General features: G+C 67.2%; 49 protein-coding genes, 2 tRNA genes, 1 pseudogene and 1 riboswitch. Of the genes and pseudogenes, 12 read left to right on the top strand and 40 right to left on the bottom strand.

What is annotated here, in order from left to right; all coding sequences use genetic code 11:
• Positions 1-83: 83 nt before the first annotated feature.
• On the bottom strand, positions 84-809 hold the full coding sequence (locus N800_RS11540; RefSeq protein WP_198032535.1) for a phosphoribosyltransferase: 726 nt from the start codon (positions 807-809) through the stop codon (positions 84-86).
• Between the two features lie 90 nt (positions 810-899).
• On the opposite strand from N800_RS11540, the gene N800_RS11535 reads away from it, so the two are divergent.
• Entirely contained in the window at positions 900-3,377 is a 2,478-nt protein-coding gene (locus N800_RS11535) for a cation-translocating P-type ATPase (protein ID WP_052108189.1), read from the top strand.
• Here the strand turns inward: N800_RS11535 and N800_RS15410 are convergent.
• From N800_RS15410 to N800_RS11480, 11 genes are all read right to left on the bottom strand, one after another.
• The gene (locus N800_RS15410) at positions 3,354-4,529 is read right to left on the bottom strand and encodes a GGDEF domain-containing protein (protein WP_156962977.1); all 1,176 of its coding nucleotides are present in this window, start codon (positions 4,527-4,529) and stop codon (positions 3,354-3,356) included. The two genes, N800_RS11535 and N800_RS15410, sit on opposite strands and share 24 nt — an antisense overlap.
• 85 nt (positions 4,530-4,614) lie before the next feature.
• Positions 4,615-5,265 (bottom strand): trimeric intracellular cation channel family protein, encoded by a 651-nt coding sequence (locus tag N800_RS11525; protein ID WP_036138640.1) that lies wholly within the window; start codon positions 5,263-5,265, stop codon positions 4,615-4,617.
• Between the two features lie 142 nt (positions 5,266-5,407).
• Positions 5,408-5,484, bottom strand: a tRNA-Arg gene (locus N800_RS11520).
• 117 nt (positions 5,485-5,601) lie between these two features.
• Positions 5,602-5,694, bottom strand: a tRNA-Ser gene (locus tag N800_RS11515).
• 67 nt (positions 5,695-5,761) lie between these two features.
• Positions 5,762-5,965, bottom strand: coding sequence for a carbon storage regulator CsrA (csrA, locus tag N800_RS11510; RefSeq protein ID WP_036138610.1), 204 nt, complete (start codon positions 5,963-5,965; stop codon positions 5,762-5,764).
• A gap of 137 nt (positions 5,966-6,102) precedes the next feature.
• Positions 6,103-8,736 carry an alanine--tRNA ligase gene (alaS, locus tag N800_RS11505; RefSeq protein ID WP_036138608.1) on the bottom strand — a complete coding sequence of 878 codons (2,634 nt, stop codon included), beginning with the start codon at positions 8,734-8,736 and terminating at the stop codon, positions 6,103-6,105.
• 258 nt (positions 8,737-8,994) lie between these two features.
• Positions 8,995-9,510 carry a recombination regulator RecX gene (gene recX / locus N800_RS11500; protein ID WP_036138605.1) on the bottom strand — a complete coding sequence of 172 codons (516 nt, stop codon included), beginning with the start codon at positions 9,508-9,510 and terminating at the stop codon, positions 8,995-8,997.
• A 42-nt stretch (positions 9,511-9,552) separates the two neighbouring features.
• A complete protein-coding gene (gene recA / locus N800_RS11495) occupies positions 9,553-10,590 on the bottom strand; it encodes a recombinase RecA (RefSeq protein ID WP_036138602.1) in 1,038 nt (345 codons plus the stop codon).
• Positions 10,591-10,786: 196 nt separating this feature from the next.
• Positions 10,787-11,479 (bottom strand): transcriptional repressor LexA, encoded by a 693-nt coding sequence (gene lexA, locus N800_RS11490; RefSeq protein ID WP_036138601.1) that lies wholly within the window; start codon positions 11,477-11,479, stop codon positions 10,787-10,789.
• Positions 11,480-11,555: 76 nt separating this feature from the next.
• Positions 11,556-12,056, bottom strand: a complete 501-nt coding sequence (locus N800_RS11485; RefSeq protein WP_036138599.1) for a CinA family protein — start codon at positions 12,054-12,056, stop codon at positions 11,556-11,558.
• A 69-nt stretch (positions 12,057-12,125) separates the two neighbouring features.
• Positions 12,126-14,690, bottom strand: coding sequence for a TonB-dependent receptor (locus N800_RS11480; protein WP_052108187.1), 2,565 nt, complete (start codon positions 14,688-14,690; stop codon positions 12,126-12,128).
• A 283-nt stretch (positions 14,691-14,973) separates the two neighbouring features.
• On the opposite strand from N800_RS11480, the gene mutS reads away from it, so the two are divergent.
• Positions 14,974-17,568 (top strand): DNA mismatch repair protein MutS, encoded by a 2,595-nt coding sequence (gene mutS / locus N800_RS11475; RefSeq protein WP_036138596.1) that lies wholly within the window; start codon positions 14,974-14,976, stop codon positions 17,566-17,568.
• A 92-nt stretch (positions 17,569-17,660) separates the two neighbouring features.
• Here the strand turns inward: mutS and N800_RS11470 are convergent, their stop codons facing one another.
• The gene (locus N800_RS11470; RefSeq protein ID WP_052108186.1) at positions 17,661-18,623 is read right to left on the bottom strand and encodes a methyltransferase; all 963 of its coding nucleotides are present in this window, start codon (positions 18,621-18,623) and stop codon (positions 17,661-17,663) included.
• Between the two features lie 197 nt (positions 18,624-18,820).
• Here N800_RS11470 and N800_RS11465 point away from each other — a divergent pair, with 197 nt between their 5' ends.
• Positions 18,821-19,429, top strand: coding sequence for a DUF937 domain-containing protein (locus tag N800_RS11465; protein ID WP_036138591.1), 609 nt, complete (start codon positions 18,821-18,823; stop codon positions 19,427-19,429).
• Positions 19,430-19,462: 33 nt separating this feature from the next.
• Here the strand turns inward: N800_RS11465 and N800_RS11460 are convergent, their stop codons facing one another.
• The 8 genes and pseudogenes from N800_RS11460 to ffh all read right to left on the bottom strand — a co-directional run bounded on the left by N800_RS11460 (position 19,463) and on the right by ffh (position 26,036).
• On the bottom strand, positions 19,463-19,873 hold the full coding sequence (locus tag N800_RS11460; protein ID WP_036138636.1) for an RNA-binding S4 domain-containing protein: 411 nt from the start codon (positions 19,871-19,873) through the stop codon (positions 19,463-19,465).
• A 154-nt stretch (positions 19,874-20,027) separates the two neighbouring features.
• Positions 20,028-20,441, bottom strand: a complete 414-nt coding sequence (rplS, locus tag N800_RS11455; protein WP_036138589.1) for a 50S ribosomal protein L19 — start codon at positions 20,439-20,441, stop codon at positions 20,028-20,030.
• A gap of 294 nt (positions 20,442-20,735) precedes the next feature.
• Positions 20,736-21,458: pseudogene (gene trmD / locus N800_RS11450) on the bottom strand (tRNA (guanosine(37)-N1)-methyltransferase TrmD); the annotation flags it as partial.
• Positions 21,459-21,526: 68 nt separating this feature from the next.
• On the bottom strand, positions 21,527-22,042 hold the full coding sequence (gene rimM, locus N800_RS11445; RefSeq protein ID WP_036138631.1) for a ribosome maturation factor RimM: 516 nt from the start codon (positions 22,040-22,042) through the stop codon (positions 21,527-21,529).
• 34 nt (positions 22,043-22,076) lie between these two features.
• Positions 22,077-22,334 (bottom strand): 30S ribosomal protein S16, encoded by a 258-nt coding sequence (gene rpsP / locus N800_RS11440; RefSeq protein WP_036138587.1) that lies wholly within the window; start codon positions 22,332-22,334, stop codon positions 22,077-22,079.
• Between the two features lie 105 nt (positions 22,335-22,439).
• Positions 22,440-23,465 (bottom strand): M48 family metallopeptidase, encoded by a 1,026-nt coding sequence (locus N800_RS11435; RefSeq protein ID WP_036138584.1) that lies wholly within the window; start codon positions 23,463-23,465, stop codon positions 22,440-22,442.
• Complete coding sequence (locus N800_RS11430) at positions 23,462-24,547, bottom strand: YjgN family protein (RefSeq protein WP_052108185.1); 1,086 nt, start codon at positions 24,545-24,547, stop codon at positions 23,462-23,464. The genes N800_RS11435 and N800_RS11430 overlap by 4 nt, the downstream gene beginning before the upstream one ends.
• A 121-nt stretch (positions 24,548-24,668) precedes the next feature.
• Positions 24,669-26,036, bottom strand: a complete 1,368-nt coding sequence (gene ffh / locus N800_RS11425) for a signal recognition particle protein (protein ID WP_036138581.1) — start codon at positions 26,034-26,036, stop codon at positions 24,669-24,671.
• Between the two features lie 121 nt (positions 26,037-26,157).
• Between ffh and modA the strand changes: the two genes are divergently transcribed.
• The 3 genes from modA to modC are packed head-to-tail and all read left to right on the top strand — an operon-like array spanning position 26,158 to position 28,693.
• The gene (gene modA, locus N800_RS11420) at positions 26,158-26,910 is read left to right on the top strand and encodes a molybdate ABC transporter substrate-binding protein (RefSeq protein WP_036138579.1); all 753 of its coding nucleotides are present in this window, start codon (positions 26,158-26,160) and stop codon (positions 26,908-26,910) included.
• A gap of 9 nt (positions 26,911-26,919) precedes the next feature.
• Positions 26,920-27,627 (top strand): molybdate ABC transporter permease subunit, encoded by a 708-nt coding sequence (gene modB, locus N800_RS11415; protein WP_052108184.1) that lies wholly within the window; start codon positions 26,920-26,922, stop codon positions 27,625-27,627.
• Positions 27,620-28,693, top strand: a complete 1,074-nt coding sequence (modC, locus tag N800_RS11410) for a molybdenum ABC transporter ATP-binding protein (RefSeq protein WP_036138577.1) — start codon at positions 27,620-27,622, stop codon at positions 28,691-28,693. The genes modB and modC overlap by 8 nt, the downstream gene beginning before the upstream one ends.
• Positions 28,694-28,743: 50 nt before the next feature.
• Here the strand turns inward: modC and N800_RS11405 are convergent, their stop codons facing one another.
• The 14 genes from N800_RS11405 to moaA all read right to left on the bottom strand — a co-directional run bounded on the left by N800_RS11405 (position 28,744) and on the right by moaA (position 44,434).
• Positions 28,744-30,069, bottom strand: a complete 1,326-nt coding sequence (locus N800_RS11405) for an MFS transporter (protein ID WP_036138575.1) — start codon at positions 30,067-30,069, stop codon at positions 28,744-28,746.
• 150 nt (positions 30,070-30,219) lie between these two features.
• Positions 30,220-31,128: a peptidylprolyl isomerase gene (locus tag N800_RS11400; protein ID WP_036138572.1), complete on the bottom strand. Its 909-nt coding sequence runs from the start codon at positions 31,126-31,128 to the stop codon at positions 30,220-30,222.
• A gap of 3 nt (positions 31,129-31,131) precedes the next feature.
• The gene (gene narI / locus N800_RS11395) at positions 31,132-31,836 is read right to left on the bottom strand and encodes a respiratory nitrate reductase subunit gamma (RefSeq protein ID WP_036138570.1); all 705 of its coding nucleotides are present in this window, start codon (positions 31,834-31,836) and stop codon (positions 31,132-31,134) included.
• Positions 31,833-32,516: a nitrate reductase molybdenum cofactor assembly chaperone gene (gene narJ, locus N800_RS11390; RefSeq protein WP_036138568.1), complete on the bottom strand. Its 684-nt coding sequence runs from the start codon at positions 32,514-32,516 to the stop codon at positions 31,833-31,835. The genes narI and narJ overlap by 4 nt, the downstream gene beginning before the upstream one ends.
• Complete coding sequence (narH, locus tag N800_RS11385; protein WP_036138566.1) at positions 32,513-34,057, bottom strand: nitrate reductase subunit beta; 1,545 nt, start codon at positions 34,055-34,057, stop codon at positions 32,513-32,515. The genes narJ and narH overlap by 4 nt, the downstream gene beginning before the upstream one ends.
• A complete protein-coding gene (locus tag N800_RS11380; protein ID WP_036138565.1) occupies positions 34,057-37,815 on the bottom strand; it encodes a nitrate reductase subunit alpha in 3,759 nt (1,252 codons plus the stop codon). Before N800_RS11380 ends, narH begins: the two co-directional genes overlap by 1 nt.
• Before the next feature lie 91 nt (positions 37,816-37,906).
• Positions 37,907-39,313 carry a NarK family nitrate/nitrite MFS transporter gene (locus tag N800_RS11375; RefSeq protein WP_036138563.1) on the bottom strand — a complete coding sequence of 469 codons (1,407 nt, stop codon included), beginning with the start codon at positions 39,311-39,313 and terminating at the stop codon, positions 37,907-37,909.
• Between the two features lie 155 nt (positions 39,314-39,468).
• Positions 39,469-39,852 (bottom strand): hypothetical protein, encoded by a 384-nt coding sequence (locus tag N800_RS11370; RefSeq protein ID WP_052108183.1) that lies wholly within the window; start codon positions 39,850-39,852, stop codon positions 39,469-39,471.
• A complete protein-coding gene (gene mobA / locus N800_RS11365; protein WP_036138560.1) occupies positions 39,849-40,415 on the bottom strand; it encodes a molybdenum cofactor guanylyltransferase in 567 nt (188 codons plus the stop codon). Before mobA ends, N800_RS11370 begins: the two co-directional genes overlap by 4 nt.
• Positions 40,396-40,935, bottom strand: a complete 540-nt coding sequence (locus tag N800_RS11360) for a molybdenum cofactor biosynthesis protein MoaE (RefSeq protein ID WP_084087561.1) — start codon at positions 40,933-40,935, stop codon at positions 40,396-40,398. Before N800_RS11360 ends, mobA begins: the two co-directional genes overlap by 20 nt.
• A gap of 2 nt (positions 40,936-40,937) precedes the next feature.
• Positions 40,938-41,198, bottom strand: coding sequence for a MoaD/ThiS family protein (locus N800_RS11355; RefSeq protein ID WP_036138557.1), 261 nt, complete (start codon positions 41,196-41,198; stop codon positions 40,938-40,940).
• On the bottom strand, positions 41,195-42,451 hold the full coding sequence (locus N800_RS11350; protein ID WP_036138554.1) for a molybdopterin molybdotransferase MoeA: 1,257 nt from the start codon (positions 42,449-42,451) through the stop codon (positions 41,195-41,197). The genes N800_RS11355 and N800_RS11350 overlap by 4 nt, the downstream gene beginning before the upstream one ends.
• Entirely contained in the window at positions 42,448-43,446 is a 999-nt protein-coding gene (gene moaCB / locus N800_RS11345) for a bifunctional molybdenum cofactor biosynthesis protein MoaC/MoaB (protein ID WP_036138552.1), read from the bottom strand. Before moaCB ends, N800_RS11350 begins: the two co-directional genes overlap by 4 nt.
• A gap of 7 nt (positions 43,447-43,453) precedes the next feature.
• Entirely contained in the window at positions 43,454-44,434 is a 981-nt protein-coding gene (gene moaA, locus N800_RS11340) for a GTP 3',8-cyclase MoaA (RefSeq protein WP_036138551.1), read from the bottom strand.
• Positions 44,426-44,572, bottom strand: a riboswitch (molybdenum cofactor riboswitch). Its footprint overlaps the gene before it by 9 nt.
• 163 nt (positions 44,573-44,735) lie before the next feature.
• On the opposite strand from moaA, the gene N800_RS11335 reads away from it, so the two are divergent.
• Positions 44,736-45,140 carry a hypothetical protein gene (locus N800_RS11335; protein WP_036138548.1) on the top strand — a complete coding sequence of 135 codons (405 nt, stop codon included), beginning with the start codon at positions 44,736-44,738 and terminating at the stop codon, positions 45,138-45,140.
• A gap of 3 nt (positions 45,141-45,143) precedes the next feature.
• Here the strand turns inward: N800_RS11335 and N800_RS11330 are convergent, their stop codons facing one another.
• Positions 45,144-45,461, bottom strand: coding sequence for a hypothetical protein (locus N800_RS11330; protein WP_036138545.1), 318 nt, complete (start codon positions 45,459-45,461; stop codon positions 45,144-45,146).
• 108 nt (positions 45,462-45,569) lie between these two features.
• Here N800_RS11330 and N800_RS11325 point away from each other — a divergent pair, with 108 nt between their 5' ends.
• From N800_RS11325 to N800_RS11305, 5 genes are all read left to right on the top strand, one after another.
• Positions 45,570-46,364 carry a cytochrome C assembly family protein gene (locus N800_RS11325; RefSeq protein ID WP_036138543.1) on the top strand — a complete coding sequence of 265 codons (795 nt, stop codon included), beginning with the start codon at positions 45,570-45,572 and terminating at the stop codon, positions 46,362-46,364.
• A 117-nt stretch (positions 46,365-46,481) separates the two neighbouring features.
• Entirely contained in the window at positions 46,482-46,931 is a 450-nt protein-coding gene (locus N800_RS11320) for a MarR family winged helix-turn-helix transcriptional regulator (RefSeq protein ID WP_052108182.1), read from the top strand.
• 2 nt (positions 46,932-46,933) lie between these two features.
• Positions 46,934-48,409: an efflux transporter outer membrane subunit gene (locus N800_RS11315; RefSeq protein WP_036138540.1), complete on the top strand. Its 1,476-nt coding sequence runs from the start codon at positions 46,934-46,936 to the stop codon at positions 48,407-48,409.
• Between the two features lie 40 nt (positions 48,410-48,449).
• Positions 48,450-49,637, top strand: a complete 1,188-nt coding sequence (locus N800_RS11310) for an HlyD/EmrA/EmrK family protein (protein ID WP_036138537.1) — start codon at positions 48,450-48,452, stop codon at positions 49,635-49,637.
• Positions 49,638-49,644: 7 nt separating this feature from the next.
• The gene (locus N800_RS11305; protein ID WP_036138535.1) at positions 49,645-51,234 is read left to right on the top strand and encodes a DHA2 family efflux MFS transporter permease subunit; all 1,590 of its coding nucleotides are present in this window, start codon (positions 49,645-49,647) and stop codon (positions 51,232-51,234) included.
• Between the two features lie 97 nt (positions 51,235-51,331).
• On the opposite strand, the gene N800_RS11300 is transcribed toward N800_RS11305, so the two are convergent.
• The 4 genes from N800_RS11300 to N800_RS16110 all read right to left on the bottom strand — a co-directional run.
• Positions 51,332-51,862, bottom strand: coding sequence for a hypothetical protein (locus tag N800_RS11300; protein WP_198032534.1), 531 nt, complete (start codon positions 51,860-51,862; stop codon positions 51,332-51,334).
• A gap of 163 nt (positions 51,863-52,025) precedes the next feature.
• A complete protein-coding gene (locus N800_RS11295; protein ID WP_036138530.1) occupies positions 52,026-52,799 on the bottom strand; it encodes a DUF899 domain-containing protein in 774 nt (257 codons plus the stop codon).
• 218 nt (positions 52,800-53,017) lie between these two features.
• On the bottom strand, positions 53,018-53,686 hold the full coding sequence (locus N800_RS11290; RefSeq protein WP_052108181.1) for a Vgb family protein: 669 nt from the start codon (positions 53,684-53,686) through the stop codon (positions 53,018-53,020).
• 63 nt (positions 53,687-53,749) lie between these two features.
• Positions 53,750-54,706: hypothetical protein (locus tag N800_RS16110; protein WP_036138527.1), on the bottom strand; the 957-nt coding region annotated here is incomplete at its 5' end.

Raw genomic sequence — 54,706 nt, 5'->3', positions numbered from 1 at the left:
GCCGGGCAAATGTCCGCCGAAGTCTCATTGGCGAGGCAAGTGGTTGATTTTCAATACTCAGCCAACTGAATCGGCACAGTCAATTAGGCGATAGTGCGACCCCCATCGCGAATCTGGCGCAACCGAGGCCACGGATGGGTACAACGGACCTCTTGCCGGGACCTTGCGTTGCCTAGCCCCCGCAGTGCCGCCACGACCTCCTCGTCGGTGACGGAGGCGAACGCTTCGTAGAAGGCGCCGACCGCATGGAAGGGGCTGGGCTGGGCCAGGCAGACCACCTCATCGGCCAGTGGGGCAATGGCCATCAAGCTCTCCCGTGCGGCTACAGGGACGGCACAGACCAGGTGCGCCGGCCCCGCCTGCCGGGCGGCGCGCAGGGCGGCCGCCATCGTGGCCCCGGTGGCCAGCCCGTCGTCCACGACGATGACCGTGCGCCCCGCCATCGACATGGCCGGGCGTCCGCCGCAATAGCTCCGGCGACGCTCGCGGATCACGGCAAGCTGACGTAGGGTCTCGCGATCCAGGTAGTCCCGGCCCACCCCTTCCATTAGTTCGCCGTCGTGGGCCCAGGTCACGTGTCCGACCTCATCCACCGCACCGACCGCCAGTTCGGGGTTGTACGGCGCGCCCAGCTTGCGGACCAGGACCACGTCCAGGTCACCGCCCAACGCGTCTGCAATGATCCGCCCCATCGGCACTGCGCCCCGCGGAATGGCCAGCACCAGGGGATGCGCGGGCGCGTGTGCCGACAACACCTTCGCCAGGCGGTGCGCGGCATCCTCGCGGTCACGGAATGGCAGCATGGCCATGGTGTCATCTTGCACCCGTGGCGGCACCGTGTCTTGATGCCCATCAAGCGCCGCGGCAAGGGTGTGCGGATACTGCAGGACAGCAGGGCCATGACCGATCGCATGCCGGGACTGACAACCAACGAAGCCACCGCCCGCCTGCAACGCGACGGCCCCAATGCCCTTCCCGAATCCGGGCGCAAGCGGCGCTGGGCGATCCTCTTTGACGTGCTGCGCGAGCCGATGCTGTTGCTGCTGGCTGCGGCCGCCGGCATCTACATGCTGTTGGGCGACCCGCAGGAAGCCAGCCTGCTGCTCGCCTCGGTCGGGCTGGTGATTGGCCTGACCGTCTACCAGGAATACAAGTCCGAACGCGCCCTGCAGGCCCTGCGCGACCTGAGCAGCCCGCGCGCGCACGTGCTGCGCGACGGCGTCGCGTGCGTGGTGCCGGCCCGGGAGTTGGTTGTCGGTGACGTCATCCTGGTGGCCGAGGGCGACCGGGTACCCGCCGATGCCCGCGTGCTGGAAGGCGCAGACCTGCACGTGGACGAATCCTTGTTGACCGGCGAATCCGTGGCGGTGGCGCGTCCCGCCGGCGGCGATGGCCTGCTGCATGCCAGCACGCTGGTGGTGCGCGGCCGTGGCAGCGCCGAGGTGGTTGCCACGGGCGCACAGACCGCCGTCGGCCGGATCGGCACGACCCTGTCCACCCTGCAGGTCGAGCGCACTCCCTTGCAGCGCGAGATGCGTCGCACGGTGGCCGTCTTCGCGCTGTTGAGCCTGGCCACCTGCGTGCTGATGGTGGTGCTGTATGGCCTGTTGCGCGGCGACTGGCTGGGGGCGGTGCTGTCCGGCATCACCTTGGCCATGGCCAACATCCCGGAAGAGTTTCCGGTGGTGTTGACGGTGTTTCTCGCGCTGGGTGCGTGGCGCATGGCCAAACACAATGCCCTGGTGAGGCGCGCCCCGGCGATCGAAGCGCTCGGCGCGATCACGGTGCTGTGCACGGACAAGACCGGCACGCTGACCGAGAACCGCATGGCGGTCGCCGAGTTGGACGACACGGGTACCGGCCAACTCATCGCCACCGCCGCCCTCGCCTGCCCACCGATGTCGCATGATCCGGTCGATCGCGCCGTGCTCGACGCGGCCCAACGTGCGGGCGAAGCGCCGGAGCCGGCGGGATGGCAGCGGCTTCGCGAATATCCGCTGTCGAGCCGCCTGCCGGCCTATGTGCAGGTGTGGCACCGCGACAACGACCGGCTGGTCGTGGCCGCCAAGGGCGCCCCGGAAACGATTGCCCAACTATGCGGGCTCGACGACGCTCAGCTCACCGACCTGCACGAACGGATGGAGGCGATGACCCAGCGCGGCCTGCGTGTCCTCGCCACGGCCGTGGGCGAACTGCCAGGATCGGCCACGGCCGAATTGCCCGAGGAGCCGACAGGGTTCCGCTTGCAGTGGCGTGGGTTGATTGCGTTTGCCGATCCACTGCGCGATGCCGTCCCCGAGGCAGTGGCCGAAGCACAAACCGCTGGCGTACGCGTGGTGATGATGACCGGCGACCATGCGGGCACGGCGCGTGCCATTGCCGCCCAGGCAGGCATATCCCACCAGGCCGACGTCGTGCACGGCGCCGACGTCGACGGCTGGGATGACAGCGCGCTGGCGCAGCACCTCGGCACCACCGCGGTGTTCGCGCGCGTGCGCCCGGAGCACAAGTTGCGCCTGGTGCAGGCACTCAAGCAGCGCGGCGAGGTGGTGGCGATGACGGGGGACGGCGTAAATGACGCGCCGGCCCTGATGGCAGCGCACGTGGGCATCGCGATGGGCGGACGCGGCACGGACGTTGCTCGCGAGGCCGCGTCGATCGTGCTGCTGGACGACAACTTCGTCAGCGTCGTGCGCGCCATTCGCCTCGGTCGCAGCATCTACGACAACATCGCCCGCGCGGTGCGCTACATCCTGGCCGTGCACGTGCCGATCACCGGGCTGGCCTTGCTCCCGTTGCTGGCGGGAAGCCCCCCGGTGCTGCTGCCTCTGCACGTGGTGTTCCTTGAGCTGATCATCGATCCAGCCTGCTCCATCGTGCTGGAACGCGAGCCGCCTACCAATGACCTGATGCGCCGCGCGCCACGCCCCCCTGGGCAACGGCTGCTGGATCGCATCACCCTGCTGCATGCGTTGGGCCGCGGCGTGGTGATGTTGGCCACGGTGGTGGCCACGTACACGATCGCCGTGCGCGCGGGAGCGCCGCACCCCCAGGTGTCGGCGTTGGCGTTCACGTCGCTTGTCGTGGGCAACCTGGGCCTGATCCTGCTCCACCGCTCCGGTGGCTCGCTATGGCGTGCCCTGCGCATCCCCAACGCGGCATTCTGGATCGTGGTGGGCGCCACCAGTACGTTGCTCGCGGCCGCCATCCTCCACCCCGTGGTCGCGGGCTGGTTCCGGTTCGCGCCACCGGGCGGCGACCTGCTCGCCGTGGCCGTGGCATTGCCGATGATGGCGGTGGTGGCGATGGATGTGCTGCAGCAATGGACCACCCGCCGAAAGACGACCGCGATGTCAGTCGACGCTGGCGCGACCTGACGCATCCACCTCGACGCGGTCGCGACCCAGGTGCTTGGCCTGGTAAAGCGCTGCATCCGCGCGATGCAGGTGCTGGGCCAGCGTCTCGCCGGCCACACCATGGGCAATGCCCGCACTCAGCGTGCCAATGCCACCGATCGCCTCGGCAAAGCTCTCGCACACGCGATGGCAGAACCGCTCCACCGCCTCGGGAGGGGTATCCACCAGCAGCACGACGAACTCTTCCCCGCCCATGCGGGCAGCCCACACGCGGTCATCCTGGCGCGCGTGCAATACACGCCCCAAGGCCTGCAGCACTTCGTCGCCGCGCTCGTGGCCCCACGTGTCATTGATGCGTTTGAAATGATCCACGTCGAAGAACGCCAGCGACACCGGCCGCCCGGCCTCCACTGCGGTGTGGTAGTGCAACACGACCATGCGGTTCCATCCCGCACGGTTGAACACGCCGGTCAGCGCGTCGGTGTTGGCTTGTTCCCACAATTGGTGGCGCACGCGATACGCCTCCACCGCGAACCCGGTGCGGTAACCGCGCAGCAGCAGCCCGAACGCGATGATCGCCACGGTGTACAACCAGTACAGCCACGGGCCACCCGGCGGTGCGCCATGCATCATGACCCGCAACAACGCCACCAGCAGGAAGACCGCCACCAGCAGCCACGTGGCCAAGGGACGCACGAGCAGCGCCAGCAGGCCGATGGGGATCAGGTTGAACAGCCCCACGCGGGCGTGCACGTCGACCGGAACCCCGGGCAAAGGCACCGAAAGGAACACGCCCGTGACGGCCGTGGCGACCAGCGCCAACGTCAGCCGCGTCGGCCACTTCTGCAATCGCCACAACGCGACGGCCATCGCTATCACGCCGCATGCCGCGGCGAGCGTCAGCGCTGCCCCATAGCCGATACCGGTCGTCGCACCCGCGGCCTCCAGAACGCCCGCGAGCAGCAGTACCAGTCCACCGGTGCCCACGATCGCGGAGAACGCCGGTCGTGTTGCCTCCACCTGCGCCGCGATCAGTCCATCGCGCTTGTCGGGTGGCAGCGTGTCCAGATCACCGCCAAACCAGAAGCGACGGGGATGCTGCAGCGTGGCCCAGAACGTCTGGCGTCCGGTGTCCACCCACCAACGGTCTCGCCGGCTGTCACGACTGGGCATCGTTGCGGGCCATCCCAGCATGCCGGCAACGGCCGGCAAGGCCAAGAGTACACCTCAACCCACCACCAGCCCTTCGGACGGTGCCTCAGCGGTGCCCGGGCGGGTCGTTGCGCTGCTCGTCGTCCACAGGCGCGCCGGCTGCGACCGGCAGGCTCCAGCCTCGCCAGATCGCCATGAAGCGCAGGCCGAAGGTCAACATCGCGCCTGCAAGCAGCACCGGCACGTTGGGCCATGCCAACCCATGCCCGATCACCACCACCGATGCCCCGACAATGGCGGCCACCGCGTACAACTCCGAGTGCAACACCACGGGCGTGCGCGCCACCAGCACATCGCGCGCGATACCGCCGCCGATACCGGACAACGTGCCGAGCAGTACAGCCGACACCGCACCCAGGCCGTAGGCCAGCGCCTTCTCCGCACCCAGCACCGCAAACAACGCCAGACCCGCGGCATCGAACATGCGCACCGGGTTGCGCAATCGTTCGATCAAACCGTGACGGTAGAACGTCACCAGGCCCGCCAGTGCACACACCGCCACATAGCGCCAGTCCGCCAGTGCCGCGGGCGGATGTGCACCGATCAGCGCATCGCGTATCAACCCGCCGGATGTCGCTGCCGCGAAGGACAGCACCATCACCCCGAACAGGTCCAGCCGATGCCGGACACCCACGGTCGCGCCGCTGAGCGCGAACACGAACGTGCCGAAGAGGTCGAGGATGAGGATCAGGTCCATGTCACCGGGTTCGTGCCCGATGGCGGTTGCCATCGCGCTGGATCATGCCTGCATGCGGCGAAAGCTGCACTCAGGACGACGCCCGCATGGTGCGAAAAAGAAAAAAGGCCGGCAAGTTTCCTTGCCAGCCTTTTTCTTTGTTTGGCGCGCCCGGAAGGATTCGAACCTCCGACCCCCAAGTTCGTAGCCTGGTGCTCTATCCAGCTGAGCTACGGGCGCGTAGTTGAAAAAGTATGACGCCGATTTTCCGAATCGTCAACAATTTCGTTACCGCTTTTTTCCGTCGCGTGATGCAAAGCGCCTCGGAAAAAGCCATCGATGGACGATGGATGGAACTGGCGGAGACTGAGGGATTCGAACCCTCGATAGAGCTTTTGACCCTATACTCCCTTAGCAGGGGAGCCCCTTCGGCCTCTCGGGCAAGTCTCCGCGACAAACACTCCCTCGCGGGGCGCAGAGCATAAACGCTCGGCCCGCCCGGGGCAAACTTTTTTTATCAGCCTTGCTCGTTACCGGCGCCACCGTTACCGGCGTCATTGCCCTGCTGGATGCGCTGATAGATCTCTTCGCGATGGACCGCCACATCCTTCGGCGCGGTGATACCGATACGAACCTGGTTGCCCTTCACCCCAAGCACAGTGACGGTGACGGAGTCACCGATCATCAGGGTTTCGCCGACGCGGCGCGTCAGGATAAGCATCTGTCTTTCTCCTAGGCCAGTTCCATTCCAGGGACCGGCGCGTTACGCCCCGCTCGCCGGGGCTTTCCGAATTTCGGGCAAGTCGTCAATTATCAATGCCCGGGCGGCCTTGGACAAGCGACCCGGTCACCAACCAGTCAGGACAACCGATCATCCACCCAAGTCGGCACGGCTGCCAAGGCCGACATAAGTGCCGGGCCGTCGTCGCCGCCGCCCTGGGCCATGTCCGGCCGGCCACCGCCCTTGCCATTGATCTGACCGGCGATGTGACCCAGCAGTTCCCCTGCCTTGATCCGGCCCAAGGCATTGCCCGCCACGCCGGCCACCAAGGCCGCCTTGCCGTCGGTTGCACCCGCCAGCACGATCACCGCGTCCCCCAATTGCTGCTTGAGCCGATCCATCGCGTCGCGCAAAGCCTTCGCATCGAATCCCTCCAGTCGCGTGGCTATTACCCGCACACCACGCACGTCGGTGGCCGAACCGGCCAAATCCGCGGTCGCACCCGAGGCAGCCTTGGCCTTGAGGGCCTCGATCTCGCGCTCGAGCTTCTTCTGGCGGTCCAACAAGGCCTTGAGCTTGTCGGCGACGTCGGCCGCATTGCCCCCCAGCAACCGCGCCGCTTCGTCCAGGCGCTGTTCCTCGGTGGCGATGTAGTCCAGCGCTCCCTGCCCGGTAAGCGCCTCGATGCGACGCACGCCGGCGGAAACACCGCCTTCGGACACGATCTTGAACACGCCGATGTCGCCAGTGCGTGAAACGTGGGTACCGCCGCACAGCTCGGTGGAAGTCTCGCCCATGCGCAGCACGCGCACTTCGTCGCCGTACTTCTCGCCGAACAGCGCCATTGCGCCAAAGTCCAGCGCATCCTGCATGCCCATGTGCCGCACTTCGGCCTCATGGTTGTGGCGGATCTCGGCGTTGACGCGACGTTCGATCTCGGCGAGTTCGGCGGCGGTCAGCGGCTGGAAGTGCGAGAAGTCAAAGCGCAGGCGTTCCGGCGCCACCAGCGAGCCCTTCTGGGTCACGTGGGTGCCCAGCACGCTGCGCAGCGCGGCGTGCAGCAGGTGGGTGGCCGAGTGGTTGAGTACGGTGGCGCCGCGGCGGGCGGCATCAACGGCACCCATGACGCGGTCTCCGCGCTTGAGCCCGCCGTTGAGCTGCTTGCCCACGTGTCCATGGAACTGGCCGGCGAACTTCAGCGTGTCACGCACCTGGAAGCGGCTGCCCTTCTCGTCCAGTTCGCCGGCGTCGCCGACCTGGCCACCACTTTCGGCATAGAACGGGGTGCGGTCGAGGATGACCACGGCCTCGTCGCCGGCCTCGATGGCATCAACCACGCGGCCGTCCTTGAGCAGCGCGACGACTTCGAGGCCGCCGTCGGTGAGCTTGTCATAGCCCAGGAACTGGGTGGGCGACAGTTGCGCAGCCAGTTCGGCCGGCATGGTGGTGGTGTTACCGAACTTGCCGGCGGCACGAGCGGTCTCACGCTGGTGTTCCATGGCGGCCTCGAATCCGTCCATGTCCACCGAGAGGCCTCGCTCGCGGGCGATGTCGGCGGTGAGGTCAACCGGGAAGCCGTAGGTGTCGTACAGGCGGAAGGCGTCGGCGCCGGGAATGACTCCACTGGAGCGCGCGGCGACATCGTCGAAGATGCGCATGCCCGAGTCGAGCGTCTCGGCGAAGCGCTCTTCCTCGGCCTGCAGTGCTTTCTCCACGAACTCCTGGTTGGCGGTGAGCTCGGGGTAGGCGTCCCCCATCACCGCGACCAGCGGTGCGACCATGCGACTGAAGAACGGGCCCTTCTGCCCCAGCATCCAGCCGTGGCGCAGGGCGCGGCGGATGATGCGGCGCAGGACGTAGCCGCGGCCTTCGTTGCTCGGCAGCACGCCGTCAACGATCAGGAACGCGCAGGCGCGGATGTGGTCGGCGATGACGCGCAGCGACTTGTTCTGCAGGTCGCCAGTGCCGGTGAACTCGGCGGCCTTGCGGATCAGGTGCTGGAACAGGTCGATGTCGTAATTGCCGTGCACGCCCTGCAGCACGGCGGCCAGGCGCTCCAGTCCCATGCCGGTGTCGACGCACGGCGCCGGCAGCGGCACCAGGGTGCCGTCGGGCTGGCGGTCGAACTGCATGAAGACGTTGTTCCAGATCTCGATGAAGCGGTCGCCGTCCTCGTCCGGGCTGCCCGGCGGACCGCCGGCGATGTGCTCGCCGTGGTCATAGAAGATCTCGGTGCAGGGGCCGCAGGGGCCGGTGTCGGCCATCTGCCAGAAGTTGTCGGAGGCATACGGCGCGCCCTTGTTGTCGCCGATGCGGATGATGCGGTCGACGGGCAAGCCGATCTTCTTGTGCCAGATGTCGAAAGCTTCGTCATCGGTGTGGTAGATCGTGACCAGCAGTCGCTCCGGGGCCAGGCCCCAGACCTTGGTCAGCAGCTCCCATGCCCACGCGATGGCCTCTTCCTTGAAGTAGTCACCGAACGACCAGTTGCCCAGCATCTCGAAAAAGGTGTGGTGGCGGGCGGTGTAGCCCACCTGGTCGAGATCGTTGTGCTTGCCGCCGGCACGCAGGCAGCGCTGGACGTCGGCCGCGCGCACGTAACCGGGCTTCTCGCTGCCCAGGAACACGTTCTTGAACTGGACCATGCCCGAATTGGTGAACAGCAGGGTCGGGTCGTTGGCCGGGATCAGCGGCGCGGACGGCACGATGGTGTGGCCCTTGCTGCGGAAGAACTCGAGGAAGTCGCGGCGGATGTCGCTGGTGGTTTTCATGCCTGGCACGCAGAGTCGAATGCTGGGGCGGCACCGGGTCGGCCCGGGCCGAGTGCCACGATGGGGCAATCGATTCGAGCAGGCAACGGGGGCCGGAATAGCCGATTAGCGTAGCAGGTTGGGGGTTGGCTGAGGGGCGCCCTCCGGGCAGGGGCCGCAAGTCGCGGCCCGTTATCCGCTTGGTTGCCGCCCCTGCCCGATGCGCGCCAAGCGGGAAACCGGGGGACCGCCGGGCGCGGGGCCTAAGGAGCGAAGCGGCTACTCGACGTCGTCGGGGTCGTAGCGGGTGGCGCGGCGGACAGTGTCGGCGTCGAAGCCGCGGCGGGCCAGGAAATCGGCGGCCTTGCGACGGGCGGCCAGGTCGGACAGCGCCTCCGTTCCGTAGCGACGACGCACCAGGTCGCGGGCATTGGCGTCCCAACTGCCATCGAAGGTACCGAGGGCGGCGGCAACCGCGTCCCGGTCCAGGCCATGGGTGCCCAGCTCCGCGCGGATGTGAAGCGGTCCGTAGCCGCTGCCAGAGCGGCTACGGACCAGGCTTTCAGCGAAACGGGCGTCGTCCTGCCAGCCCTCATGGGCGAGGCGTTCGACAGCGGCGTCGGCGGCATCCGGCTCAATTCCCCGGACCTTGAGCTTGCGGGTGAGCTCCCGACGCGAGTGCTCGCGCCGGTTCAGCAGGCCTATGGCCCGCTGAAGCGGCGTCGGTTCGGGCCTCTTGCGGCGGGCGCGGGCCGCGCGCTGGCCGTCACCCGGGCCCTGATCATCCGTGCTCATGGCGCCTCATCGCCTTCCATGGCGAGTTTCCGCCACCGAGGCTCAGTCGTCCTGGCCTGCGGCATCGTCTTCATCGCGGCGCGCGTCGGCCGGCACGAATTTCTCGCGCAATGCCGCCTCCAAACGCTGGGACAGCGCCGGGTTGTCCTTGAGGTACTGGCGAGCGTTCTCCTTGCCCTGGCCGATGCGCTCATCGCCCATGCTGTACCAGGCACCGGACTTGTCGACCAGCTTGGCTTCCACGCCCATGTCGATCAGCTCGCCCTCGCGGGAGATGCCTTCGCCGTACAGAATCTCGGTGACGATCTGCTTGAACGGCGGCGCCATCTTGTTCTTCACCACCTTGATGCGGGTCTGGTTGCCGATGATCTCGTCGCCCTTCTTGATCGCGCCGATGCGGCGGATGTCCAAGCGCACCGAGGCGTAGAACTTCAGCGCATTGCCGCCGGTGGTGGTTTCCGGGCTCTGGCCAGGCATCATCACGCCGATCTTCATGCGCAGCTGGTTGATGAAAATCACCAGGCAGTTGGAACGCTTGATGTTGCCGGTCAGCTTGCGCAGTGCCTGGCTCATCAGGCGGGCCTGCAGACCGGGCAGCTGGTCGCCCATTTCGCCTTCGATTTCGGCCTTGGGGGTCAGCGCGGCGACCGAGTCGACCACCACCATATCCACCGCATTGGAGCGGACCAGCATGTCGGCGATTTCCAGTGCCTGCTCGCCGGTGTCCGGCTGCGAGACCAGCAGGTCGTCGATGTTGACGCCCAGCTTGCCTGCATAGATCGGGTCCAGCGCGTGCTCGGCGTCGATGAAGGCCGCGGTACCGCCCTGCTTCTGGCACTCGGCGATGGCCTGCAGGGTCAGCGTGGTCTTGCCCGACGACTCCGGTCCGTAGATCTCGACCACGCGACCCTTGGGCAGGCCACCGATGCCCAGCGCGATGTCGAGCATCAGCGAACCGGTGCCGATGACCTCGGCAGCTTCAACCGCGCGGTCACCCATGCGGATCACCGAACCCTTGCCGAACTGCTTCTCGATCTGGCCCAGGGCAGCGGAAAGGGCGCGCTTCTTGTTCTCGTCCATCGTCAGGTTCCTTGGTGGCATTTCGTATGTTGGGGGCACTTTAAGGGCGGCGGGTCGCACAGGCTGAGACCTCACCGCCTGCAGGAAAGGTTAGGCAAGCATCCTCGCCGGCGGCAGCAGCAGGCGACGGACCGCAATGTCGGAAAATGCCGCGTCGTAACGTGGGAAGTTCCGCGGGCGATCATCGGCCGCGCGCTCAACGGTTCGGCCTCACCAGGCCGCAGTACAGGCCTTCGATGGCGAACTCCTGATCGGGGGAAACCTCGATCGGTTCGTAATCCGGGTTGCGCGGCAGCAACCGGATGCGGTCACGGCCGATCTTCAGCAGCTTCACGGTGATCTCGTTATCCACCCGCGCCACCACGATCTGGCCCGAACGGGCGTCCGGAGTGCGGTGCACGCCGATCAGGTCGCCGTCGAAGATGCCCTCGTCCACCATCGAGTCGCCCTTGACCTTGAGCAGGTAGTCGGGCGCCGGCGAGAAGAACACCCGGTCCAGCAGCACGTAATCGTCCGAACCGATGTCGGCACCGATGGGGCGCCCCGCGGCCACCTGTCCCAACACGGGGAGGCGGAGCGCGTCACCGGGGATGCCTTCGGCCGTGACCGGGGCGGCAATCGACACGTCCGCCGCGCCCTCCTCACCACCATCCAAGCCTTGGCCGAGCGCCGCGAGGCCCACCTCGGTGAGGCGCAGGCCGCGGGCCTTGCCGGGCACCTTGCGAATGGCGCCAGCCTGCTCCAGGGCTTCCAGGTGGTACTGCGCCGCCCGGACGCTGCTGAACCCCATCGCCGCCGCGATCTCGGTCTGCGACGGGGGCATGCCGTCACGCGCGATGCGTGTGGCAACCAGTTCGAGAATCGCGTGCTGGGTGTCGGTGATGTGCATGTTAGTAGTAATACTACTAACGACGACGCGGTGCAAGCACCCCTGGGACGGTGGAGCCGCCTGCCCTGCCCGCCCCTCAGTTCATCAGGTCGAGCAACCCGTGCAGCGCCGCGGCCACCGTCTGCCGGCGCACGGCCTCGCGGTCACCGTCGAAATGGAACACCACCGCAGTGGGGTAGCCACCGCGCTTCTTCCACGCAATCCAGACGGTACCGACCGGCTTGTCGTCGGTCCCACCGCCCGGTCCGGCGATGCCCGTGACAGCGACGCCGACGGTCGCCCCCGAGTGGACCAGCGCACCGGACACCATCTCAATGACGGTGTCGCGGCTCACCGCGCCATGCTCCTCAAGCGTCTGCGGGCGGACGCCGAGCAAGGCCTGCTTGGCCTCGTAGCTGTAGGCCGCCATGCCACACTCGAACCACGAGGACGAACCGGCAATATCGGTCAGGGTTTTGGCAATCCAGCCGCCCGTGCAGCTTTCGGCGGTGACCAGGGTCTGGTGGTTGGCCTGCGCGTTATGGCCTACCTGTTCGGCCAGCGTGCGCAGCGCGGCATCGGAGACATCGACGTTCATGCGGCGACTATACCGGCTCGACCGCCAAGGCCGACACCCGCGCCTGACTCGACGCGGGTGTCCCTTGCCTCAGTAGGCCACCCGAAAGGTGACGCCATAGGTGCGCGGTGCGCCGAGGAAGGCGTTGTAGGAATTGAATGGATTGCCCGGTACCGGCGACACGTTCTGCAGCGGTGCATCGAAGCCCACCTGCACATATTCCTCGTCAAACAGGTTCTGCGCCCAGAGCTCGACCATCCAGCGGTTGTCGTCGCGGCCAAAGCCCAGGCGCGCGTTGACCACGGTGAACGCATCCTGCGCCTTCTCCACGTCGAGGTCGGAGCCGGTGTTGTAGTCCGACATGTACTTGGCGCCAATGTTGAAGCGCCCCACCAGGCCACTACCGAAACCGCGCTCGTAGGTCGCGCCCAAGGAGGCTGACCAATCCGGCGCGAAGCTGACCTGCGACCCCGGCAGCTTGTACAGGGCCCCATTGGGGGCAACGAAGTCTGCGCCCGGGATGGTGTCGGCATAGCGCGTGCGCGCGTAGGTGAACCCGCCCTGCAGCAGCAGCCCCTTCGTCGCCTGCCACATCATCTCGGCATCCAGGCCCTTGGACGTGACCTCCGGGATCGACCGCACCACGAAGCTGGTGCCCAGGAAGCTGTTGAGCTGGAAATCGTCATAGGTCTGGTGGAACAGCGTGCCATTGAGCAGGAGGTTGCCGTCCAGCCACGTGGTCTTGGCGCCGAGTTCGTAACTGTCGACGAACTCGCCTTCGAAGGACGTGTCGTTCACGGGCACGATGCCCGCGGTGCCGCTGGACAGGCCCGTGTTGGATTGCACGCGGTCAAGGTTGAATCCGCCGGCCTTGTAACCGCGTGCCGCCGAGGCGTACGTCATCAACTGCTCGTTCCAGCGGTAGGCCACCTTGAGGGTGCCAGACCACTCCTTCTCCTCACGCTCCTGGTCGGTGACGCGACCGTTGTGGAGTGGGTTCGCCCACGGCAGGCAGCTGAAGCCGACCACGCTGGGGGCTGCCGCGGTGGCCTGGGCTACGGTCAAACCGCGCGCAACCAGCGCTCCGACCACCTGAGCCGGATTGGCCAGCATCGCCCCGCAGCCCGCACCACCGTTGGGGTTGCTGTAGGCCGAATGCAGTTGCTTCTTCTCACGCGTGTAGCGCAGGCCCAGCGTCAGGTCGAGCGCGTCCGTGGCGTGCCAGGTGTTGTTGGTGAACAAGGCCGCGCTGGTGGCGTTCTGCTTGTAGTGGTCGTCGGCGCCGAAGCCGGCAAACACGGTGCCAAAGGGGCGCCCGCTGGCCTGCGACAGGAACAGCGGCGCAGTGGGCGACGCACCCAGTGCGGGGTTGATCATCGACAGCAGGGCGATCGACAGGTACGGCTCGTACGCTGCCCCAATACGATAGGTCTCGTTGCGGGAGAGGTCCTCGTCGGCATAGAACGCGCCCACCATCCAATCGATGCTCTCCGTGGACCCGGTCAGGCGCAGTTCCTGGCTGAAGGTATCGAAACCGGTGAAGGACTCGTCCTTCTCAGGGTTGCGATACAGGATATCGGCACTGGTGAAATCGAAATCCAGGCCGTTGATGGAACCCCATTCGCGCTGCGCCGTGATGGAGGTCAACGTCGCGCCGCCAAACCACGGCGTATCCCAGTTGACCTCGGCGGAGACCCCCTTGTCCTTGATGTCCTGCTCGGTGCTGCGGTTGCTGTAGGCCACGCGGTCGAACGGGTCGGCGACCAGCACCACGCCTTCGTCAGGCGACAAGGCGTTGATGATGTTGGCCGTGGCGCCACGCACGGTGGTCATGCCTACGCAGCAGTTTTCCTCGCGACTGGTGAAATCGGCGGCGATGCGGATGTCGAGTGTGTCCGTGGGTTCCAGCAACAGCTGGCCTCGAAGGGTGTGGAAGTTCTGGTCGCCGTCCTCCTTATCCTGGCGCGGCCCCGCCCCCGTACGCACCTCGCTGAAGCCATCGCGCTCGCGCTTGGCGGCGTACACGCGAAACGCGGCGCGGTCGCTCAAGGGCTGGTTCAAGGCCCCGGACACACCCAGTGCGCCATAGTTGCCAACGGTCAGCTCAGCCTCCACCTCCTGCTGGTAGTGGGGCCGCCGGGTCAGCACGTTGATCACGCCGGCGGAGGTGTTCTTGCCGAACACCGTGCCTTGGGGGCCCTTCAGCACCTCGATCCGCTCCAGCTCGCCGAGGTCGCCGAAGCCAACGCCGTTGCGGGGCCGGTAGACGCCGTCGATCAGGATGCCGACGGACGACTCCAGGCCAGCGTTGTCGCCGACGGTGCCGATGCCGCGGATACGGGCGGTGGTCTGTGCCTCGCTCTGGGTGCTTGTCACGGTCAGGCCCGGCACGAGCACCTGCACGTCCTTCACGTCACGCACCCCGGTGTCGCGGAGCAGTTGCTCCGGCAGGGCCGTGACCATGATCGGCACGTCCTGCATGGCTTCCTCGCGCTTCTGGGCGGTTACCGTGACCGCGGCGAGCGTGGTCGCCTCCTCCTCGTCGCGCTGTTGGGCCGGTGCGTCCTGCGCCAGCAGTGGCGAAACGAATGCCATCATCAGGACGGCGGCGACGGCCTTTGCCAGACCATGGTGTTGCGGCGTGCGAATTGCCATTGTGCCTCCCCGTAGTGTGGGCGCCGGGGCCCCCGCCCCATGCCGCCCTTCCCATGCGCGCCGGTGTTGCGCCAAACCTGCGCCCACCGCCCCTTGCGGCCGAACCTAGCATGCCGTCACAGGTTTACACGCTGCATAGCAGCAACCCGCCCGGGAGGAGGGACGGAAAGACCGTCGCATTGGTCAGGTGATGCGGTCAGCCGGCCGGAGACGGACAGTCGCTACAATCAGCGTCCGGCGCGCGCATTCGCGCCACGCCTTCGTTTCGCAACGACCCCATCGAATGACCCAGATCGCCGAGAAGACGCCCGAACACACCCCGCTGATGAAGCAGTTCTTCGCGGCGAAAGCCGAGCACCCGGACGTGCTGCTGTTCTTCCGGATGGGCGATTTCTACGAGTTGTTCTACGACGATGCGCGGAAGGCGGCCCGCCTGCTGGACATCACCCTGACCCAACGGGGCAGCTCCGCGGGGCAGCCGATCCCGATGGCGGGCGTGCCGCACCATTCGGCCGAGGGTTACCTGGCACGCCTGGTGGCGTTGGGCGAGTCGGTGGCGATCTGCGAGCAGATCGGCGATCCGGCGCTGGCCAAGGGCATCGTCGAACGCAAGGTGGTGCGCATCGTCACGCCGGGCACGGTGACCGACGAGGCCCTCCTCAACGAGCGCCGCGACACCTTGCTGCTGGCCATTGCACGAGGGAAGTCCGGATATGGCCTGGCCTGGGCCGACCTGGCCGGCGGCCGATTCCTGGTCAACGAAGTGGCCAGCGAGGATGCCCTTGAGGCCGAGCTGGCTCGGCTGGAACCGGCCGAAACCCTGGTGGCTGACGAGGAGGGCTGGCCGGCCTTCGTCGAGACCCGGCAGGGCATGCGCCGGCGCCCGCCATGGCTGTTCGATGCTGACAGTGGCCGCCGCCAGTTGCTGCGCTTCTTCAACCTCCACGACCTGACCGGCTTCGGTCTGGAGGACAAGCCCCTGTCGGTCGCCGCCGCGGCCGCGCTGCTGGGCTATGTGGAAGAGACTCAAAAGCAGCGCCTGCCACACCTGACCTCCATTGCCGTGGAGTCCGGCGATGGTGCCATCGCGATGAACGCCGCCACGCGCCGCCACCTCGAGCTGGACAGCCGGGTGGACGGCGACAACAAACACACGCTGCTGGGCGTGCTGGACGCCACCATCACGCCGATGGGCGGGCGCCTGTTGCGTCGATGGCTGCACCGCCCGTTGCGCGACCAGGCGCTGCTGCGCCAGCGCCACCATGCAGTCGCCACGATCGTGGAGGCACGCGCGGGCGACACGCTGCGCGAGGAGTTCCGCGCCATCGGCGATCTGGAGCGCATCCTCTCGCGCATCGCGCTGCGCAGCGCGCGGCCGCGTGACCTCTCTACCCTGCGCGACGGCCTGGCCATGCTGCCGGCCCTGCGCGCGCAACTGGCGCCGCTTGATTCGCCGCTACTGGCCGCACTGGCCGCCGAACTCGGCGAACACGATGCGCAGGCCCACCTGTTGCGCAGCGCCATCGTGCCGCAGCCGCCTGTGCTGGCACGCGATGGCGGCGTCTTTGCCGAAGGCTACGACCACGAACTGGACGAGTTGCGCCGCCTCTCCACCCACGCCGACCAGTTCCTGGTGGACCTGGAAGTCCGCGAGCGCGAAGCCAGCGGCATCCCCACCCTGAAGGTGGGCTACAACCGCGTCCACGGTTACTACATCGAGATCAGCAAGGCGCAGGCGGAAAAGGCGCCCACGCATTACACGCGCCGACAGACGCTGGCCAATGCCGAGCGCTACATCACCGAGGAGCTCAAGCAGTTCGAGGACAAGGTGCTGTCGGCGCGCGAGCGCTCGCTGGCCCGCGAGCGCCTGCTGTACGAGGGCATCCTGGATGAGCTCAATGCCCATCTGGAACCGCTCAAGCATTGCGCCGCCGCGCTGGCCGAACTGGACGTGCTGGCTTGTTTCGCCGAACGCGCCCAGGCATTGGACTGGTCGCAACCCCAACTCACGGCCGAACCCGGCCTGCTCATCGAACGCGGTCGCCACCCGGTGGTGGAAGCGGTCCGCAAGGATCCGTTCGAGCCCAACGACCTCGTGCTGGGCGACAGTGATGAACACGGTCGTCGCCGCATGCTGGTGATCACGGGCCCCAACATGGGCGGCAAGAGCACGTACATGCGCCAGAACGCGCTGATCGTGCTGCTGGCGCACATCGGCAGCTTCGTACCGGCCTCACGTGCCGACATCGGACCGATCGACCGCATCCTGACCCGCATCGGCGCCGGCGACGACCTTGCGCGCGGCCAGTCGACCTTCATGGTCGAGATGAGCGAGACCAGCTACATCCTGCATCACGCCACCGACCAGTCGCTGGTGCTGATGGACGAGATCGGCCGTGGCACGTCCACCTACGATGGCCTCGCCTTGGCCGAGGCCTGTGCGCGCCACCTGGCGCAGGCCAACCGCGCCTACACGCTGTTCGCCACGCACTATTTCGAGCTGACCACCCTGGCGGAACCCGGCAGTGGCATCGCCAACGTGCACCTGGACGCGGTGGAGCACGGTGACCAACTCGTGTTCATGCACGCGGTGAAGGAAGGTCCGGCGGACCGCAGTTTCGGCCTGCAAGTCGCGGCACTCGCCGGCCTCCCGAAGGCGGTGGTGAAACAGGCGCGCGGCCGGCTCGCCGAGTTGGAACGGCAGAACCGCGACACCCCGGTAGCGACGATGACGGCACCGGCGTTGGACCAGCCCCAGCAATTCGGGCTGTTTGCCGCCAACTCCGCTGCCCTGGATGCCCTGGCCTCCATCGACCCCGACGACCTCACCCCCAAGCAGGCGTTGGAGGCGCTGTATCGACTGAAAGCCCTGGCTTGACCGGTGGTTGCCGCCTGACCCCGAACGCGGCCTGATTCGCTGTCGGTCCGGCCGGAGCCCGGGCTCCGGGCTTGGCCGGCGCTGATGCGTCGTCAGCGTGCCACGGCCTCCAGGATCGACACGCCGCCGTGGGTCTCCACGGTCCGCACCAGCCCGAAGCCCGCGCTGCGCAGCAGGTAGGCGTATTCGTCCGTCGTTCGCTGGCGGCCGCCCACCAGCGCGAGCATGTGGATGTCCAGCAGACGTGCCGAATCCGGTCCCGGCACGTCCGGGATCAGGGCCTCGATCAGCAACAGCTTCGCCGCCGGCGGCGCGGCTCGCCGCACTGCCTTGAGGATCGCCAGCGCCTGGTCTTCGTCCCAGTCATGGACCACCTCCATCAGCAGGTAGGCGTCGCAACTGGGCAGCGGATCGTTGAAGAAGTCCCCGCCCTGGCAGGCCATGCGGGGCGTCGGCTCGACCGTCGCCACCACGTGCGGCAGGTCGAACAGGATTCCCTTGGCCGCAGGACAGGCCTGCAACACCGCGCGCAACAGGTGGCCGCTGCCCCCTCCGATGTCGCCGATCAACGCGAATCCACGGAAGTCATATGCGGCCAGCACGGCCGCCACCTGCCCGCGCGCCTTGGCCGCCATCGCGGCATTGAAGATGGCCGCAGCTTCGGGCGTATGTGAAAGCCAACTCCAAAGTCCTTCGGGATGCAGCAACTCGACTGCAGGTCGTCCGGTACGCACGGAATGTCCGAGGACCCCGTACGCGTCCCAGAACACCGGCAGGCCGAATAGCCGGACGAACGCGCGCATCGAATCAGGGTGGTCCTCCCGCAACAGGCGCGATGCGGCCGTGTGCCGGAAGCGGCCGCGGTGCAGTTCGAACACGCCGTGCGCCGCCAGCAGGCGCAGCACCCGGCTCAAGGCATCCCTATGGGCACCCACCGCCGCGGCCAGTGTGCCGGCATCGGTGGGCTGTTCACCCAGCGCGTCCGCCACACCCAACTCCGCGACCACGTGCAGGCAGCGGGCCACGCAATAGCCACCGGCCATCTGCTGCAACATCCCGAGGGGACCGCAATCCGCCATGGCGCCACCGTTGACTGACAATCCGGGAAACCGGCCATCGACAACCTTGATTACAGCGACGCCAAACTGTCATCCGAGCGGCCAAGCGGCGTGGCACCACCTGGCTGATGGCCGTCACGATGAGGCCCACGCGCAAGGGCTAGGATGCGGATTCCACTCCATGGAAGACCACGATGAGCGCTTCTCTCGCCAATGACCTTCTGAACCAGTTGCAGGGCCAACCGATCGAGCAGATCAGTCAGCAATTGGGATTGCCGCAGGCGCAGGCCTCGGGCGCTGTCGCCGCCGCGCTGCCATTGCTGTTGGGTGCGGTCGGCCGCAACGCGAGCCAGCCCGCAGGGGCCGAATCGCTGTTCGGCGCGCTGGAGCGCGACCACGCCGGTACCGGCGACCTGGGCGGCTTGCTGGGCTCGGTGCTGGGCGGCGGGGGCCAGGGTGAGCAGATCCTCGGTCACATCTTCGGTGCCCGCCAGCAGGGCGCGGCGCAGGGGCTTGGAGCCGCCACCGGGCTGCAAGGCGACAAGGCCAGCATGCTGCTGAAGGTCCTCGCGCCCATTGTCATGGCCTATCTGGCCAAGCGCATGCTCGGCCAGGGCCAGGCGGCGAGTCGGTCTCCGCAGGGCCTGGGCAGCATCCTCGGGCAGGAAGAGCAGCAGATCCGCCAACAGGGCGGCCTGGGCGGTGGCCTGCTCGGCGCGGTCCTGGACCAGGATGGCGACGGCCAACTGGGACTGGGCGACCTGCTCAAGCTCGGCGGCGGGATGCTGGGCGGCAAGCGCTGACCGTCCGACGGCTCGCTCGCCGCGTCGCAGGGGTCACATCGCGTCGATATCGCCCAGGGCGCGGATCAGTCGCCGGGCGCGCTTGTCCGGCTTGGACCCGGGCGCGCGGTAACCGTTGCGCTCCGCCATGCGCAATGCACGCGCCTGCTCCCGCTGCAGGCGCGATTCCTCCGTTTCGGTGTAGAGGTGCTGGGCCACGCTGGCTGGGCCGCGAGTATCACTGAGGTCACGGACCTCGATGAGGAACACCTCTTCCCCGCGGCTCACTTTCAGCACATCACCCACGCGTACCGAGCGTGACGGCTTGGCCCGTTGCCCGCCAATCTCGACCTTGCCGGTCTCGATCGCGTGCTTGGCCAGCGCGCGGGTTTTGTAGAAGCGGGCCGCCCACAACCACAGGTCGAGGCGGACGGTGTCGGCGACAGGGGCAATGACGGGGTTCACGGGCACGAGATGGTGGCGAACGCGCGGGAAACAAATCTCGAACGTCAGTCCGACGGTGCAATCGTTCACCCCGGGCCATCGAAGCGCGGGGCATGCGCTCAAATGAAAACGGCCGCCCGGAGGCGGCCGTTCACTGCGCGGTGGAACGCGCGGATTACTTGGCGGCAGCGGCGGCTGCGGCGGCAGCAGCCTTGGCCTTGGCGTTGCCGGCCAGGTCTTCCTTGATGCGCGCCTTCTTGCCTTCCAGGCCACGCAGGTAGTACAGCTTGCCGGCGCGGACCTTACCACGACGCTTGACCTCGACCGACTCGATGGTCGGGCTGTGGGTCTGGAACACGCGCTCGACGCCGTAGCCGTGCGAGATCTTGCGCACGGTGAACGACGAGTTCAGGCCGGCGTTCTTGATGGCGATGACCACGCCCTCGTAAGCCTGCACGCGCTCACGATTGCCTTCCTTCACCTTGACGTTGACGACAACGGTGTCGCCCTGGGCGAAATCGGGCAGCTTGCGCTGGATCTGTTCGGCTTCAAAGGTCTGCAGCAGCGTGTGGATCGAGGGCTTGTTCATGGTCCGGCCTGTTGGATTCGTTGTAGCGCGAGTGCACGTGGACCCGCGTCTGGCATGTGGATGGAGCTTATGGGTGAGGCAAGGGTGGAGCTAAGCCGTGCATTATAACGGCGTTTTTCTTTTGCTGGCTAGTAGTTAGCCGGCCGGGGGCGGTTCCGTCGAGCCGGGAGCGGCTTGGGCGGCCTTGGCTGCGGGTGCTACCTCAGAAGCGGTGGACTTGGCCTCGGGGGCCACCTGGTGCGCCACGCCAGTCTCAGCGGGATCGGAGACATGCCCCGCCGCCGCCCACGCCGCACGAAAGGTCTCCAGCAACTTGCGATCCGCCTTGGACAGGGTCGCCTCGTCCAGCAGGTCCGGCCGGCGCAGCCAGGTGCGCCCCAACGACTGCTGGCGGCGCCACTTGGCAATCTCGGCGTGGTTGCCGGACAGCAGCACCGGCGGGACATTGCCCAGCGCATGCTCCACCGGGCGGGTGTAATGGGGACAATCCAACAGGCCGTCCTCGAAGCTGTCCTGCACCGCAGACTCGGCGTCGTTCAGTGCCCCCTCCTGCAGCCGGGCCACGGCATCCAGCACCACGGCTGCCGCCAGCTCGCCGCCGGACAGCACGTAGTCGCCGATGGAGATCTCCTCGTCCACCTCGGCCTGCAGGAAACGCTCGTCCACGCCCTCGTAGCGGCCACAGAGCAGCACCAGGCGCGGGTGGGCGGCCAGCTCGCGCACCTTGGCCTGGGTCAGCGGTGCGCCCTGCGGGCTCATGTAGACCACGTGCGCCGGGGTTGGATCGGCCGCCCGCACGTCTGCCAGACAGGCCCGCAGCGGGTCGATCATCATCACCATGCCCGGACCGCCGCCAAAGGGGCGGTCGTCCACGCGGCGGTAATTGCCTTCCGCATAGTCGCGCGGGTTCCAGCCGTGCACCGACAGCAGGCCACGCTCCCCCGCCCGCCCGACGACGCCAAAGGCGGCGCACTGGGCGACGAACTCGGGGAACAGGCTGATGAGGTCAAAACGCATGGGCGATGGTCCCTCGCAAGGTCAGGCGGGACGACGGCGAGCCACACCGGTGGGGGCCGCCCGCCCGATCAGAAGTCCGGGTCCCAGTCGACGGTGATCACGCCGCCGTCGAAATCGATGCCGGTGACGAATTGCGGCTGCACGAAGGGGATCATGCGCTCGCGCTCGTCGTCGCGGACCACCAACACGTCGTTGGCGCCGGTGGCGAACAGGTGCGAGACCGTGCCCAGCGCCACGCCTTCGGTGGTGACCACGCGCAGGCCTTCGAGGTCGACCCAGTAATACTCGCCCGGCCTGGGCGGCGGCAGCGCGGAGCGCGGCACGAGGATCTCGGTGCCGCGCAGGACCTCGGCGGCATCGCGGTCGGTCACGCCCGGGATCTGGGCGAGCACGTGCTTGCCGGTGTCGCGGCCGCGAATACCGGACACGATGTCCTGGGCACCCTGCGGCGAACGCAGGACCCACGGCTGGTAGCGGAAGATGGTCTCGCGGGGCTCGGTCCAGGACTCGATTTTCACGTCCCCACGTAAACCAAGGGCGCCAATCATCCTGCCCAGCAGGATGTGGCGCCCGGGGTCTTTCATCGCCATGGCTACGCGCTCGGGCGCAGCCAGGGGATCAGGCCGAGGCCGCGGCCTTGGCCGCTTCCTTGTACAGCACGGCGACCTTGTCGGTCAGCTGCGCGCCGTTGGCCACCCAGTGCTTCACGCGCTCGACATTCAGCTCGACGCGCTTCTCGTTGCCCTGGGCAACCGGGTTGTAGAAACCGACGCGCTCGATGTTGCGGCCGTCGCGGGCGCTGCGGCTGTCGGTAACGATGATGTGGTAGAACGGACGCTTCTTGGCGCCGCCGCGGGTCAGTCGAATCTTGACCATGAGGTTGCTCTCTGTGTTGCCCAGCTGCCGGGATGGCAGGGTAAGCCGGCGATTATAGGGGAAATTGCGGCAGTGCGGCAACGCGCCTCCGGGTCTGGGCCCGCATCAGCGGGCCGCGGCCTCGGCCGCGGCGATGCGCTCGGGGCTGGGCGGATGGCTCGACAGGTAGCCCAAGGCCCCCTTTTCCAGTCCCTTCGGCACGCCCTTGCTGAGCCTGCGCATGACGTCCGCGAAGGCCTGCGGCGACCGCCCCCGGCGCTTCAGCAGGGCGAAGGCGTACATGTCGGCCTGCCGCTCGTGCGTCCGTGAGAACCCGTTGCTGAGCAGCGTGGCGGGAATCGAAACCGCCAACGACGAGCCGGAGGCATCACCGAACAGCACGCCCGCCAGCAGGAAAATCGATGAACTCTCGAGCGCACCGCGCATGCCATGGCGATGGACGTGGTGACCGGCCTCATGCGCCAGCACCGCCATCAACTCCGCATCATTGCCCGCCATTGCCACCAGGTCATCGGTGACGTAGATCCGACCGTCCGGGAGGGCGAACGCGTTGGGGCCAATGCCTGGAGCATGGGCAAAGTGCAGCGCCATCTCCCCGGCCCGGGGTTCGCGTGCGACCAGACGGGCGAAGGCCTGCCGGAGTTGCCGCTGCCGCGCATCCGGCAACCGCGACGGATCAAGGTGCATGCGCTCCAGCAGGGCCACGGCCTGGTCGCTGGCATGGCGCTCCACCGTACGCGGCATCCGTTCGGCCGCCACCTTGGCGATGGCGGGCAAACCCAAGTGGACGAAACCCACCGTGAGCACCAGGACTACCGCCGCCGCGACGAGGATCGCGGCGCGGCGGCGTTCCAGCCAGTCGGCAAAGCCCTCGATGCGCCCGCTGCCGTGCGGAAACCACTGATCCAGCAACGGGGAATCGGGGCACTCCACCTGGCCGTGGCCCGACCGGCGCAGCACCCGTGGCGTACGCCCCAGCCGCGGGGAAATGCTGACCTCCCCGATCGGCCAGAGCATCGCCGCGCCCTCGACTGGCTCGAGCCCGAGCACGTCCGGGGACGCCATCCGCACCCGGACCGCCAGGATGCGGCTGGTGCGCCCATCGGACCAGCGACCTTCCAGCTCACTCACAGCCCGAAATCCATCCCCGCGTCGAGCGCATCCACGAGTTCCGCCCCGGCGGCACCGGCCCGACTCTCGGATGCGGCCACGAATTCGTCCAGCTCACCACTGGCGATCAGGGTGAAGTGCTCGGCACGGTAACGGGCCAGCCGCACCATCGCCCACGGCGCGGCCAGTCCGACGGTGAACAGGACGGCGACCAGGTTGGAGGCGTAGATCCAGAGCAGGTCACGCACGCGCAGCGTGCTGGCGAACCTGTGCTCACCCAGCCGGGTGTAGTTCCACATCAGGTTGGTGTAACGCACGCGCATCATGATGATCAGCGCGAAGAACACCAGGTAGAACGCCAGCAGGCCAAACGCCATGCCCGCGCCCAACGCCTGTTTGCCGACCAGCCCGCTGTCGGACAGCATCGCGGTGACCACGCCCAACAGGATCAAACCGCCGACCATCGTACCGGCGACGACCAGATAGGGCCCGTAGTACTGCCCGGTGGTGCCCAAGAAGCGGAAGCGCTTGACGCCGTAGCGGTGGCCTTCCACCACGAACTCGTGCTGGCGGCGCTTCATGGCCGGATACAGCAATGAAGCGGTCAGGCCGCTAATCCATGCCCAGAGCATGAAGGGGCCATAGGCCTCGGGGGCACCGTTGTCGAAGCGGAACGTCAATCCGCGCCATGCCGAGTTGCGCGCACGGAACCGCAGGCTCCACGTGATGAGTGCCGGCATCATCGCACCCACGCCCACGATGAGCAGCAGGTACAACCCCGGCGAGAACCGCGAGCTCAGCCCAAGGGCAATGACCACCGCGTAGGCAATCAGCCGTCCCTTCAGGATGGCGATGGGCGAAGCGAGGTACTCGAACGTGGCACCCGCCAACGACGTGTTGGCATAGAAGTAGCGCTCGGTGCGGACCTTGGCCCACGCCGAATAGATGCCCAGCGTGATGATGCTCAGCAGCAGGTTGACGAACCAGATACCGAAATATTCGCCGGCGCGGCCGCTGAACTGGGCCGTGTGGTGCTGCGTGGCGGGCGCCTCTGAAGGCGCAAAGAAATCACCGGCCGGTGCGGCCGGAATGGCGTCAAGCATGGAATCCCCCTGAAGGCCGACCGGGTCGGCGTTCAATCCTTGAAGTACTGCACCTTCTGACGGGCTCCCCAGCCCGGCATTGGCACCGACCTTACGCGATCAAGGGGGAGGCTGTCAGCCCTCAGCGGAACGGCATCGGCCCGCGGCCGCCCATCATGCCCTTCATGCCGCGCATGAGCCCCTTCATGCCGCCACCGGCCAGCTTGCTCATCATCTTTTCCATCTGCTGGAACTGCTTCATGAGCTTGTTGACGTCGGCCGGGGTCATGCCGGCGCCCTTGGCGATGCGTGCTCGGCGGCTGCCGTTGAGCAGCGCCGGGTTGCGACGTTCCTTCTTGGTCATCGAGTTGATGATGGCGATCATGCGCGGCACTTCCTTGCCGGTGACCTGGCTCTTGACCTCGTCGGGGATCTTGCCCATGCCCGGCAGCTTGTCCATCAGGCCGCTGATACCGCCCATGTTCTGCATCTGCTCGAGCTGGTCGCGCATGTCGTTGAGGTCAAACTTCTTGCCCTTGGCGACCTTCTCGGCGAGCTTCTGCGCCTTGTCCTTGTCGACCTGCTGCTCGACCTGCTCGACCAGCGACAGCACGTCGCCCATGTCGAGGATGCGGCTGGCGATGCGGTCCGGGTGGAACACGTCCAGGCCGTCGGGCTTCTCGCCCACGCCGATGAACTTGATCGGGCGCTGGGTGATGTAGCGCACCGACAACGCGGCACCACCTCGGGCATCACCGTCGGTCTTGGTCAGCACAACGCCGGTCAGCGGCAGTGCCTCACCGAAATGCTTGGCGGTGACGGCGGCGTCCTGGCCGGTCATCGAGTCGACCACGAACAGGGTCTCGACCGGATTCACGGCGGCATGCAGCGCCTTGATCTCGGCCATCATCGCGTCGTCGATGCTGGTGCGGCCGGCGGTGTCGACCAGCAGCACGTCGACGAAGGACTTGCGCGCATCGTCGATCGCCGCCTTGACGATGGCTTCGGGCTTCTGGTCGGCCGACGACGGGAAGAACAGCACGTCCACCTGCTGCGCCAGCGTCTTGAGCTGCTCGATGGCGGCCGGGCGGTACACGTCCGCCGACACCACCATCACCTTCTTCTTGCGCTTTTCCTTGAGGTGCTTGGCCAGCTTGCCGACGGTGGTGGTCTTGCCCGCGCCCTGCAGGCCCGCCATGAGGATGACCGCCGGCGCCGGCACGTTGAGGTTCAGGTCGGCGGCCTGTGCCCCCATGACGGCGGTCATTTCGTCGCGGACGATCTTGATAAGCGCCTGGCCCGGGGTCAGCGACTTGAGCACTTCCTGACCGACCGCGCGCACCTTGATGCGCTCGATCAGGGCCTGCACCACCGGCAGGGCCACGTCGGCCTCCAGCAGGGCGATGCGCACCTCGCGCAGCGACTCGCGGATGTTCTCCTCGGTCAGGCGGCCGCGGCCGCGCAGGCGCTCGATGGTGCCGGACAGGCGCTGGGTGAGGGATTCGAACATGCGGGCGGGACCTGAAAATGGGGGAACAGCGGACTGCCCAGTATAACGGTTGACCTCCGTCAGCCGGGCCCGCGGGCAAACGCGCTAGACTCGCCGCGACCGCACGAAGGGATGAGGCGACATGCGTTTCACACGGGCCCTGACCGTCCTCGTGGCGCTGGCCGGGTGGCTGCCAGGGGCTGGGATGGCCGCGCAGGCCCGTCTCGCCGTGGCCGCCAATTTCGCCGACGCGGCGCGCCAGCTGGCTGCCGAATACGGGCGACAGAGCGGCCATCGCATCGATGTGAGCGCTGCCTCGACCGGCAAGCTGTATGCCCAGATCCGTCACGGCGCGCCGTTCGATGCGCTGCTCTCGGCCGACGCCGCCACCCCTCGCAAGCTGGTGGCCGAAGGCCTGGCCGATGGCTCCACCCTGGACGACTATGCCGTGGGCCGGCTGGTGTTGTGGAGCCGGGACCCGGCCCTGGTCAAGGACGGCGAGGCCCTGCTCCGCCACGGCCGGATCGAACGGCTGGCCATCGCCAATCCGGAGCTTGCGCCCTATGGGGCCGCGGCGCGCGAGGTGCTGCGCCACGTGGGGCGCTGGGACGCGCTGAAACCGCGGCTGGCCATGGGCGAGAACATCGGACAGGCCACGCAGTTCGTGGTCAGCGGCGCGGCCCCCTTGGGTCTGCTGCCGCGCTCGCTGGTGTTGGAAGCACGCAAGACCACGCCTGGTTCCAGCTGGGAGGTGCCTGCGTCGTGGCATGCGCCGATCGTGCAGACTGCGGTGCTGATGAAGCGCGGTGGCAACAACGCCGCCGCCCGCGGTTTCCTGCAGTACCTTGGGAGTCCGGCGGCAAAGGCGCGTATCCGCGCGCTCGGTTACGACTGAGCCGGGTTGATGGAGCCTGCCCTCACCGCCCCTGTCTGGCATGCCGCGCCATGGGTCGCGGCCCTGTGGGTCACGCTGAAATTGGCGGGCCTGACCACGCTGATCCTGCTGGTGCTGGGCATGCCCCTGGCGTGGTGGCTGGCACGCACGCGCTCGGCGTGGCGCCTGCCGGTTGGCGCGGTGGTGGCACTGCCGATGGTGCTGCCACCTACGGTATTGGGTTTCTACCTGTTGATCGGATTGGCGCCCGCCGGTCCACTGGGGCAATTGACCCAGACCTTGGGTCTGGGAACCCTCGCATTTACCTTCAAAGGCCTGCTGCTGGCTTCGGTGCTGTATTCGCTGCCATTCGTGGTGCACCCGTTGCAAGCGGGGTTCGCTGCCGTGCCGGCCGCCGTGCTGGAAGCCGCTGCCACGCTCCGCGCGTCACCGCTGGACCGTTTCTTCAGCGTAGTGCTGCCGCTCTCCCGGCCGGCGCTGGTGACCGCCACCCTGCTCGGCTTCGCACATACGGTGGGTGAGTTTGGCGTGGTGTTGATGGTGGGCGGCAACATCGAGGGCGAGACCCGCGTGCTGTCGGTGCTGCTCTACGACCAGGTGGAGGGCATGGCCTACGCCGACGCGCACACGTTGGCTGCGGGGTTGCTGCTGTTCTCCTTCGCGTTGCTGCTGGTCATGCAGTGGCTGGGACGTCGCACGGCGGTGGCCGATGGCTGAGGCGACCACTGACCTGCGCGTGCGCTTGCGTGTCCTGCGACGCGACTTCCGACTGGAGGTCGACCTCACCCTGCCCGCCCAGGGCACGACGGCCGTATTTGGCCCGTCCGGCAGCGGCAAGAGCACGCTGCTGCGCGCCATCGCCGGCCTTGAACCGGACGCGGTGGGCTCGATCAAGGTGCAGGGGGATGTATGGCAGGACGAACATGCCAGCCGCCCAGCGCATTGGCGCGAGACCGGCGTGGTGTTCCAACACACGGCCCTGCTGCCGCATCTGACGGTGGCCGATAACCTGCGCTTTGGCTGGCGCCGCGCGGGCTCACCCTCGACGCTGCTGGACCAGTGGATCGAGCGGTTGGCACTGGCCCCGCTGCTTCAGCGGCGGCCGGAGTCGCTTTCGGGCGGTGAGCGTCAACGCGTCGCACTGGCACGCGCACTGGTCACCCAACCGCGCTGGCTGTTGCTGGACGAGCCGCTGAGCGCGCTGGATGCCGAGCGACGCGCCGAGATCCTGCCTTTCATTGAGGCCGTGCGCCGCGACGCCGGTATTCCCGTGTTGTACGTGACGCATTCGGTCGAGGAAGTCGCGCGGCTGGCCGACCACCTCGTGCTGCTGGAGGCCGGGGCGGTGACCGCGGCGGGTCCGGCGCTGGAGATATTGAATCGCGCCGACTTGCCGTTGGCATTGCGCGATGACGCCGGCGTAGTGCTGGAAGCGCGCGTGCGGGAACGCGACCCGCACGGATTGCTGACACTGGATACACCCGCCGGCCCATTGCACGCCCACGGTCGCGAGCATGTCGCGGGCGCGCGCCTGCGTGTCCGCGTACAGGCGCGAGACATCAGCCTGGCCCTGCAGCGGCACGATGATTCGAGCCTGCTCAACCTGCTGCCGGCCACGCTGGTGGCGCTGACCGAACTTCCTGGAGGGCAGGTGCAGGTGCAACTGGACGCCAGCGGAGTACCGCTGCTCGCACGCGTCTCACATCGCTCCGTGGAACGCTTGACCTTGCGCCCGGGCATGCCGGTCTGGGCCCAGATCAAGGCCGTCGCGCTGCTGGTCTAGCCCGCCCCGGACGCGGCGGCACGCGCCGCGCCCAAGACCTCTTGCCTGCCTCAGCGCCTGCCCTTGGCGGACTGCTGCGCGTTGATGATTTCCGGCAGGTCGGTCTCGCGATCGATCTGCGGGAACTTGCGGCGTTCCATGCGGCGGATGGCGAAGTGCATCCAGACCAGCGCGATGGACACCAGCACGAACAGCAGCATGAAGCAACTGGTCCACACGCCTACCAGATCATTCATGGCGCCGAAGGCGATGGGCAGGACGAAGCCACCCAGGCCGCCAATCATGCCCACGACACCGCCGACGGCCCCCACGTGCTGCGGGTAGTAGACCGGGATGTGCTTGTACACCGCCGCCTTGCCCAGCGACATGAAGAAGCCCAGCACGAACACCAGCACGGTGAACGGGACCAGCCCGATGGCGAGATGGAACGTCTTGTCGCCCTCGATGCCACGGATGGTGTAAGTAGTGTCCGGGTAGGACAGCAGGAAGGTGCAGATCACCGAGACCCCGAAGGTCCAGTACATCACCTTGCGCGCGCCCCAACGGTCCGACAGCCAGCCGCCCACTACCCGGAACAGGCTGGCGGGAATGGAGTAAGCCGCGGCGATCATGCCGGCGGTGGCCACGTCCATGCCGTAGGCACCGATCAGGTAGCGCGGCAGCCACAGCGCCAGCGCCACGAACGCACCGAACACGAAGAAGTAGTACAGCGAGAAGCGCCACACCTGCAGGTTGCGCAGCGGCTCCATCTGCTGGCGGAACGGGATCGGCTTGACGCCCGTGCGACGGCGCTCGGCGAGTGACGGATCGTCTTCGCTGAGCAGGTAGAACAGGATGCCGACCACGGCCAGGCCCACGGCCCAGACCTTGGCGACCGCCATCCATCCATAGGCCACCATGACCATCGGCGCCAGTAGCTTGGTCACCGCAGCGCCAATGTTGCCGGCACCGAATATTCCCAACGCCGTCCCTTGACGTGCCGATGGGAACCATTTCGCCACATAGGAAACGCCCACCGAGAACGAGCCGCCGGCGATGCCCACCAGCAGCGCGCCAAACAGGAATTGCGGGTAGGTCTTGGCCCACGTCAGCCCCCAGGTGGCGGCAGCCGCGGCGAGCATGACCAGCAACAGCACGCGCCGCCCGCCAAACTGGTCGGACCAAACGCCCAGGAACAGGCGTATCAATGATCCGGTCAACACGGGTGTAGCGATCAGCAGGCCGAACTGGGTGTCGTTGAGGCCGAGTTGCTGCTTGATCTGGATGCCGATGATCGAAAAGATCATCCACACCGCAAAGCAGGTGGTGAACGCGAAGGTACTGAGCCACAGCGCGCGCTGCTGGCGGGCTCCACTTATCTGGGAAAGGTCCTGCATGGACGTGCTTCCGGTCGGGATTGGGAATCGTTGGAATGCCTGCCGCGCCCCACGCGGCAGGCGAGCCCCGCCACCGGATGCACGTCCGTCGCCGACGAAAGCGCCGAGGCGTGCGACCGGCAACAGCGCCGGCGCATGGTTGGGATGGACTCAGGCCGCTTCGGCCTCGATGGCATCCAGCCCACGCACTTCGTATCGCTCCTGCAACTCGAGCAGGTAGTGCTGCAACTCGCGCTGCCGCACCTGCAATTCAAGGTAGTCCGAAATGCGCTCGCGGACTTGATCGAACTCAAGCCGATCACCCGGTGCGATCTCGTCGATGCTGACCACGTGATAGCCCCAGCGCGATTCCACCGGGAAGCCGGCAAGCCCTTCACGCAGGCGGAACACCTGGCGATCGAATTCCGGCGTGGTCTGCCCGCGTTCCAGCCAGCCAAGCTCACCGCCCTGCTCCTTGGACGGGCAGTCGGAATGGCGCATGGCGAAATCGGTGAACAGCACCGGGTTGGACTTGAGCTCGCCAATCAGACGCTCGCCTTCACTGCGTGCGTTGAAGCGGCCCGTGACATCGTCGGCCGATGCGCCCAGCAGGATGTGGCGGAGGCGAATCCGGTCAGGCGAATGGAAACGGTCGCGGTTCTGTTCGAAGTAGCGGCGGCAGTCATCCTCTGTCGGGACGCGGTTCTCCACCTCGCGCTCAAGCAGCACCCGGATGCGTGCCTCCTCGACGGGCTCGTTGCCCACCGATTGAACCTCATCGTCCAGGCCCAGCCGTTGCACCTCGCGACGCAGTAACTCGCGAACCACCAAAGCCCGCGCGGCGGCGGCGCGTGACTGCTCGGGCTTCATCGACCGATGGAACTGCATCTCGCGCGCGATGTCGCTTTCGTTGATGGCCGTGTCGGCCACGAACAGCAGGCACGGCGCCGGACGACCCAGCGACCGTGGGCCCTCCTCGGCGTGGTCGTGGTGGTGGGCGTGGGCCTCCTCCGCCACCGGCTTCTGCGAGTCGATGACGGTGATCGGAAGGGCGCGCAGGCTGGACTTGGCGTCACTCATGACTCAAGCCCTCGGCCCATAGCGCAGCGCGGGCTGCCGGCGGCGCACCACCTGGTACGGCCGCCACAGGTAGCTGACCGGGATGCTCCACACATGCACCAGACGGGTGAACGGGGCGACCAGGAACAGGGTCATGCCGAGGAACACGTGCAGCTTGTAGACCCAGTGTACATCGGTGATGAAGTTGGCCGCTCCCCAGCGGAAGGTCACGATGTGCTGGGCCCATTCACCCAACTGCATCATCACGCCGCCGTCCATGTGACCGGCTGAGATGGCGATGCTGACCATGCCCAACACGAGTTGGGCGAACAGCAGCACCAGCACCAGCATGTCGCCGAAGGTGCCCGTGGCCCGAACCCGCGGGTTGGTCAGGCGACGCACCAACAAGATGCTGATGCCGATGAAGCACAGTGCGCCGAACACGCCGCCCACCACCATCGCCATCAGTTGCTTCTGCGGCGCGGTGATGAAGTGTTCATACACCGCATGTGGCGTCAGCAAGCCCACGAGATGGCCGCCGAGGATGGCCAGCACGCCGACGTGGAACAGGTTGCTGCCCACTCGCATGCCCTTGTCCGAGAGCAACTGGCTGGAGCCGGTGCGCCAGGTGTACATCGACTTGTCGAAGCGCACCCAGCTGCCGATGAAGAACACCGCCAGTGCGATGTACGGGTAGATCTGGAAAGCGAACTGGTGGAAGTAACTCATGGCTGCACCTGTCGGGTGGCGGCGTGACGTGCGGGCGTGCGGGTGGGAGGCGAGCAGGACTCATCCGGCGCTTCGGTGCCGAAGCGCACCGCCTCCTCTTCCCACAGCCGGTCCATCACTTCGGGGGTATCGTCGCGGGGCTCTTCGCTGGCGCGCTGACGCAGGGCGCCGAGTTCAAGCTTGCCCTCGGCGAACTCGACGAGAATCTCGAACAGCACGGCATACGGGCTCTGGCGCTCACCCGCACGGGCGGCCAGCAGGCCGACGATGTGGCTGACGTGGTGCAGCCAGTCGCGGGCCTCGGCCAGCGGGCGCTGGTCCAGGTACTCCAGCAGCAGCGGCAGGTAGTCCGGCAGTTCCTTGGCCGACAGCTCGAAGCCGTTCTTCCGATAGGCTTCGATCAGGTCGACCATGGCCTGGCCGCGGTCGCGTGATTCACCGTGGATGTGTTCGAACAGCAGCAGGCTCATGGAGCGTCCGCGGTCGAACATGGACAGCCACTGGTCCTGGGCAGCCAGCGGGTCCTTCGCCAGCAGCTCGCGGGTGAAGTCGACCAGCTGTTGCCGGCGGGCGCCGGTCAGACCCGGATCGGCAGCAGCGGCCACAAGCTCGTCACCATGCTGCCACAACTCGTCCTGCGGATAGTCGAGCAGCACTCCCACCAACTTGAGCAGGCTCATTCGACCACCTCATGCTTTTCCTGGCGGTTCGGGTGGACCGCGTAGGCCGTGGTCTTGCGCTGGCTGAACAGGTCTGCCGGGCTGTCACCACTGCAACCGTTGCCGAAGCTGAAACCGCAACCGCCGCGCTCGCCGAAGGCGTCGTTGGCATACTCGCGGTGCGCCGAGGGGATGACGAAACGGTCTTCGTAGTTGGCGATGGCGAGGTAGCGGTACATGTCCTCGGCCTGCGCCACGGTAAGGCCGGCCTGCTTGAGTACCGCGAGGTCCTCCACGCCATCGACGTTCAAGGCGCGGCGCCAGGCGCGCATCGCCATCATCCGCTCTAGCGCGCGGACCACCGGAGCCTCGTCGCCCGCCGTGAGCATGTTCGCCAGGTAGCGCACCGGGATGCGCAGGGACGCCACATCCGGCAGTTCACCGTTCATACCCACCCGGCCACGCTCGGCCGCGGATTGGATCGGCGACAGCGGCGGCACGTACCACACCATCGGCAGCGTGCGGTACTCGGGGTGCAGCGGCAGCGCCAGCTTCCAGTCGATGGCGAGCTTGTACACCGGCGACGCCTTGGCAGCCTCGAGCCAGCTGTCCGGGATGCCTTCCGCGCGCGCCGCTTCGATCACCTTGGGATCGAACGGGTCCAGGAAGATGTCCAGGTGCGCCTGGTACAGGTCTTTCTCCGCGGGCACCGAGGCAGCCGCTTCGATGCGGTCGGCGTCATACAGCATCACGCCGAGGTAGCGGATGCGGCCCACGCAGGTCTCAGAGCAAACCGTCGGCTCGCCCATCTCGATGCGAGGGTAGCAGAAGATACACTTCTCGGACTTTCCGCTCTTCCAGTTGTAGTAGATCTTCTTGTACGGACACGCAGACACGCACATGCGCCAGCCGCGGCACTTGTCCTGGTCAATCAGGACGATGCCGTCCTCCTCGCGCTTGTAGATCGCGCCAGACGGGCACGCCGATGCGCACGCCGGGTTGAGGCAGTGCTCGCACAGGCGCGGCAGGTACATCATGAAGGTCTTCTCGAACGCGCCGTAGATTTCCTTCTGCACATTGTCGAAGTTGCGGTCCTTGCAGCGCTTGGCGAACTCGGTGCCGAGGATCTCCTCCCAGTTCGGGCCCCAATGGATCTTCTGCATGCGTTCGCCGCTGATCAGCGAGCGCGGACGCGCGGTCGGCTGGTGCTTGCTGTCAGGCGCCTCGTGCAGGTGCTGGTAGTCGAAGTCGAACGGCTCGTAGTAGTCATCGATCTGCGGCAGGTCGGGGTTGGCGAAAATCTTCGCCAACATGCGCCAGCGACCACCGGCGCGCGGTACCAGCTTGCCGGCCTGGGTGCGGACCCAGCCACCGTTCCACTTGTCCTGGTTTTCCCACTCCTTGGGATAGCCGACGCCCGGCTTGGTCTCGACGTTGTTGAACCAGGCGTATTCCACACCCTCCCGACTGGTCCAGACGTTCTTGCAGGTGATCGAGCAGGTGTGGCACCCGATGCACTTGTCCAGGTTCAGCACCATCGCAATCTGTGCACGGACCTTCATCACACCACCTCCTGGGCGCCCGCCGGACTTTGTCGTCCGGAGCCAGGCTCGCCATCCAACCAATCGATCTTGTCCATCTTGCGCACGACCACGAATTCGTCACGGTTGGTGCCCGTGGTGCCGTAGTAATTGAAGCCGTAGGCCAACTGCGCGTAGCCGCCGATCATGTGCGTCGGCTTGACCACCACGCGGGTGACCGAGTTGTGGATGCCGCCACGCGTGCCGGTGATCTCCGAGCCCGGCGTGTTGATGATGCGCTCCTGTGCGTGGTACATCATCGCCATGCCGGACATCACGCGCTGGCTGACCACCGCGCGGGCCGCGATGGCACCGTTGACGTTGAACAGTTCGATCCAGTCGTTGTCCTCGATGCCCGCTTCGCGCGCATCCGTCTCGCTCAGCCATACGATCGGGCCTCCACGCGACAGCGTCTGCATGATCAGGTTGTCGCTGTAGGTGCTGTGGATGCCCCACTTCTGGTGCGGGGTGATCCAGTTCAGCACGATCTCCTTGTGGCCATTGGGCTTCTTGCCCAGGATCGGCGCGATGGTCTTGGTGTTGACCGGCGGCCGGTAGCCCATGAAGCCCTCACCGAACGCCACCATCCACTCGTGGTCCTGGTAGAACTGCTGGCGACCGGTGAGCGTGCGCCACGGAATCAGCTCGTGGACGTTGGTGTAGCCGGCGTTGTAGCTGACGTGTTCGTCTTCCAACCCGGACCAGATCGGCGAGGAGATGATCTTGCGCGGCTGGGCCTGGATGTCGCGGAAGCGGATGGCCTCGTGCTCCTTGCCGACCGCCAGGTGGGCGTGGTCGCGACCGGTGAATTCGCCCAGCGATTCCCAGGCCTTGACCGCCACATGGCCGTTGGTCTCCGGCGCCAGGTGCAGGATGACCTCGCAGGCGTCGATGGCGCTGTCGATGGCCGGGCGGCCTTGGCTGACGCCCTCTTCGCGCACACGGTGGTTCAGGTCACCAAGGAACTCGACCTCGTCCTGCGTGTTCCAGCTCATGCCCTTGCCACCATTACCCAGCTTGTCCATCAGTGGGCCGAGCGAGGTGAACTTCTTGTACAGGTTGGGGTAGTCGCGCTCGACCACCACCATCGACGGCATGGTCTTGCCGGGAATCGGCTCGCACTCACCCTTCTTCCAGTCAGCCACGCCGAATGGCATCGCCAGCTCGTTAGGGGTGTCGTGCAGCGTCGGCACCAACACCAGGTCCTTCTCCACGCCCAGTACGCCCGGCGCCAGGTCGCTGACCGTACGTGCGATGCCTTTGAAGATGTCCCAGTCGCTCCTGGATTCCCATGCTGGATCCACCGCCTTTGACAGGGGATGGATGAAGGGATGCATGTCGGAGGTGTTGAGGTCGTTCTTCTCGTACCAGGTGGCCGTGGGCAGCACGATGTCCGAGTACAGCGCCGTGGTGCACATGCGGAAGTCGAGCGTCACCAGCAGGTCCAGCTTGCCTTCCGGCGCCTCGTCGCGCCAAACCACGTCCTCGGGCTTGATTGCGCCGCGTTCGCCCAAGTCTTTCCCCTGCAGGCCGTGACGCGTGCCGAGCAGGTGTCGCAGCATGTACTCGTGCCCCTTGCCGGACGAGCCCAGCAGGTTGGAGCGCCAGATGAACATGTTGCGCGGGAAGTTCTGCGGCGCGTCCGGATCGGCGAAGGCGAAATCGAGGGTGCCCTGCTTGAACTGGGACACGGCGTAATCCACCGGCGCCACGCCGGCCTTTTCCGCCTCGCGCACCACTTCGATCGGATTGCGGCCCAATTGTGGTGCGCTGGGCAGCCAGCCCATGCGTACCGCACGCAGGTTGAAGTCGACCAGGCTGCCGCTGTACTTGCTGGCATCGGCCAGCGGCGACAGGATTTCCTTCACGTCCAGCTTTTCGTAACGCCACTGGTCCGAGTTGAAGTAGAAGAACGACGTACCGTTCATGTGGCGCGGCGGACGGTTCCAGTCCAGCGCGAATGCCAGCGGCTGCCAGCCGGTCTGCGGACGCAACTTCTCCTGGCCCACGTAGTGCGCCCAACCGCCGCCGGTCTGGCCGATGCAACCACACATGACCAGCATGTTGATCAGGCCGCGGTAGTTCATGTCGTTGTGGAACCAGTGGTTCATCGCCGCGCCGACGATGATCATGCTGCGGCCACGGGTCTTGTCGGCGGTGCGCGCGAACTCGCGGGCGATTTCGATCACGTCATGGCGCGGCACGCCGGTGATCGTCTCCTGCCACGCCGGGGTGCCCGGCACGTTGCTGTCGAAGCTGCTGGCCACGTTGCCGCCACCGAAGCCGCGGTCCACGCCGTACTGCGCCAGCAGCAGGTCATAGACGGTGGCCACGGCCCATTCCTTGCCATCGGCAAGGGTCATGCGGCGCACGGGGAGGTTGCGTTCCAGCACCTCGTCAAACTTGGACGCAGTCCACTTTTCGTGCTCGATGCCGCCGAAGTACGGGAAGCTCACCGGCTCGATGCCGTCGTTGGCGTCCTTCAGTGTCAGGCGCAGGCGGGTTTCGCGGCCGGCACTTTCCTTCTCCTCGATGTTCCACTTGCCCTTCTCGCCCCAACGGAAGCCGACGGAGCCGTTGGGCACGACCACCTCGCCAGTGGACTCGTCGTAAGCCAGCGTCTTCCACTCGGGGTTGTTGGTCTCGTTGAGCCCGCCCAGGTCGCTGGCGCGCAGGAAGCGCTCCGGCACCAGGCGACCGTCCTCGCGCTTCTCCAGGCGCACCAGCAGCGGCATGTCGGAGTACTGGCGGCAGTAGTCGGTGAAGTACTGCGACGGGTTGTCGACGTGGAATTCCTTCAGGATCACGTGGCCCATCGCGAACGCCAGCGCGGCGTCGGTGCCCTGCTTGGGGTGCAGCCAGTGATCGGTGAGCTTGGCCACCTCGGAGTAGTCCGGCGTGATGGCCACGGTCTTGGTGCCGTTGTAGCGCGCCTCGGTGAAGAAATGCGCGTCAGGCGTGCGCGTTTGCGGGACGTTGGAGCCCCACGCGATGATGTAGCGGCTGTTGTACCAGTCCGCGGATTCGGGGACGTCGGTCTGTTCGCCCCACACCTGCGGCGAGGCCGGCGGCAGGTCGCAATACCAGTCATAGAACGACAGGCACGCGCCACCCAGCAGCGACAGGTAACGCGCACCTGCGGCATACGACACCATCGACATCGCAGGAATCGGCGAGAAGCCGACCACGCGGTCGGGGCCGTATTGCTTCACCGTGTACAGGTTTGCAGCCGCGATCATTTCATTGGCTTCGTCCCAGCGAACGCGGGCGAAACCGCCCATGCCGCGGCGGGACTTGTAGTCCTTGGCCTTGGCCGGGTCGCTGACAATACTCGCCCACGCGTCCACCGGCGACTGGGTCTTGCGTGCCTCGCGCCACATCCGCAGCAGTGCGCCGCGCACCAGCGGGTACTTCAGGCGATTGGCACTGTAGAGGTACCAGGAATAGCTGGCACCACGGGGACAGCCGCGCGGCTCATGGTTGGGCAGGTCGGGCCGGGTGCGCGGATAGTCGGTCTGCTGCGTCTCCCAGGTGACCAGGCCGTTCTTCACGTAGATCTTCCAGCTGCACGAGCCAGTGCAATTCACGCCATGCGTGGAGCGCACGATCTTGTCGTACTGCCAGCGGGCGCGGTAGCTGTTTTCCCAGTCCCGGCTTTCGGTCTTGGTGACACCGTGGCCGTCGGAGAACGTGTCCGGACTGCGCTTGAAGAACTGCAGCCGGTCAAGGAAATAACTCATGGGAAAACCCTCTTGGCAATCGATTGCATCGCGGTGTCACGCATCCTGTTGAAAGGTCCGGCAGCGCCGGTCCGGGGTGCCTTTCCTGCGGTCAGCACGGCGTCTCGGCGCCGCGGCGGTAGTACCACCACCACGTGATCACGAGGCAACTGAGGTAAAAGGCGATGAAGCCATACAGCGCCGTCTCGGGGCCGCCCGTCATCGCGATCGACGAGCCATAGCTCTTGGGGATGAAGAATCCGCCGTAAGCGCCGATGGCCGAGCTGAAACCGATCACCGCCGCCGACTCGATGCCAGCCTGGCGCGTGGCCGCAACCTTGCCTTCGGCGTCGGCATTGGCCGACCAGCGCTCGTGCAGCGTGCGGAAGATCACCGGGATCATGCGGAAGGTGGACGCATTGCCGATGCCGGTGAGCACGAACAGCGCCATGAAGCTGGCCAGGAAGCCGTGGAAGTTGCCGCCCTGGCCGTCGCTGGGCAGGAAGTGCAGCACCGCGAACACGCCCGCCACCATCAGTGCGAACACCCAGAAGGTCAGCAGCGCGCCACCCAGCTTGTCCGACAGCCAGCCACCCACCGAGCGCATCAGCGCGCCCACCAGCGGCCCGAGGAACGCGTAGGTCATCGGGTTGACGTCCGGGAACTGGGTCTTGATCAGCATCGGGAAGCCGGCCGAGAACCCGATGAACGAACCGAAAGTACCGATATACAGCCAGCACATCAGCCAGTTGTGCTTGCGCTTGAAGATCACCGCCTGCTCGGCGAAGGAGGAGCGCGCGGCGGTCAGGTCGTTCATCCCGAACCAGGCCGCGATGCTGCACACCACCAGGAACGGCACCCACACGAAGCCCGCGTTCTGCAGGAACAACAGCTTGCCGTCAGCCGCCACCTGCGGTGCACCCGCCAGCGTGCCGAACAGGCCGAAGGTGATCACCAGCGGAATGACAAACTGGGTCACCGACACGCCCAGGTTGCCCAAGCCCGCGTTCATGCCAAGCGCGAAGCCCTGTTTGGCCTTCGGATAGAAGAACGAGATGTTGGACATCGACGAGGCAAAATTGCCGCCGCCCAGTCCGCACAGGATCGCGATGGCGACGAACTGCCAGTACGGCGTGGTCGGATCCTGCACCGCAAACCCAAGCCATATGGCGGGGATCAGCAACGAAGCAGTGGCGATGGCCGTCCAGCGGCGGCCACCAAACAGCGGCACCACGAATGAATAGAAGATGCGCAGCGTGGCGCCGGAGAGGCCCGGCAAGGCGGCCAGCCAGAACAGCTGGTCGGTGGTGAAGGTAAAGCCCACCTGCGGCAGGCTGACCGTCACCGCGGAGAACATCATCCAGATCGCGAATGCCAGCAGCAGCGCGGGGATGGAGATGGCGAGGTTGCGATTGGCGATGCGATTGCCGGTGCGCGCCCAGAACGCGGCGTCCTCCGGTTTCCAATCATGGATCAGGGAACCGACGCTGCGTGGCCTGTTTGCCAGTCGGGCGTTCATGGGACGTACCTGCGGTAGGGAAAGCCGGATGTGCCGACGCCGCCCACCCAAGGAGCGCGGCGTCTTCACGACGGCGCCAGCGTGCTCCCTATCCCCCGACCCCAGATTGATCGGAATCAAATTCAGGCGCGGCCTTCACACCCTCTTGACGCAGATCAACCAGAGTTCCGGTCAGGTGCGGCGGGGAATTGCGCCCCACGCTTGCCCATGCCTCGGCTGCGGACGCTGTCCCGGACGTCAACCTCGAACTCGACTTCCAGATCGCCGCCCTGCTCCACCGGGAGTCGCACCACCAACCCATCACGGCAAGGCAGTCGTGCGACATAGGGCTCCAGCTCGCCGCGCGGCAGACTGAAAGCCCATCCGCCGGGCGCTGCAAACAAGGCAGGCTCCCCGGCCTCGACCATGCGCAACTGGTGGTGGGCCATGTTTCCCGGCAGGCGGGTCAGGTTCTCCACCGTCTCGCCATCCAGAAGTCGCGCCAGTTCTGCCTCGCTGATCCTGATGCGCAGGGCCTGACCCTGCATCTGCACTTTCATGGGGCTGCGGCCTCCCACTGCTGGGGCGTATTGCAGTTGACCAGCTCCGCAAGATGTTCGGTCGGTGCCGGGATGAATTCGCCCCCCAGCGCCTCATGCAGGGCGCGCAGCGAACGTCTTGCTGCTGGATCGTCCACCAGGCGTGCGATGGCCGTGCGGCAACGGTCATCCAGCCGCAAGCGCATCGGCAGGATGTGGTCGCGGTAAGCGACACAGGCGGTCGCGTCCTGGCTCGCCAGCAACTGGAGCAACGCGGGCGTCAGAAGTGGCATGTCAACCGGCACGACCACCAGCACGCCATCAGGCATCGCCTGGACCACGCTGGCCAGGCCACCCAGCGGGCCCAGCCCCGGTTCCGCATCGGGAATGCCCGCGCACTCGGGGTAATGGCCACTGACGATGACGTTGGCAGCGCCGGCGGTCCGCAGCGTGGCACATGCATGTGCCAGCAGGGTCTGCCCGCGCCATGCCAGGTGCGCCTTGTCGCGCCCCATGCGCGACGATCGCCCGCCGGCGAGGAGGACGCCGGTCCAGGGATCAGGCTCAGTGCCCGTGGTTTCCATGGCCGTGGTCGCATCCTTCGTGGCCGTGCGCGGTCTGGGGCACCGACTCAGCCGGAGTTTCGGCAGCGGCATCGGTTCCGCAGAGCGAGCATCCCTCGCTCCACACGCTGTCGCCGTCCTCGTAGTGCTCCTGCTTCCAGATCGGACTGGTGTGCTTCACCGCCTCGATCACCTGCCGGCACGCACGAAACGCCTCGTCGCGGTGGGGCGTACCCGCGGCCACGACCACCGCGAGGTCGCCCACCGCAAGGCGTCCCTTGGCGTGGGCGATGTAAAGCTTGAGTTTCGGGCCGAATTCATTGTCAGCACGGGCCGCAATCTCGCTGAAACCGTTCAAGGCCAGCGGCACGAACATGTCATAGCTGACGCCAGTGACCACGCGCCCATGGTTCAGGTCGCGCACCCGCCCCACGAACATGGCGATGCCGCCGAACCCGGGATCCGAGACGAAATCCAATGCGGCCGCCGGATCGAGCGGGCCTTCGGCAATGTCGACAACCGCGCAGTGATGCCGGTCCATGCTCAACCTCCACTGACCGGCGGCAACACCGCCATGCGGGCATCGGCCGGCAGCGGATCCGCTTCGCGAAGCACCGTGGTCTCGCTGGCGAAGGCCGACCGGCGCAACAGCGCCGGGCTGAAACCCTGCCAATGCGCGTTGCCGTACTGCTCCAGCGCTTGCCGCAGGTCCGCCACGCGCGCGCCGTCCGGCACGTCAACCACCACCTGGGCGCCCGCATCGAAACTGCGGAAGACGCCAAACAGGCTCACCTGCACTTTCATGCCTGCACCTCGTCCATCAGCGGGGCCTCCAGGTGCCCCAGTCCGTACACTTCGACCAGATCGCCAGCCTCAGGGGCCTCGGCCTCCTCCGGCACGACAATCCAGGCGTTCGCCGCCAGCAGCGGCATGATGCGGAACGATTCCTGGCCGGGCAGCACCCGTGCCTGCAGGCGGCCGGTCTCATCGACAGCGACCCGCCCCTTGAGATGGAAACGCAACGGCGCCCGCTTGCGGTACGCCGCGGCCAACGGCACGCGCAACGGCCGCTCTGGCGCAATGCCGGTAAGCGCGCGCAACGACGGTTCGACAAAGAAGCGCAGACCCACTGCGCTCGATACCGGATTGCCCGGCAGGCCGAAGTACAACTGCCCGCCAGCGAGCCGTCCGAACAGCAGCGGCTTGCCCGGACGGATCCGCACCTTGTGGAAATGGAGCGTGGCACCTACTCCGCGCAATGCATCGGGCACGAAGTCGTAGCGCCCCATGGACACCGCGCCGGTGCTGAGCACCACGTCGGCCCCGGCATCCAGTGCGCGCTCGAGCGCGGACAGGAACGCCGCCGGATCGTCGCTCACCGTTTCGCGGAACACCACGTCCGCGCCTGCGGCAATGACACGGGCCGCGAGAAATGGACCATTACTGTTGCGGATTTCGCCCGACGCCAAGGGCTGTGCCGGGTCGTCCACCAGTTCACGCCCGGTGGTGATCACGGCCACCAGCGGTCGCCGCACGACGCTGACCGACTGCACGCCCAGAGCCGCCAGCACCATCAGGTGCTGTGGGCCCAGTCGCGTGCCGGCTTCCAGCACCTCCGTGCCACGCATCACGTCCTCGCCGCGCCGACGCACATGCTGCCCGGCCTCCACGTCAGCTGTCAGGCAGATGCGCACGGGACGCCCATCGGCATCGCGCGCGAGCACCTCAACCTGCTCCACGGGCGCGACTGCGTCCAGACCTTCAGGCATGCGCGCACCCGTCATGATCTCCCAGGCGCCATGCACGGCCTCGACGCGCGCATCCCCCGCGGCCTGCGCGCCGGCAACATCGAATTCGGTGCCGGTGCGCAGCGTGGCGCCACCCACGTGCAACGCAAAGCCGTCCATCGCGGAATTGTCGAATGGAGGCAGGTATTCGTCGCTGGCGATCGACTCGGCCAGCACGTGGCCCAGTGCGTGCTCAGGCGCACAGCGCAGTGTCTCCAGACGCGCGGACTCGCGCAGGATGATTTCCAGCGCTTCGCTGTAGCCGATCATGCGTGGGGCTCGCCGTCGACCATCGCCAGCGCGTGCGCCAGCAACGGGGACAGGATGTCCATGCCCTGCTGCGCGGCGCGTGGGCTGCCTGGCAACGCGAACACCAGCATGCGCCCCACCTGCACCACGTCGGCGCGGCTGAGCCATGCCAGTGGGGTGTGTTTCGCACTCTCGCTGCGGAACATCTCGGCCAGCCCCTCGACACGGCGGTCGGCGACCAGACGCAATGCCTCGGGCGTGACGTCATGCGGCCCAAGTCCGGTGCCGCCCGTGCACAGGCAGATGCGGACCCCATGCGCGGCCAGCGAACGCAGCCGCTCGGCCAGGGGGTCGATGCCATCCGGCAGCACTTCAATGTGATCGACACTGGCGCCCAGCTTGCGCAGCCCTTCCACCAGCACGGGACCGGAGCGGTCCTCGTACTCGCCGCGGCTGGCACGGTCGCTGAGCGTGATCACCGCGCAGGGCACGCCATGCAAGCGCACCATGTCGCGCGGCCGGTAATGGTCGCGCTCGGCATCGCTCATGCCGTCGGGATGCAACCACAGGCCACTCTTGCCGCCTTCCTTGAACAACAGGCGGATACCGTCGATGCCCAACGCCGGTTCCACCGGCTTGCTCAGGTCGTACAGCGTGAGCAGCGCCGCGTTCACGCCGGCCAGCGCTTCCATCTCGACGCCGGTGCGGGCTTCGGTCGCGCATTCGCAGTACACGCGGATGGCATGCCGCTCGGGCACGGGCTCACAGCGCACGCGCACCAGCTCCAGCGGCAGCGGGTGACACAGCGGCATCAGCGCCGACGCCAGCTTCGCGCCCTGCAGCCCGGCCACCTCGGCCATCACCAGCGCGTCGCCCTTGGGCAGGCGTCGCTCCACGATCAGCGGGTAGGCCACGGGCCCGGCCTTCAGTTCGCCCACTGCCACCGCGCGCCGTCGCGTGGGGCGCTTGTTGCGGATGTCGGCCATGTGGAAAGCCGCGGCACGGTCCGTCGTCATTGTTCGCTCATCCTCCAATCGATGCCAGGTGCGGGGTGATCCCCGTCTGACCCTGGTGCAGGCCGTGACCGGCCGCCTTGAGTCCCAGTTGGGTGGCGATGCGCGCCACCAGTCCGTCATGGTCCGCGTCGGACTGCAGCAGGGGCCGCAGCGCGATGCCGAAATCGCCGAACAGGCACAGCCGCAGGTCGCCACGCGCGGTGACGCGCAGCCGGTTGCAGCCGGCACAGAAATCCTTCGAATACGGGGCGATGACGCCAATGCGTCCGCGGTAGTCCGGGTGCGTGTACTCACGCGCGGGCCCCGCATCCGGCGCACGGGGCCGCAACGACCACCCCGCTATCAGCAACTGCTGCTCCAGCGTCTCTGCGCGCACGTGGTGCCGCTCGAAATACGCCCTGTTGTCACCGGTCCGCATCAGCTCGATGAAACGGATGGCGACGTCCCGCTCGCGCAGGTAGTCGCACCACGCCGGCAGTTCGTCGTCGTTGAGGCCGCGCAGCAGCACGGCGTTGAGCTTGACCGAGTCAAAGCCCAGGCCGAGCGCGATCTCCACGCCTTCGGTGACTTCGGCGAAACGGTCGTGACCGGTGATCGCGTGGAACCGCTGGGGGTCCAGGCTGTCCAGGCTGACGTTCAACGCGGTCAGCCCCGCCTCTCGCCAGGTACGAATGTGGCGCGGCAGCAGGCAGCCGTTGGTGGTGATCGCCACCTTGCGGATACCGGGCACGGCCGAGACCGCGGCGATGATCGACGGCAGGTCCTTGCGCAGGCTGGGCTCACCGCCGGTCAGGCGGAGCTTGCTCATGCCCAGCGCCGCGAAGCCGCGCACCAGGCGCTCGATCTCATCCAGCGCAAGGAACTTGGGCCGCCCATCGGCCTGGTAGCCGTCGGGCAGGCAATAGCTGCACCGGTAGTTGCAGGCCTCCGTCAATGAAAGACGCAGGTACGGGAACGCCCGCCCGAAGCCGTCAACGAGGGTCTGCATGTTGTCACTCCAGTCCGATACAGGGAGGTCGGACCGTTTCCCGTCCGACCCGGTGACCCCCGCGCAAGCGCGGAAACCACGGCCCGGTTGCCATACCCACGGGGGCACAGGCGGCCGGGCTTGGAGATGTCACGGGGGCAAGCCCCCGCTTGATGAATAGCTTAGTCCCTTACAACGTGAGTGCGCTTGATTGCGGTCAAGCCAGACAGGTTTACCGGGGTCCAGACAGCTGGGGCAGCGCCTCTCGGCCGGGCAGGCATGCTAGCGTCGCGCCACTCCACGATGGCCACCAGAAAGCCCCATGAGCCTCGCCACGTTCCACGACCTCCTCGACGCCGCCCGCCGCCAACCCGAGCCACAACGCCTGTTGTTCGTGTTCGCGCGCGTGGACCTGCCCGAACACGCCACCGACGACCAGCGCCAGCGCTTTGAGCAGCGCGAGGGGGGAACGATCTCTCCCTGCCTGTGCGTGGACAAGGCTCCGGCCGAGATCGCCAGTTTCGATGCGCTCGCCGCCGAGTCGACCACGACCGGACAGAACTGGGACATCGTCTTCGTCGGCAGCCTCGCCGGGCGGGCGGGCATAGCCCCGAGCACCGACGAGGCCGCACAACCATTGCGTTTCATGGTCAACGCCATCAACAACGGTCGCGTGTCGGACTTCGCCGCCTTCGATCGAAACGGCGAGGTCCTGCAGTTCGGCTGACGCTCAGCGCAGCAGCGGCAATCCCAGGAAGAACACCAGCAGCACGGTGTTGATTGCCCAGGCCACGGTCAGCGCGCGGGCCAGCACCCCGTAGCGCGGATCGCGGGCATGCGGCGCCGCGCGCCACACGGCCATCACGATCCAGGCGGTGTAGACCAGCAGGAAGGCCAGCAGGCCCAAGGTGGCGCCGGCCATGTCGCCGCGGTTCATGAGCCATAGCACCGCGATCCACAGCAGGTTGCTGGGAATCACGCCGTAGAGCCAGAACACCTTCCACAGCGAACCGTGGTCGGACGAATGCGTCGCATGCGATGCGTGCATGACCCTGTACCTCAGACGGTAGGTGGCACCGAGCATAGCACCGCGCCCAGGGGCAGCAGCGAGACGGCGGGCCCACCGGCCGTCGCGCGCCTATGCGACACTTCGCCGATGACACTCGTTCTCGTTTCCGCCCTGTTCTACCTGCTCGCCACCGGCCTGCTTGTCACCAGCCTGCATGGGGATCGCACCCGGTCACGACTCTGGGCATGGCCGGCCGTGGTCGCGCTTGCCGCGCACGGGTTGGTGCATGCGCACGCCTGGCAGGACAGCGGTGGGACCGACATGCACTTCTTCGCGGCCCTCTCGCTGGTCGGGCTGGGCATGGCCTTGCTGACCACGCTGGTGGGGCTGGGCGGACGCATGGCCGCGCTGGGCGTGGTGGTGTACCCCCTGGCTTCGACCATGCTGCTGCTCTGCGCGGCCAAGGGCCACGGCACGACCTCGGGCGCGCCACTGGACTGGCGCCTGCAACTGCATGCGTGGCTGGCCCTCCTGGCCTACGCCACGCTCGCCGTCGCCGCGCTGCTGGCCATCATGCTGTGGCTGCAGGAACGCGCCCTGCGCCGCCGCGAATTCCATCGCTGGCTGCGTGCCCTGCCGCCGCTGGTTGAACTGGAAACGCTGCTGTTCCGCACCATCAGCGCGGGCTTCGTTCTGCTTACCGCGACGCTGCTGACCGGCATGCTGTTCGTCCAAAACCTGCTGGCCCAGCACCTGGTGCACAAGACGGTGCTCAGCGTGCTGTCGTGGTTGACCTTCGGCGCGCTGCTGGTCGGGCGCTGGCGCTACGGCTGGCGCGGGGCGACGGCCGTGCGCTGGACACTGGCCGCCATGGCACTGCTGGTGCTGGCGTTCTTCGGCAGCAAATTCATGCTGGAACTGGTGCTGCGCCGGGGCAGCTGACGCTGCCCATCCTCCGCTCCGGACCCGAGTTTCATGTAGCTGAACGTTGCTTCAGCAGGTCGCGACTGCAAATGTACTTGCATTGACAAATATCGTGCTTGCACATAGTGTGCGCGCATGAACCAAGACATTTCCTGCAGCGGCTCCACGCTTGGCCTGCTATTCCGGCAGGTGCGCGATGCCATGTGGGCGCAGATGGAGCGGGAACTGGCCGCGGCTGGTTACGACCTCACCTTCAGCCAGTACGTGACCCTCAAGGAACTGGCGAACGGCCCGGCCGGCGTGACCGAACTGGCACGCGTGGCCCAACTGCATCCGGGCGCGATGACCCGCCTGCTGGATCGGCTGGAGGAGCGCGGCATCGTCCAGCGCGTCGCCGACCCCGCTGATCGCCGCGCCTGGCGCATCCACATGACCGAGGCCGGCCAATCACTCTGGACCAATGTCAGTCATTGCGGTCACCGCGTGCGCGAGCAGGCCATGCGCGGCATGAGCGACGACGACCGCGAACGCCTCACCACCCTGCTGACCCAAGTCCGCGACAACCTCACCCCCTCGGGTTCCTGACCATGACCTCCCCCTCCCGCTCCCGTCGCTGGACCGCGGCGGCTTTGCCGATGGCGCTGTTCACCGTCCTCGCCACCGGGTGCGCCAGCACGCACGGCCTCGCACCGTCGGGCGCACCTACGGATGCCGACACGCTGTCGGCCCAGCAGAGCCTGGGCGATGCCGCGCGCGCCGACGCCACCTTTCCCCGCCGGAACTGGTGGACCGCGCTGGGCGACCGCCAACTCGATGGCCTGATCGACGAAGCCCTCCGCGGCACCCCGTCGCTGGAGGTGGCCGACGCGCGGGTGCGCCAGGCCCAGGCCCAGGCCGGCCTGGCCGATGCCGCGCGCAAGCCGTCGTTGTCCGCCAGCGCCCAGTACGCCGGTTTGCGGATCCCGGAGACCATCGCCCCCGAGCCGCTCGGCGGCGATTACAGCGGCGTCGGCATCGTCGGCCTCAACCTCAAGCACAGCTTCGACCTGTGGGGCGGCCATCGAGCCAAGTGGGAAGCGGCCGTTGGCCAGGCCCGTGCGGCCGAGGTCGATGCGCAGGCCGCGCGCCTGACGCTCTCGTCGCAGATCGCCAGTGCCTACGTGGGGCTGGCGCAGGCCTTCGAGGCGCAGGACGTGGCGAACGCCGAGCAGGCCCGCGCCGAGCACCTGCTCGCGTTGGGCCAGCAGCGGGTCCAGGCCGGGCTGGACAACCGCATGCAGGTGCGCGTGGCCGAAAGCGCCGTCGCCGCCGCACGCCAGCAGGGCGAAGCCGCCAGCCACCAGATCGAAGCGCAGCGCCACGCCATTGCCGCGCTGCTTGGCCAGGGGCCCGATCGCGGCCTGGCCATCGCCCGCCCGGAACTGTTGAAGGCACCTGCGCCAGCCGTGCCCGCCGTGATGTCCAGCGAACTGCTGGGGCACCGCCCCGACGTGGTCGCGGCGCGCTGGCGCGTGGAAGCAGCGCAGCACGGCATCAAGGCCAGCAAGGCCGAGTTCTATCCCACCATCAACCTCAGCGCGATGGTCGGCCTCGCCGCCGGCAACCTCGCCGACCTGTTCTCGAGTCAGGCGCTGTTGCTGCAGGGTGGCCCCGCGATCAGCCTACCGATCTTCGATGGCGGCCGCCTGCGCAGTCAGCTGGCGCGCAGCGATGCCGACTACGACCTCGCCGTCGCGCAGTACAACGGCAACCTGAGTACGGCGCTGCGCGAAGTGGCCGATGCCGTCTCCGGCGCCCGCTCGCTGGACGCGCAGATCGCCTCGGTCACGCAGGCGCGCGATGCCGCCCAGTCGGCGTGGACGCTGGCCAACAGCCGCTACCGCGCGGGCCTGGGCACGCAGCTTGACGTGCTGGCGGCGCAGCGGCCGCTGCTGCAGGCCGACCAGCAACTGGCGGCCTTGCGCGCGCAACGTTCGCTGGCCGCCATCGAGCTGTACCGCGCACTGGGTGGCGGGCTCGAACTCGCCTCGCCGACCACCGCCTCCACCTCTTCCGCTCCGTGACGCCGCGGCATTCGCGCCCGGCACTTCAAGGCCCCACGCCATGACCACCGAACTCAACCCCAACGCCAACGCACCTGTCGCGGCCGCCAACGGCAAGCGCAAGCGCGCCCTGCTGATTCTGCTGGCCGTCATCGTGCTTGCCGGCCTCGCGTCCCTCGCGTGGTACCTGCTGGTCGCGCGTTGGCACGAAACCACCGACGACGCCTATGTGCAGGGCAACGTCGTGGCCATCACCCCGCAGACCACGGGCACCGTGGTTGCCATCGGCGTGGACGACGGCATGAAGGTGACCGCCGGCCAGACCCTCGTGCAGCTCGACCCGAGTGATGCGCAGGTGGCCTACGAGCAGGCCACGGCCAACCTCGCCAACACCGTGCGCCAGGTGCGCGGCCTCTACAGCGCCGTGGATGCCGGACAGGCCGACCTGAGCGTCCGCCAGGTGGCGGTGCAGAAGGCGCGCGCCGACGTTCAGCGCCGCGAAGGGCTGGTCGCCACCGGTGCCGTCTCCGCCGAAGAGCTGGCGCATGCGCGCGAGGAACTGGCCTCCGCCGCAGCGGCGCTGTCCGCCTCGCGTGGCCAGCTGTCGCGCAACCGCGCGCTGGTCGATGCCACCTCGCTGCGCAAGCAGCCGCAGGTGCAGTCCGCGGCCGCGCAATTGCGCCAGGCCTACCTCAACCTGCAGCGCGCGGCGATCGTCGCGCCAGTCTCCGGCTACGTCGCCAAGCGCAACGTGCAGCTCGGCCAGCGCGTGCAGCCCGGCGCCGCGCTGATGACCATCGTTCCGCTGGAACAGGTCTGGGTGGAAGCCAACTTCAAGGAAACCCAGCTGGCGCACATGCGCATCGGCCAGCCGGTGGACGTGCACGCCGACCTGTACGGCGACGACGTGGCCTTCGAAGGCAAGCTGGTCAGCCTCGGGCTGGGCACCGGTAGCGCGTTCTCGCTGCTGCCGGCGCAGAACGCCAGCGGCAACTGGATCAAGATCGTGCAGCGCGTGCCGGTGCGCATCGAGCTGGATCCGGCACAGGTGGCCAAGCACCCGCTGCGCCTGGGCCTGAGCATGCACGTGGACATCAGCATCCGCGACCAGAAGGGCGCCGTGCTCGCCTCCGCCCAGCCGGCCGAGCCGGTGCTGGCCACGCAGGCCTACGCCAAGCAGCTCAGCGATGCGGATGCGTTGATCGAGGACGTGATCCGCCACAACCTGCCCGGCGCGAACCACGGCTGATCGCACGATGAGCGCGCAAGACACCACGGCCGGCGACAACGCTGGCGCGGCGCCCAACGCCGCCGCGACCGGGCCGTTCCGCCCGGCGAACATGGCGCTGACGACGCTGGGCCTGGCACTTGCATCGTTCATGCAGGTGCTGGACACCACCATCGCCAACGTGTCGCTGCCCACCATCTCCGGCAACCTCGGCGGCAGCAGCAGCCAGGCCACGTGGGTGATCACGTCATTCGCGGTGAGCATGGCCATCGCGCTGCCGCTCACCGGCTTCCTGACGCGCCGCTACGGTGAGCGCAAGTTGTTCGTCTGGTCCACGCTGCTGTTCGTGCTGGCCTCGCTGCTGTGCGGCCTGGCCAACAGCATGGGCCTGCTGGTCGCCGCGCGTGCGCTGCAGGGCTTCGTTGCCGGGCCGATGTACCCGGTCACGCAGGCGCTGCTGATCTCCATCTATCCACCGCACAAGCGCGGGCAGGCCTTGGCGTTGCTGGCGATGGTCACCGTGGTCGCGCCTATCGCGGGCCCGATTCTTGGTGGCTGGATCACCGACAATTACAGCTGGGAATGGATCTTCTTCATCAACGTTCCGCTTGGCATCTTCTCCAGCTTCGTCGTGGGCCGGCAGCTGAAGGGCCGGCCGGAACGGCTGGAAAAGCCGAAGATGGACTACGTGGGCCTGGCCACGCTGGTGCTGGGCGTGGGCGCGCTGCAGGTGCTGCTGGACTTGGGCAATGACGAGGACTGGTTCAACTCACCCACCATCGTGGTGCTGGCGATTGTTGCCGCCGTGTCACTGGCGGTGTTCCTGATCTGGGAACTCACCGAGAAGGACCCCATCGTCAACCTGCGCCTGTTCCGCCACCGCAACTTCGCGGCCGGCACGCTGGCGATGGTGATCGCGTACTCGGCGTTCTTCGCGGTGGGCCTGATGGTCCCGTTGTGGTTGCAGCGCAACCTGGGCTACACCGCGATCTGGGCGGGCTACGCCAGTGCCCCGATCGGCATCCTACCGGTGCTCCTGACACCGTTCGTGGGCCTGTACGCGGCACGGTTCGACCTGCGCATGGTGGCCAGCCTGGCGTTCGTGGCCCTGGCGGTCACCAGCTTCATCCGCGCCGGCTTCAACCTGGACGTGGACTTCAACCACGTCGCCATGGTGCAGCTGTGGCAGGGCCTGGGCGTGGCGCTGTTCTTCATGCCGGTGCTGACCATCCTGCTGTCGGACCTGGAACCACATGAGATCGCGGCGGGCTCTGGCCTGGCCACGTTCGTGCGCACGCTGGGCGGCAGCTTCGCCGCCTCGCTGACCACGTGGGCATGGACGCAGCGCAGCACCATCCACCACGCGCAATTGACTGAACACGTCAGCGCCACCGACCCCGCCATCCAGCAGACCGTGGCCACGCTGGGTCAGGGCGATGTGCAACGCGGCGCGATGCTGCTGGACAAGATGATTGCGCAGCAGGCGTGGCAGATCGGCTTCAACGAGATCTTCCACTTCCTCGGCATCGCTTTCCTGGTGGTGATCGTGTTCGTGTGGTTGGCCAAGCCGCCGTTCACGGCGAAGGCCGGTGGTGGCGCGGCGGCGGGCGGGCACTGAGCCCGCCAGGCGCCACGGCACGCGCATGACGCCACGGTCCGCAACCGGCATGGGCCTTGCAGCGAAGATGTGTGGGTCGATAACTCAACCCGCGCTCCTACCGAAGCAGCATCAACAACCCGCCGGTGACGGCAAGCGCGACCGTCCATCCGTGGCGCAGCGCGGCGCTGCCAAGTAGGCCGGGATGCAAGGTGACGCCGCGGCACACGCCAGTGGCGATGACGCCAGTCGTGGCCAGCATGGCCGCCATGTGGACACCGACGGCCGCCAATGCGAGGACCAGGGAGCCGGAGGCGGTGATCGCGCGCGCCGGCAGGTCGCTCATGCACAGCGGCACCAGCGCCGGCACCAGCATCAACCCCGCACCGTGAGCGGTGGCCATCAGGCAGGACCAGAGCGCGATGCCGGCGTGACCGGCGCGCGTGCTGATGCGGTTGCCGACGTGATGGCTGGCCTTGTGCTGCCCGGCGCCACGCAGCCAGCGGCACAAAGCCATGCCAATGAGCAACGCGCCGGCCAGGCTCTGTACCAGCCTGCGGTCCGGCAAGATGCCCTGCGCAACGGCGCAAACCACGATCGCGACCGATGCGACGTGCCCGATCGCGATGGGCAGCAGCGCCAGCCTCACCTGTGCACGTCGCTCCCATGCACAGCCGCGCGCACGCACGCCCCATGCGACGGCGAACATCCAGCCGTTCGCCGGGCTCAATCCATGCAGGGCGCCGAGCCCGGCGACGGCCAGCCATGGCCACAACGTGTCCACGACGCATCCCCCGACCGGACGCCACAACTCACGCTTTCGGCGCGCAGCAGGCAGTCGCCGCCTTCGCTGGCGTTTCGTAGCGATCGTGGTGGCGCACCCACGCCATCGGATAATCAAGGCCATCCTCATCGCGGCCCTTGGGCGTGAGATCCAGCAGGCCGTAGGTGTGCATCATCACCTCCACGCCGCGGCCGTAGCGCGAGTAGGTATGGAAGACATCGCCCGCGTCGTTGCGGTGGAATACGCTGATCCCCGGCGCCTCCTCGTGCGGAAAGGGCTGCCGGACGTAGTTGTAGTCCACCTTGCCACTGGACATCTCGTCCTGGGTGAAATTGACGCCGAAGTCATGGTTGAAGTCGGTGTCATGCGAGGACACCCACTTGAACTTCCACCCCATGCGCTGGCGGAAGCGTTCGATGTCGGCGAGCGGCGCACGCGAGACGACGAGCAGCGTGACGTCGCGCTGCGCCAGGTGGATGTTGGCGCCGTCGTTGTGATCTGCCATGTAGGAGCAGCTCTTGCAACCCTGCTCCCAGCCCGGCGCGAACATGAAGTGCTGCACCAGCAGCTGGCCGCGACCTTCGAACAGCTCGGCGAGGCTGCGCTGACCATCCAGCGTATCGAAGACGTAGTCCTTCTCGACGCGCACCCACGGCAGCGCGCGGCGCTCGCGAGCGACCTGGTCCTGCAGGCGGGTGAGTTCCTTCTCGCGTGCCAACAGCGTCTTGCGTGCGGCTAGCCACCGGTCCTTCGACACGACGGAATGATCGACGGCATTCAGTTCAGAAATTGCGATGTTCATGTGTGTGCTCCTCGGGCCCTATGGGCCATGGTGGTGAACGCACGGGCCTGCCCTACAGTGGCAACGCGCGCCCGTCTCCGGTGGTCAGACCGGATTGGGAATGGGGTGACAGGGACCGCTTCGTGCCCGCTTCGCGCCTGCCTTGCGGCGCAGCGCGCGGGCGTCAGCGCAATCGCTGGAGTGGACTTGCGCAGCTCAGGTCGAAACTACACATCGCATCATGGCCTCGCTCCCTTCGACCGCCGCACGGCGCGAATCTTTCCGCTCGATCCGCCGCCGCAATAGAACAGGTCGCCGCCGTCCGACTCGAGCCCACTGACGCCGATGCCGGGCGGCATCTCGAGCCGTTCGAGCACCGTGCCGCTGTCTGGGTCGATGTGGCGCAGTTCGCTCTCGTCGCCTTCCCAGGTACCGTGCCACAGTTCACCGTCGACCCAGCTCACGCCGGTGACGAAGCGGTTGGACTCGATCGTGCGCAGGACCGCGCCGGTGGCGGGATCGACCCGGTGGATCTTGCGATCGCGGTACTGCCCTACCCACAGGCTGCCCTCGGCCCACGCCAGACCGGAGTCGCCGCCTTCGCCCGGCGCGGGGATCGAAGCAACGACATCGCCGGTGGCGGGATCGATCTTGTCGATGCGTGCTTCGGCGATCTGATAGAGGTGCTTTCCGTCGAACGCGGTGCCGGCGTGCCCGGCGCAATCGAGCGTGCGCGTGACCTCGCCGCTGTCGGGGTCGAGGGCGATCACCATGGATCCGGTGGCGGCCCACACGCGTTGGCCATCGTGGGTGACGCCGTTGATGTTCGCGGCGCCGACGAACGGGCCGTACTCGCGCACGATTTCTGCAGCGCGTGCCGGTACCTGCCCGGTCGTCTCGTCAGCCATGTCTTGGGTACGGGTCATCGCCTGGCTCCTCCGGGCGCTCACCTGTGGCGCCGCAGGAACAATCTACTCAAGCGGCAGCGCGGCCGGGAGTAACAAGATCGTCGTGAATCCAACCAGCGGCGGCGCCAGCCAGCGCTGCGCGCGCGCGCGACCGACTGAGCGCACCTGTCCGGCTGCCTCGAGCTCGACGAGCTCACGCTGGACCGTGCGCTGACTGGCCCCGAGCGCCAGTGCGAGGGCCGAGGTCGACCAGGCCGCGCCATCGGCGAGCAGCGCCAGCAGCGACGCCTGGTCGCCGTCGATGGGCGGCATCAGCACGGCGACGGCACGCCCATCGCGCGGTGCCAATGCGAAACCATGCGTGCTGGCCTCGATATCCACCAATGGCGCCACCAGCGCGCGCAGGCGGCCGATCTCGACGCGCAGGCGCGCGCGGTGCGTCTCGTCGGGGTGGTGGATACGGAATACACGCGCAATAAGAACGTTGCGGTCGACGTCGGCGGGCCAGCGTTCCGCGAGCGCACGCAGCAGCGCGAACAACACCGGTCGTCGCGCCAGCGGTAGCCACCGGTCACCGGCGCGCAGGCCGTGACGGCAGGCATCGACCACCAGCGCGCCCGAGACCAGCAGCGCTTCGACCTCGTCCACGCGCAACGGCTGCTCATGGCCAGCGTGGATGCGCCGGGCGGCGCAACGATCGAGCGCCGCACGCGCCTCGTCCACTTCGGCGAGCAGCGCGGGCACGCGTGCGCGTTCGGCCGCGTCGAAGGCCCGGCCGAGCGCCACTCGTGCCGCCGCCGTGCGCAGCGAGCGCAACGCCACTTCGGCGGCGGCGAGCTCGGCCACCGCCACCAGCGACGGCGGCACACCGGACGTATCGAGGCCGGCCAGTGAGGACGTGGCCTCATCGAGGCGGCCGAGCAGGAGCAGTCGGCGCACCGCGATCAGACGCGCTTGCAGCGCGTTGGCGTGATCGGCACGCGCCTGGAGTACGGCCGCGGCCTGCGCGAGCGCGAGCGC

This window comes from Lysobacter daejeonensis GH1-9 (assembly GCF_000768355.1).
GTDB classification, from domain to species: Bacteria; Pseudomonadota; Gammaproteobacteria; order Xanthomonadales; family Xanthomonadaceae; genus Aerolutibacter; species Aerolutibacter daejeonensis.
Note: the sequence above shows the minus strand (reverse complement) of the source record. Positions and strands in the feature narration are given on the sequence as shown.

Coding starts and splice junctions, on each gene's coding strand:
- N800_RS11375 (WP_036138563.1), bottom strand. CDS start 39,313: ATGAACGCCCGACTGGCAAACAGGCCACGCAGCGTCGGTTCCCTGATC.
- N800_RS11470 (WP_052108186.1), bottom strand. CDS start 18,623: ATGTTGCAGCAGATGGCCGGTGGCTATTGCGTGGCCCGCTGCCTGCAC.
- moaCB (WP_036138552.1), bottom strand. CDS start 43,446: ATGACGACGGACCGTGCCGCGGCTTTCCACATGGCCGACATCCGCAAC.
- N800_RS11330 (WP_036138545.1), bottom strand. CDS start 45,461: ATGCACGCATCGCATGCGACGCATTCGTCCGACCACGGTTCGCTGTGG.
- csrA (WP_036138610.1), bottom strand. CDS start 5,965: ATGCTTATCCTGACGCGCCGCGTCGGCGAAACCCTGATGATCGGTGAC.
- N800_RS11335 (WP_036138548.1), top strand. CDS start 44,736: ATGAGCCTCGCCACGTTCCACGACCTCCTCGACGCCGCCCGCCGCCAA.
- recA (WP_036138602.1), bottom strand. CDS start 10,590: ATGGACGAGAACAAGAAGCGCGCCCTTTCCGCTGCCCTGGGCCAGATC.
- rimM (WP_036138631.1), bottom strand. CDS start 22,042: ATGAAAGACCCCGGGCGCCACATCCTGCTGGGCAGGATGATTGGCGCC.
- modA (WP_036138579.1), top strand. CDS start 26,158: ATGCGTTTCACACGGGCCCTGACCGTCCTCGTGGCGCTGGCCGGGTGG.
- N800_RS11480 (WP_052108187.1), bottom strand. CDS start 14,690: ATGGCAATTCGCACGCCGCAACACCATGGTCTGGCAAAGGCCGTCGCC.
- N800_RS11405 (WP_036138575.1), bottom strand. CDS start 30,069: ATGCAGGACCTTTCCCAGATAAGTGGAGCCCGCCAGCAGCGCGCGCTG.
- N800_RS11305 (WP_036138535.1), top strand. CDS start 49,645: ATGAGCGCGCAAGACACCACGGCCGGCGACAACGCTGGCGCGGCGCCC.
- mutS (WP_036138596.1), top strand. CDS start 14,974: ATGACCCAGATCGCCGAGAAGACGCCCGAACACACCCCGCTGATGAAG.
- ffh (WP_036138581.1), bottom strand. CDS start 26,036: ATGTTCGAATCCCTCACCCAGCGCCTGTCCGGCACCATCGAGCGCCTG.
- N800_RS11430 (WP_052108185.1), bottom strand. CDS start 24,547: ATGCTTGACGCCATTCCGGCCGCACCGGCCGGTGATTTCTTTGCGCCT.
- N800_RS11320 (WP_052108182.1), top strand. CDS start 46,482: ATGAACCAAGACATTTCCTGCAGCGGCTCCACGCTTGGCCTGCTATTC.
- N800_RS11315 (WP_036138540.1), top strand. CDS start 46,934: ATGACCTCCCCCTCCCGCTCCCGTCGCTGGACCGCGGCGGCTTTGCCG.
- narJ (WP_036138568.1), bottom strand. CDS start 32,516: ATGAGCCTGCTCAAGTTGGTGGGAGTGCTGCTCGACTATCCGCAGGAC.
- rplS (WP_036138589.1), bottom strand. CDS start 20,441: ATGAACAAGCCCTCGATCCACACGCTGCTGCAGACCTTTGAAGCCGAA.
- rpsP (WP_036138587.1), bottom strand. CDS start 22,334: ATGGTCAAGATTCGACTGACCCGCGGCGGCGCCAAGAAGCGTCCGTTC.
- N800_RS11465 (WP_036138591.1), top strand. CDS start 18,821: ATGAGCGCTTCTCTCGCCAATGACCTTCTGAACCAGTTGCAGGGCCAA.
- N800_RS11370 (WP_052108183.1), bottom strand. CDS start 39,852: ATGAAAGTGCAGATGCAGGGTCAGGCCCTGCGCATCAGGATCAGCGAG.
- N800_RS11350 (WP_036138554.1), bottom strand. CDS start 42,451: ATGATCGGCTACAGCGAAGCGCTGGAAATCATCCTGCGCGAGTCCGCG.
- narI (WP_036138570.1), bottom strand. CDS start 31,836: ATGAGTTACTTCCACCAGTTCGCTTTCCAGATCTACCCGTACATCGCA.
- N800_RS15410 (WP_156962977.1), bottom strand. CDS start 4,529: ATGCCCAGTCGTGACAGCCGGCGAGACCGTTGGTGGGTGGACACCGGA.
- N800_RS11400 (WP_036138572.1), bottom strand. CDS start 31,128: ATGAGTGACGCCAAGTCCAGCCTGCGCGCCCTTCCGATCACCGTCATC.
- mobA (WP_036138560.1), bottom strand. CDS start 40,415: ATGGAAACCACGGGCACTGAGCCTGATCCCTGGACCGGCGTCCTCCTC.
- N800_RS11355 (WP_036138557.1), bottom strand. CDS start 41,198: ATGAAAGTGCAGGTGAGCCTGTTTGGCGTCTTCCGCAGTTTCGATGCG.
- modC (WP_036138577.1), top strand. CDS start 27,620: ATGGCTGAGGCGACCACTGACCTGCGCGTGCGCTTGCGTGTCCTGCGA.
- lexA (WP_036138601.1), bottom strand. CDS start 11,479: ATGCACATCACCGACACCCAGCACGCGATTCTCGAACTGGTTGCCACA.
- N800_RS11535 (WP_052108189.1), top strand. CDS start 900: ATGACCGATCGCATGCCGGGACTGACAACCAACGAAGCCACCGCCCGC.
- N800_RS11525 (WP_036138640.1), bottom strand. CDS start 5,265: ATGGACCTGATCCTCATCCTCGACCTCTTCGGCACGTTCGTGTTCGCG.
- moaA (WP_036138551.1), bottom strand. CDS start 44,434: ATGCAGACCCTCGTTGACGGCTTCGGGCGGGCGTTCCCGTACCTGCGT.
- recX (WP_036138605.1), bottom strand. CDS start 9,510: ATGAGCACGGATGATCAGGGCCCGGGTGACGGCCAGCGCGCGGCCCGC.
- narH (WP_036138566.1), bottom strand. CDS start 34,057: ATGAAGGTCCGTGCACAGATTGCGATGGTGCTGAACCTGGACAAGTGC.
- N800_RS11360 (WP_084087561.1), bottom strand. CDS start 40,935: ATGGACCGGCATCACTGCGCGGTTGTCGACATTGCCGAAGGCCCGCTC.
- modB (WP_052108184.1), top strand. CDS start 26,920: ATGGAGCCTGCCCTCACCGCCCCTGTCTGGCATGCCGCGCCATGGGTC.
- N800_RS11295 (WP_036138530.1), bottom strand. CDS start 52,799: ATGAACATCGCAATTTCTGAACTGAATGCCGTCGATCATTCCGTCGTG.
- N800_RS11325 (WP_036138543.1), top strand. CDS start 45,570: ATGACACTCGTTCTCGTTTCCGCCCTGTTCTACCTGCTCGCCACCGGC.
- N800_RS11290 (WP_052108181.1), bottom strand. CDS start 53,686: ATGGCTGACGAGACGACCGGGCAGGTACCGGCACGCGCTGCAGAAATC.
- N800_RS11485 (WP_036138599.1), bottom strand. CDS start 12,056: ATGAACGTCGATGTCTCCGATGCCGCGCTGCGCACGCTGGCCGAACAG.
- alaS (WP_036138608.1), bottom strand. CDS start 8,736: ATGAAAACCACCAGCGACATCCGCCGCGACTTCCTCGAGTTCTTCCGC.
- N800_RS11310 (WP_036138537.1), top strand. CDS start 48,450: ATGACCACCGAACTCAACCCCAACGCCAACGCACCTGTCGCGGCCGCC.
- N800_RS11380 (WP_036138565.1), bottom strand. CDS start 37,815: ATGAGTTATTTCCTTGACCGGCTGCAGTTCTTCAAGCGCAGTCCGGAC.
- N800_RS11540 (WP_198032535.1), bottom strand. CDS start 809: ATGGCCATGCTGCCATTCCGTGACCGCGAGGATGCCGCGCACCGCCTG.